Source organism: Planktothrix tepida PCC 9214 (genome assembly GCF_900009145.1).
GTDB lineage: Bacteria > Cyanobacteriota > Cyanobacteriia > Cyanobacteriales > Microcoleaceae > Planktothrix > Planktothrix tepida.
Genome location: NZ_LN889796.1, coordinates 346,029 through 397,680 on the forward strand (window position 1 = coordinate 346,029; position 51,652 = coordinate 397,680).

Here is a 51,652-nt window from a genome sequence, read left to right on the forward strand (position 1 = left end):
CCACAAACCACTTCAATACTTTCTTGACCCAGAGCATAGCGAAATTGTCGCGTTAAATAAACATGGCGATCGCCATCTATCGGCAAAATTGCTACCCCTGGTTTCATTTTAACAGTGGCATAACTGCCCGGTTTTCCATCGGGTTGCAACACGCGGTCTTCACGGACATTAATAAACGAATTCTCGTATTTTTGGTAAGTTTCTTCTATTGTCCAAGGGCCATGTTTTTGAGCCATATATTAGCAAATATGAAATAGGAAATAGTTTGATTAACTAATAACTGATTTAGCTAAAGGGGAATGCTCATAATGGGCTAATAAATCGGCGGGATGATCGTAAATAGCCAGTGCACCCGTCAGTTGCGAATCATCGAACCCACCAGAACGAAAGGCAATTACACCGACGTTAGCCCCTTGAGCAGATTGGATATCGTAGGGGGTGTCGGCCAGCATCACGACCTCAGAGAAAGAAAGCTGGATTTTGCTTAATGCCACTTCTACAATGTCAGGTGCGGGTTTGGACGCTTCTGCATCATCGGAGGTTGTTGCTTGAACTTGCTGAAGCAAATCATCAATAATTATGTTTAAACTTAAGCTTTGAGGTTAGCATTTTGTTTAAAATCTCCTCTACACTAATTACTGTTAGCTTTTGAGCAAATTCAGCAGGAAAAAGAGATATCATTAATCAGAAAAAGAGTAACTTTAGAGTAAAGGGATAACAATGGCTTCCTCAAGGGAAATTAAAATGCTCACAGAACTTCTGGAGCTAGAAGGAGTAAAAGTCGTCTCACGTCATCAGCATAAAGGGATTGGAATAATTTTAGAGATAGAGCCAATCCATCAGGAGTTAGATAAGCAGAGAAAACAAGAAAGACTGAAGAACCAGTTTTCTTTACTTCCCTAAGTACATACGTCAGGAAGTAAATCTGAAAGTTGACAGGGAAGGTAAGGGTAATGGTGATATGACTTATAAATATCGTCTATTTACGGATTATAAGTAAAAATTAAGCGATCACTGTAATTTGTATAAACTATTCTAATAATATCTTTAAAGGTGAGTTACTCGTTTTGCTGTTAGTTTAAATACAAGTTGAGTAGTTTCTGAGCAACGGTATTGGGTTTGTTAGCTCAATAGTAGAGAAGATGTGTTGTAGTCAGTCGGTCAAAGCAAAGCTGGTGACAAGATTTGAACTTGCGACCGGCTGATTACAAATCAGCTGCTCTACCACTGAGCTACACCAGCAACGTCTTCTACTATAGCAAAAGTTGTTAATTTTGATCAACTCCTTTTGCAGTTTTTTAAATTATAAGGTTTCGAGATAACTCAACAGGTCAGCCATTTCCTTAATATTGGGTTGAAACTTAGGCATGGGAGGGGTATTACCGCCAATAACTTGCTGAATAATCCCGACTTCTGACTTCCGTTGGGAAACATCATGCAGACTTGGCCCTACTTGACTACTCGCTTGCCAAGCATGACACCCAGCACAGTTATAGAGGAAAATGTCCTGTCCCCTTACCGGGTCGCCTTTAAGGGACAGAACACTTTCCACATAGGGATCAAAAACCTGTAGCTTAGGAAGGACAAAAATCCAACCCAGGATAAAAACCATCAACGCTAGGCTGACGACGGTGGCCCGTTTAATCAGGACTTCAATTTGTGTAATCGCAAGCTGGTTATCCAAGGTGTTTCTAATAATTTGAGAATTATCTACAAAAATCTTTACACTGTAACTAGCTTATAGCGTTGATGAGTGAAGAGCAAGAGCGCCCAACAGTTAACCGTTAACCGTTAACGGTATCATAGAGGGTTATTGCTCAAGTTAACACCGAAGGAGATCCAGTGGTAGAACCATTACTGTCAGGAATTGTTCTGGGTTTAGTTGTCGTGACGCTGTTAGGGTTATTTTTCGCAGCGTACCAACAATATCGTCGGGGAAACCAACTTAATATCGACTAAATCTCCAGAATTTCCACTCACCCTTGGTTGAGCCTTCTGGGTTCAACGGGGGTGAACTTATTTCGTGAATTCTATGAGTCAGCTAGGGATGGATCTGATATCAGTAGGAACAATGCTCCTCATCGTGGTGATTGTGATCCTTCTAATTCTTTATTTTCGAGGGGTTTTTCGAGACAAACACCACTATCAGATTAGAAATTTACCCCCACCCACCGCCGATAATTTTGCTTTTACCGTTGCCTGTCTATCGGATTCCTACATTACCGCAGGACAAGTCACCGGGTTTTGGGTCGAAGCGGATCAAATTTATGCAGCCCGACTGGATGCTATTCGCAAAGCCCAAACGGTGATTCAGTTTGAAACTTATATGATGACACCGGGGCGACGGGCTAATGAGTTTGCAGCCGCCTTGGTTGAACGCGCTCAAGCGGGGGTTAGAGTTCAACTGTTAGCGGATAATTATGGCAGCCAATCGATGTCTCCCGACTATTGGCAACGGTTGGAAGCCGCCGGGGTGGAAGTTGAATTATTTAATGAATTAAGTTGGAAAGATTTAAGCTATCATCTCAAACGCAATCATCGGAAGTTATTGTTAATTGATCAACATCTAGCGATGATTGGAGGGGCGGGAATTTCCGATGAGTGGGATGGTTTAGATGGGAATGGTTGTTGCTGTCCTTGGTTTGACTATGAAATTGCCTTTGAAGGCCCTCTAGTTGCCCGGTTACGGGGTATTTTTCTACAACATTGGATGGATGGTGGCGGTGTGGCGGATTTGGCTTTAGATCCTTTGGTTTTGACTCCTGAACATGAACCGAAGGTAATTATTACCCCCGGAGAAGATCCGAGTTATCGAGATTCAGAAATTCGCTCTTTATATCAATCTTTAATTCAGGCTTCTCAATATCGACTTTGGATTGCTAGTCCCTATTTTTTACCTGATCCGAGTTCCCGTAGAGTTTTATTTGAGGCGAAGCGCAGAGGGGTAGATATTCGGATTTTAACGATGGGAAAAACCTGTGATAAACCGTTTGTTCATTATACGTCCCGTGAATTGTACGGTTATTTATTGCAGGGAGGAATTGAGATTTATGAATATCAAAAAAGCATGATGCACGCTAAGGCGTGGTTAGTTGATGAGCATTGGGTGAGTTTAGGTAGTGCTAATTTTGATCCGCGTAGTTTGTTTAAGAATGATGAGTTAAATCTTTCTACGTCTGAACCTGAAGTGATTCCCCAAATAGAAACGTTTTTTAAACAGGGTTTTGCCAATAGTTATTTGGTGAATCGCAAAGATTGGCAACGTCGGTCTAGGGTGGAACGGTTAATCGGACAATTCTGTTTATTATTTTTCTGGCAACTTTAATCAGTTATCAGTTATCAGTTGTCAGTTGTCAGTTGTCAGTTATCAGTTGTCAGTTGTCAGTTATTAGTTGTCAGTTATTAGTTATTAACTTACAATAAACAACAGTACCCAAATCCGGTTTCCTCAGTGATTTCCTCTCCTGTGTTGGATGATGTAGAGTTGCACTAAGGTTTAATGCTTAGTTGCATTGCTCCCTTTACCATAATTGGGGGAAGTGTAAGGATTAACGATGGGTACTGTTGTTTATATTCGACTTCGACGAAACAAATTGTTTTGACGTTTAACAGCGTAACCTACCTCCTAGTCAAACTGAGGAATTTCCTCATTTACAATTTATCAAATTCGGAGTTGTAAACTTGTTAATCACGAAGCTACATTGCTCCCGGTTGATTCACTTGAGGAAATATCAGCAACCAAAGGAAGAGGTGCTGCGGAAGATGACAGACGTTAGATGAAACAGTATTTTTACCTCCTAATTTCACTCAACTTCGATGCCCAATAAAACGTTTTTATGACCTCCTTTTAGATGAGATATAACCGTTTGAACATCGTTTGCTTATCTGTCAGGGAAGCTTTCTTTGCTTCTGTTAATACTGTAATAAACCTTCCTCTGAATTGCAAGTGAAATCAACTAAAGTTAATCATTTGATTCATTAACACTCTCTCAAATGTAAAGTTAAGTAACATTAAATTCTGCGTGGAATAGGCTTCTAATTTTGATATAGAGGGGATACCCACTGCTCAAACCGTTAATCAAGATTAACTCAAAATATGGCCCAACCAAAATCGAAACCATTGCTTGAGGCTGCAATTTCAGCGTTTCACAATCAGATTGAAGTTCTTCGAGAGGAACATCAATAGATTTCTATTGACCTTAATAATGCACCCCAGGCTCTCGCAGAAGCTTACCGTCACCAAGCTCGGCAAATGGTACAACAGTCCGCAATGCGATCGCAGCCTTAGAACAATAACGGTACTGGAAATAGCAGTAATAGTTTTAAAATGCAGTCTAAATATTGATCAGCTTAAGCCCTAAAATTAAGGATAGGGAACCCTTCAGGGTTCCCTACGAATTAGAGGATTTCTCGTCCTAAATAGGGTTGTAAAACGTCAGGAATACGGATGGTTTCATCGGGTTGTTGATAATTTTCTAAAATCGCAGCCATAGTGCGACCAACGGCTAACCCAGAACCATTTAACGCATGAATATATTGTGTGCCTTTTTTACCCGCTTCTTTAAAGCGAATATTGGCACGTCGAGCTTGAAAGTCCTTAACATTGGAACAACTAGAAATCTCGCGGTAGGTTCCCGCCGAGGGCAACCACACCTCAATATCATAACATTTTGCGGCGGAAAATCCTAAATCTCCCGTACATAATTCTATCACCCGATAAGGTAATTTTAACGCTTGTAAAACCCCTTCGGCATCCTGTACTAATTTCTCATGTTCTGCTTCGGATGTTTCAGGATGAACCAGTTTCACCATTTCCACTTTATTAAATTGGTGTAACCGAATTAACCCCCTGGTATCTTTCCCATAACTTCCGGCTTCTCGACGAAAACAAGGGGTATAGGAACAATGATAAATGGGTAATTGTTCTGCGTCTAAAATCTCATCTCGATACAAATTCATCACGGATACTTCAGAGGTTGGAATTAACCATAAATCATCGGAATCACATTTAAAACTTTCTTCGGCAAATTTCGGTAGTTGACCCGTTGCAGTTAAGGATGTACTATTAACTAATAACGGGGGCATGATTTCAATATAACCGTTATTCGTATGGCGATCTAACATAAATTGAATTAATGATCGTTCTAAGGCAGCACCTGCACCTTTTAACGCTACAAATCGGGTTTGAGCGACTTTAACCGCCTGTTTAAACTCTAATAAATTCAGTTTTTCTCCAATATCTGCATGATGCAAAATATTAGGATTTTGGGGAATATATTCATCCCCCCAGCGTCTAATTTCTACATTCTCCCGTTCATCTTTTCCTACCGGAGTAGATTCACTGGGTAAATTAGGAATGGGTAATAATAATTGAGTGATTTGAGCATCAATTTCTTTTTCCTTCGGTTCCAATTCACTCAACTGGATTTTGAGTTGTTGACCTTCCTCTCTTAAGGCTTTAATTTCTTCCCCTTTCGGGTCACATCCTGATTTAATTTTCTCCCCAACTAATTTACCAATATCATTACTTCGGGTTTGCAATACAATGCGTTCCTGTTCCAGTTGGCGGCGTTGTTCATCTAAGGTTAAAATCGGTTGCAAATCATACTCGCCTCGTACCTTTAGGCGTTCTTGCACTTCGACTGGATTTTCCCGAATTAATTTAATATCTAACACGGCGTTCCCTTCAATACTGCTTGATTTTGGATTATGGGTTTATCTTTATAGTCTACTCCATTCAGGCAACATCAAATAGAAGGGAACCCAAAAGTTATCGATTCATCAATTATCTCCACCCTTCCCAAGGCGTAACTTCCAGCAGTCCAGAGGGGGATAAGACAACCTGGAATTGAGCAAAAGATTGAGAGAGAGATTGAGCATCTGGTTGGAACAAGGGGGCGGTTTTTTGCATTTTCTGAACGGCAGCTGAGTTAAAAGGTTTATAAGCAATAATTTTCCCTTTTTCATTTAAAGTAACTTGATAAATCAAAGTATCCTTAAGCATTAAATTAGCTTGCCAACGTTGATCAATTGTATCATAAAGTTGTTGATTTAAGTGTTGAATAGATTCCCTATTGGTGATGGGGATAGGTGCTTGTTGTACTGAAGGTTGAGAAGTAGTAGAAGCAGAAGGCTGAACATGAACCATTGACCAAAGTTTAATTGTTTCATCCCCACTGGCACTCGCTAAAATTGTACCTTTAGGATTAAAAACTAATGACCAAACGGGATGATGATGTTCGGATAACTGATTTAGGAGTCCTCCTGTATTCGGATTCCATAAATTAATGGTTTTATCATAACTACCGGTCGCTAAAATATCTCCTTTGGGGCTAAAAATAACACACAAAACGTCGGCGGAATGGTGATTTAAGGTATGTAGAACTTTCCCGGTTTTAAAGTTCCACAATTTCACGCTATGGTCTGCACTACCACTGGCTAAAATTTTGCCATTGGGACTAAAAGCTAAGGCGTGAACCCTTGCAGAATGCTGCATTAAGGTATACTTTCCTTCATCGGTTAAAGACCAAATTGTAATATTACCATTTTCGCTTCCCGTTGCTAAAGTTTGACGATCAGAACTAAAGGCAATGGAAGTTACCCAATCTTTATTATCAAGGATTTTTAGAAGTTGACCTGTAGACAAATTCCACAACCGAATGGTTTGATCTGTACTCCCAGAAGCTAATAGTTTACCATCGGGACTAATGGCAATTGCCTTAATATCATCGCTATGACCTTTGAGGCTTTGAATCAGTTGACCTGTTGTAAAATTCCACAGTTTAATTTCATTATCCCAACTCGCACTAATAAGCATTTTTCCATCAGGACTCAGGGCTAAAGATTCAACGGCATCAACGTGAGCGTTTAAGGTTTTTTGTAATTGACCCGTTTGCAAATTCCAAATTTTAATTAACCCTCCATAACCTCCACTAATTAATGTTTGACTATCGGGAGTCATTGCAATCGCATAAATCCATCCTGAATGATCTTTTAAGGTTTTCATAGAGGACAACGATAAACTCGATTTAAGATCAGGAGATGTTGCGTTTAATCTTGAGAAATTCTTTGCTAATGGAACACCCATCACGACTGCGGTTGTAATCGCTAAAGCCGTTGATATTTTCCAATTTAATTCTTTAACAAACATCTGATGTGACTCCATGAAGATTGTAGAATAAAGACATCAATTAAGATTTTACAGAAACTCGATTTTTAGATTGATGATGAACAATCCATTGACGATAGAGAAATAAAATAATAACGATTAACATTACTACAATGCCAATGGGTGTTAAATATGTCCAATGGTGAGCCATAATTGCCCAAATATGCCAGGTTAATAAAAACATTGCTAAATAGGTTAACTGTTGTAATTTCTTCCAATTTTTCTTGAGGCGTTTAACACTCCAATCATTAGAAGTAATTGCCAATAACGTAAAAATCGTTAACGTTGAAGTGCCTTGAAAATAGAACCAATAGGTTTTAATATCTAACCAATCAAAATTTCTTTGTTTAATATAAATATAAGCATGACCAACCGCTAAACAAAATGATAAAAGACCAATCCAACGCCGATATTTCAACAACCATTTAGGAATCCCTGTTTTAGTCGTGGCTGGGAAAACAATTCTTAACGTGGTTGGAAGTAATGTTAAAATATAAGCACCAACCGCTAAAAATCCTAATAAAGCTGCAAAAGAAACTGGATTAAATTCAAGTTGAAATAGTTGCATGGCTTAATTCCCTCATCCTGAATAGTTCTATTAAGCCAAGCTATAATTACCGCTTCCTTTCACGGAGATTACAAATTTGTAATATTATAAACTGATTAATCCCATTATTATTAAGGAAGCTTTCATCAAATTCTCATCCAATTCTCATCAAACTTATGAATGTCCTGTTGATTGAAGATCAACCCAAAATCGCCAATTTTGTACAAATGGGTTTGAAAGAACAAGGGTTTGTAGTCAACTATTGTGACAACGGCGATGACGGGTATTTAGAAGCGATGAACAATGACTATGATGTGATTGTTCTCGATATTATGATCCCCGGAAAAGATGGATTAGCCATTCTCAAAAGTCTCCGCAAAGCCGGACGGAATATTCCGGTTATTTTACTCACCGCACGCAATGAATTAGAAGACCGACTGGAAGGACTTAATTTAGGTGCAGATGACTATATTTCTAAACCTTTCTTTGTCGAAGAATTAATCGCGCGAATTCATGCAGTTGTCCGTCGGAGCATCGGAGAACGCCAAAATATTATTGCTTATGGCCCTCTAAAATTAGATCGAATTACCAGAGAAGTGACCTGTGATCAACAAATTGTTGAACTCACCACCCGTGAGTTTAATTTATTAGAATATTTGATGCGATCACCAGGACGAGTCTTAACTCGAACCCAAATTTTAGAACACGTTTGGGGGTATGATTTTAACCCGAATACAAATGTTGTCGATGTCTGTATTCAACGAATTAGAAAAAAAATTGATTGTATTGGAGGAAATGATTGTATTGAAAGTGTGCGCGGTGTAGGTTATCGCTTTCGGAAACCGGAGCCATGAACATGAAACGCCACTCTTTTCGAGTCCGTATTGCTCTATTATCAGCAACCCTTACCGGAGCTTCTCTAATCGCTTTTAGCGTGGTATTTTGGTGGCTGATATATAAGGCTTATTTAGGACGTTTAGATGCAGAACTCAAAAATCAATTATTACAAACCAATCATCTACAAGAGCAACCTTCATTACAAGTTTATGAAACTCGATTAACCCATAATTTTAACGATACTCCGATCATATTTTGGCTAATTGATAGAGAGGGTTTTACTCAATATCGCTCCCCCAATATGCCAAATCTTAACCTCCAGATTTCTAATTTTCCCCAGTCTTCTGATCCCCCTCCTCCTGATTTTCCCCATACTCCCGATAGGCCTCGTCCCCCTGATTTTCCCCATACTCCCCGTCGTCCGCGCCGTCCTCCTCATAATTTTGAGTCCCATTTCCCTCCCCCCCCTCCTCCCCCTCCTCCTCAACTTAAAATTATGACCCGACGGTCTTCTTCGGGATTGTGGCGTGTCGGTTTAGTGACGTTTCCCCATCAAAAAGTAGCAATCGCCGTGAGTTTAAGTGGGATTGATCAGGAAATGGCATCAATCCGAAATGGGTTTTTAGTGTCAATTCCCATCCTGTTATTAATGATTGTAGGTGCTTCTTGGCTTTTATCAAGTAGTGCATTACATCCGATTCAACGATTAACAAAAAGTATCCAGCAAGTGACAGTAAAAGGATTAGATCAGCGCGTTCCTATCAACACAACAGATATTGAATTTGTCGAATTAATTCAAGTGTTTAATCAAATGTTAGAACGTTTAGAACGTAGCTTTAAACAAGCGTCTCGCTTCAGTGGGGATGCGGCTCATGAACTCAAAACTCCCCTGGCTATTCTTCAAGGAGAATTAGAACAAATGTTACAAAAAGCAGAAACAGAATCATCTACACAGCAAGCCTTAAGTCATCTTTTAGATGAAGTTAGACGTTTAGGAGGAACAACCCGAAAATTATTATTATTATCCTTAGCTGATGCTGGACAAATGCGATTGTATCAAACCCCGGTCAATTTATCTTCAGTGTTAGCAGACCAGATAGAAGATATAGAATTATTAGCCCCCCATTTAATCATTCAAACCGAAATTAATCCTGAATTAATGGTATCAGGAGATCAAGATTTATTAACCCAAGTTTTACAAAATTTAATTGGTAACGCAATTAAATATAATTTGCCAGAAGGTTGGATCAAAATTCAAGGCTATAAACGGGGTAAAAAGGTTATCATTACTGTTAGTAATACCTCAAAAGATATTCCCCTTAAAGATCGAGATCGTTTATTTGATCGCTTCTATCGAGGTGATCCGGCGCGAACTCGCCAAATTGAAGGTATCGGATTAGGATTAAGTTTAGCACGGGAAATTGCCCGCGCCCATCAAGGAGATTTGACGTTAGATCCCCCTCAATTGGGTCAAACCTCCTTTACCTTGACTCTTCCCCAAGCGGGGTCAAAATTGGTGTAATTTTTGATAAATTTATCTACAATAGTATTACCTCTTAATTGTTATTGTTGTTTATGAATCACACTCTAGAAACCCTGAACCCCTCTTTGAACACATCAACTTCTTGGAAAATTAAATTGCTTTATGATGGTGAATGTCCCTTATGTTTACGAGAAGTAAATTTTTTACAGAAACGGGACGCAGGACGAGGATTAATTGCCTTTGTTAATATTAGTGATATTAATTATCGTCCTGAAGATCATGGTGGGATTTCCTTTGAAGCCGCAATGGGACGAATTCATGGCTTACTTCCTGATGGCACAATCATCCAAAATTTAGAAGTATTTTATCAAATTTATCAACTTTTGGGGCTGGGTTGGATTTATGCACCCACTCGCTGGCCATTAATTGGCGCAGTCATGAATACACTCTATGAAATTTGGGCTGACTGGCGACTAAAGTTAACGGGACGGCCCAATTTAGCCACATTAGTTAAACTGCGTCAGGACTCTTTAACCTCTGAAACCCCATCAGAATGCCGTTGTCAGCGTTAATTGCAGTGAAATTTCCTGCAAAACAAGGGGTTTTTACAATAGGGGGTGACACCCCTCATTTTATGTGTTATACTTCAATCATTAAGTAGATGCACCCTGAATTTATCTCCCGCAGTGCGAACTGAGAGGGAGATTTTTGTTTAGATTGGTTTTCAACTCCTATGGTGTCTTTCAATCCTAAAGGACAATTCAGCCGACCTATCTTCCAATATGGTCTTCTAGCGCTGATGACTTTAATACTCGGTGTAACTTTACCCCAGTTACCGTTTTGGGATCATTCCCATGTTCCCCACTCCGGGAAGGAAGTTTTGGTGCGTCAATTCCTGTCCCATGCGTCTGAACTCGCTATCCGTTATCAACAAAATCAAACGATTTCTTCCGTTTCCACCCAGAATTAATATAACCTCAATAAAAAACCACCTCGGTTAGTTCCGAAGTGGTTTTTTAGGGTGTAAGGGAATGGAGCATATGGGAATCGAACCCATGTCCAGAACAAGTATTTACTCCTTGCTCATTCACAGACTTAGCCTTTCTGATCCTCAAGGCGGGAACCCTTCATTATCCCGAAGGGTGGGATGCACTGGTTAAATCTTAGCTAACTCTCAACCAGAGGAACGAAGTTAGAGCATCCGTTGGGGGTTGGTCTATTGTCCTTAACGGAGTCAAACGATAGACGCTCGAACCTACAAGAGGTGTTTAGGCAGCAACAGCGGCTGATTTACGAGCAAAAGGAACGATATTGTTCGCAGTTACATTTTGTTTGAGCCTGGATTTACGAGAGGTGACTCACTCTCGGCCTGCATCACTTGGTAGCTTTCCTTACCCTGTCGAAACCAGTAATGCCCCTTGCACTATTACTATAGTAGACAATATTTTGGCAATCGTCAAGTTTTGGTTAATGTCGTTTATCACATTATTTGTCGTTTTTCACAAATTAGTGTCGTTTTTCACACTTGATTGTCGTTCAACAGGCTGATTAACAAATTAATGTCGTTTAACTTAATGGCTCTCCTATACTTAGGGTTATAAGTAAGGCTTATATAAAAAGACAGGCTAGTAGCTTTTGGCGCATCATCTCAAAATTTTTGAAGCCATAGCTTTGACGAAGAATTAATTTGATCCGGTTGTTTAATCCCTCCATAACTCCACTGGTTGTTCGATTAATAAAATAATGGCAAATATCGGGAAGATGGTGTTTAAGAGTTTGGGCGGTTTTTCCAAAAACAATAAGAGCCGAATTGAGCCATTTCTTTAATCTTCTCATTCCCATAAGAACCGTTGTACTGCTTTCATAAATATCTCGGAGTTCCTCTTTTAATTCATAAGCGATACTCAAACAGGGGGAGGCCTTTAACAACAGTTTCAGATCCCTTCTCTCTTCGGGGGTTAAATCGACATAATTTTTCAGCAGTAAGCACCGATTTTTTAAGCCTTTTAGTTCTAATTTAAGTCGAAGTTGATTCAGAGAACTGTTGACTAACTTCATCACATGAAATCGGTCAATGACAATTAAAGCATTAGGAAAAACTTCCCGAATCACTTTTTTAAATCCTCCCCACATATCCACAGAAACCTCTTTGACCTTGGCTCTCATTATAACGAATGGTGTAATTCCTCCTTTTCTCTACAAATTCTAAGGGTTCTGTTGGATATTTTTTACATCCAGCACAATAAAATTGGCGACGGGGTAGATGCAGATAAACTCCCTGCCCACAAATAGATAGATCTCGGATTAACATCGAGCGAGTTTGATGAATATGATCGGTATAATTTTGACAATGTGGACAAGTAATTCCCTCGTTTAATAAGTCTAATTTAAGAACAATAAAACCTTCTTGTTCTTGACAAGTGAACACCGTAATATTCGGGAGGTTGAGCAAACGCTCTAGTTGAAAGTCCATATTCAGTCGGAGTGTAAAACGTAGCTTACGCTACATTTTACACTATTTATTGAGGAGAGCCATCAGGAGAATCTATCTGAGCAGAACATAGGGCCAAGGCTAAAGTTGAATCAGAGAAGTTGACCCTTGCATCAAATTGATTACCTAATCAATATTATAGAAAACGACATCTATTTTGTGGAAAGTAGAAAACTACTCAAAATTGGCATTTTTCTAAGAAACGACAACTAAATTGTTAAATTCTCAAAGAGCGACACATAATGTGTGAATCTGAAGCGAAGGGTCTTTTACTCAAAAAAATGCTATAATGCTTATCAATAAAGGGTTTTAGTCCTGTTTCTCAAAGCGACATTAATGTGGTAAATGCGACATTTAATTTGATAACCGACAAAACCGCAGACGTTTATTATTATCCTGATATTATGGTAACTTGTGACTCCCGCGACAGAAATAATGGTTATTTTAAACAATATCCGAGTTTAATTATTGAAGTATTATCTGCCTCAACTGAAGCCTTTAACCGAGGTGATAAATTTGCCGACTATCGACAGATTGAAACCTTACAAGAATATGTATTGATTAGCCAAAATAAAATTAATATTGAATGTTTTAGACGAAATTCAGACGGACGATGGGAATTGTTTACCTATAAACCCCAGGAAACTCTTCAATTAGAAAGTATTAATTTTAGTTGTTCTGTCTCAGAAATTTATGAAGATGTATTAGGATTGAATTAAATGAGTATAATTACGCCCTAAATATTCCTAATTTTCCAAAGATTTAATTAAATTGTACTCATTTAACAAAAATTGTGATACCATTTTCAGCTAATAAGCTAGGGGTGCCTGCTAGGTTCAGGCTGAGAAAAGACACCCTTGGAACCTGAGTCCGGTTAGTACCGGCGGAGGGAAGCTGTTAATAAGAGGAAATTCAAGATGCGGACAGAATGGATTGCCAAACGGCATGGACAGAGCAACGTTTCTCAAATGCACTACGCCCGTCAAGGGGTTATTACGGAAGAAATGAACTATGTTGCTCAACGGGAAAACCTTCCGGCTGAGTTAATTCGGGAAGAAGTCGCACGGGGACGGATGATTATTCCTGCTAATATTAATCATCCCAATTTGGAACCGATGGCGATAGGAATTGCCTCTAAATGTAAAGTTAATGCTAATATTGGCGCCTCTCCTAATTCTTCTAATTTAGATGAAGAAGTTGCTAAACTGAATTTAGCCGTTAAATATGGTGCCGATACCGTGATGGATTTATCCACTGGAGGCGGTAATTTAGATGAAATTCGGACGGCAATTATTAAGGCTTCTCCAGTTCCCATTGGTACAGTTCCCATTTATCAAGTTTTAGAAAGTGTTCACGGTAAAATTGAAAATCTCACCCCCGATGATTTTCTCCATGTGATTGAAAAACACGCCCAACAAGGTGTGGATTATATGACGATTCATGCGGGATTATTAATTGAATATCTGCCGTTAGTCAGAAGTCGAATTACCGGAATTGTGTCTCGTGGTGGCGGAATTATTGCTCGTTGGATGCTCCATCATCATAAACAAAATCCCCTTTATACCCACTTTGACGATATTATTGAAATCTTCAAAAAATACGATGTTTCCTTTAGTTTAGGAGACTCTCTACGTCCGGGTTGTACCCATGACGCCTCCGATGATGCTCAACTTTCAGAACTCAAAACCCTCGGACAATTAACTCGCCGCGCTTGGGAACATGATGTACAAGTGATGGTAGAAGGCCCCGGTCACGTTCCGATGGATCAAATTGAATTTAATGTTAAAAAACAAATGGAGGAGTGTTCAGAAGCACCCTTCTATGTTTTAGGGCCGTTAGTAACCGATATTGCCCCCGGTTATGATCATATCACCTCAGCTATTGGGGCGGCGATCGCAGGTTGGCACGGAACTGCAATGTTATGTTATGTCACGCCAAAAGAACACCTCGGTTTACCCAATGCCGAAGACGTCAGAAACGGGTTAATTGCTTATAAAATTGCTGCCCATGCTGCGGATATTGCCCGTCATCGCATTGGAGCCCGTGACCGGGATGATGAGTTATCCACAGCGCGATATAACTTTGATTGGAATCGTCAATTTGAGTTATCCTTAGACCCAGAACGGGCGAAGGAATATCATGACGAAACCCTTCCGGCGGATATCTACAAAACGGCTGAATTCTGTTCGATGTGTGGCCCTAAATTCTGTCCGATGCAAACGAAAGTTGATGCAGATGCGTTAACAGAATTAGAAAAATTCTTAGCCAAAGAAAAAGAAGTTGTAACTCAAAGTTAATTCAATAAGTTAGAAACCGGGTTTCTAAAGTAGTTCTTCGTTGGAGCTAACATTCTGGCGATAAACCCGGTTTCTAATTGTTTACTTTTTAGGTTAAAATGAATTCAAAGAGGTGGTGCCAAGGCAAAATAACGGTGTATGAATTATCAACGAATTTTAGTTGCCATTGACCAGTCAGTACAAAGTAAAATGGTATTTGAAACTGCGTTAGAATTAGCGCGGAAATCATCGGGACAGTTGATGATTTTTCACCGTTTGTCTTTGGACGAACCGGAAAGTTATACTTATACCAGTGTGCAAGTTGAAAAGATTGTTCACCATTATAAATTTGTTCAAGAGAAGTTAGAACAAGATTTAGAAAAAGTGCGGTTATGGTTAACTGGGTTAGAAAACCGTGCCATTGAAGCAGGAATTCAAGCCGAATGGGATTGGAAAGAAGGGAATGCAGGACGTTTGATTTGTCAGGTCGCTAAAAATTGGAATGCTGATATTATCGTCATGGGAAGACGTGGAAAAAGTGCGGTTATGGAAACACTTTTAGGGAGTGTGAGTTATCATGTTGTCCATCATGCCCCCTGTGCGGTATTGATTGTTCAAGGGAAATAGGGTGTTGGCAAATGAACTTACAGAGATTGAATCACAATTTACTCTTGAAGGCTAGAAATTTCATCCACCACTTCAATTTGTTTGCGTGCAATAGACCGATAAATTCGACTGAGCGATCGCAATTCCTCTTCCGTTAAACTCTCATCAAAAATTGCAGCCAATAACCCATAGCGATCAGCTAATGTGATCTGACCTGTTTCATTAACTTTAACGAACAATTCGCTGAGTGCGGACTCAATTAAACAAATAGGTGGTTCCATGATCCGGTTAGTTGGGATAACTGAATTGATGTGATGATGGAGAATCGAGAATTTGGAAAACTCCACAGATTTAGAGATAATTCTGTAGAGTTTTAGCCTGTAATTCGATGAGAACTATTAAATAAGGGGGTTTGAACTTTTAATCTTTACAGCTATTATTTCAGAGTTTGGGCTTCAAAGACGTGATTAAACCTCAATAACAATTGTGATTCTTAGGATGTTATACTGTGATCTCAATCATGCCTAGCCAGTGATTTGACTCATACAAACTTAATTTAATTTTAAGGCACTGACAGGAACATCATCCCAAGATTCAACGGTTCTCAGAATAGCAACCCAACCTTGTTGTTTTTGGATTTCTGTTAAGTTTCTTTGAAAGGACTGATGGCAATCTTGAGCTTGCTTCTCATCACAACAAGCAATACAAGAATAGACGATTCCCATCGGATCAAGTTGTTCATTTACCCAAATGGTCATTGTAAATTTTCTCCTGACTCAATACCCATGAATGGCTTTTATTTTATCAACATTCAAGCACAAGGCTCAAAAAAGTAAAAAGGACAGATTATTTTGGGTTTCCCAATGCTGCTAAAGAAGCTCCAGTGACCCGACAAATGCGCCAGTCGGGGAAAATTTTCGCGCCTATTTTTTCATAAAAATCAATAGCGGGTTGATTCCAATCTAAAACAGACCATTCTAAACGTCCACACCCTCTGGATACTGCTAATTCTGCTACATGAGTGATTAAGGCTTTACCAATCCCTTGACGACGATATTCAGGAAGGACAAATAAATCTTCTAAATAAATTCCAGGTTGGGTTAAAAACGTAGAATAGTTATGAAAAAATAAGGCAAAACCAACGGCTTTTCCTTTAACTTCAGCTAAAATTGCTTCTATATAGGATGGAGAACCCAATAAATGTTGTTTTAAGTTTTCCGCACTTCCACTCACTTCATGGGATAGGTTTTCGTATTCCGCTAAGGCTTGAATCAGTTGGAATAAAACAGGAATATCCTCAAGGGTTGCTGGTCTTAAAATTGCTGATTTTGACATATCCGATTTTGAACAGTTGATAATGACAATCAAATTTTTTCTAACGTGTTAGATTTTTGTCAGTATACAACAATTCAAATCAATCCTACCGGAAAAAATTATTTAATCCAACCTTTTAACCGTTCTGCAATATGAGGACGACGTAACTTTCGCATGGCTCTGGCTTGAATTTGTCGCACTCGTTCCCGTGAAAGATCATAAAGACCACTCACTTCTTCTAAGGTGTAAGGAACTCCGGTGGTTAATCCAAATCGCAAAGCTAAAACATCTTTTTCCCGTTCCGTTAAAACCGTTCCTAAAACTTCCAATAAATCCTGACGCATCATCATTTCATTCATTTGAGCTTCAGGGGTTTGAGTTTCTTGATCTTCTAAAATATCCATTAATTCCGAGTTCTCTTCCGTCCCAATTCGGTGATTTAATGATAGAGATTTCCGATGAACTTGTTCAAGAATGCGAATTTGTTGGGGGGTAATCGCAACAGCTTCTGCTAATTCTTCTTCCGTAGGTTTTCGTTGAAGCGATCGCTTTAAATCTCGGTAAGCTATCTTGAGTTTATTCAATTGTTCAACAACATGAACGGGTAATCGAATGGTGCGTCCTTGATTAGCAATGGTTCGGGTAATCCCTTGACGAATCCACCAATAAGCATAGGTAGAAAATTTATATCCTTTATCTGGATCAAATTTCTCCGTAGCGCGGTTGAGTCCTAAAGCCCCTTCTTGAATTAAATCTAAAAACGGAACCCCTCGATTAATATAACGTTTAGCAATAGAAACCACTAACCGTAAATTAGAACTAATCATCCGACTTTTAGCCGCCGTTCCTAATTTTAGTTGATGTTTGAGTTCTGTTTCCGTAATGCCTAGAAACGTGGCGAGTTCTACGGGAGTAGGTAAGTACCCTAATTCCAGGGTCAGTCGAGTTTGTAATTCTTCAATTTTAACCAGGGTTTGAATATGACGACCGAGTTCTATTTCTTCATTGGGTTTGAGTAAAGGATAACGCGCCATGCGTTTAAATAATGCAGCAATTGCGTCATCTCCCGCTACAGTGGTTTCTGTAATCGGAAAAAACGTCGAATTCTGTGGATTCATGGTTATATCCTCCAGTTGACGATCTAAATTTGAACAGTTCGCTTGCAGTTTTCCCCATCGTCAAAATCTTCTGTCAGATCAGAAGACAAGGAAATCCCATCTATCACTACTTTATGTTGGTTCCATTATAGAAGACTCTTTTAAAAAACTGGGAGAATTAATCCTATCTCTACAGAAGCCAGGAGATAGGTGTTCGGTGTTTTCACCTCAAAAGTTAAAGCTCAAAATTCAAAATCCAATTTCTTGAACTTTGAATCATGAGCCTTGATAAAATTCGGCAAATTTGAGAGGAATAACTCTAATCCTTAACTCCACATTCCTACACTCTTAGTGGGTCGAGGAACAAAAGGAGGAATATCCGAATCAGAGTCAGATGGAACAGCAGGAGTTGTTGGGGGGGAAGTAAATTCCGACGTGGGAATACCTTTAGGTTCTGCATCGGGTTCATCGGGGCAAAATTCTAAACGAATCCGAAACTTCCCGGTTTGCCAAGATTTACCAGGACGTAGCAGTTGACACTCGATCCCTTCCTTAAATAAATTTTCCTCCTCTAACTTAGATTCCATAATAGACAAAAATTCACTAGCTTTAAATGTGCATTGAAACATCAAGGCACTTTCACTGGTATTAATCACATCATCATCATTGAGAATATAAGTTGAATCGCTCATTTCTGTGTCCTGTAAATTGTCTTTTGTGCAAGGGAATTACCCTCAAAAGGGTTCAAATTCATTTAGAAGAACCAACCGTAGGAATGTAACCCTTTTCCTAATAGATTAACTCCTAAATAGCACACCCACACCACGACGAATCCTGTGGCTGCTAAAATAGCAGGTTTCCGTCCTTGCCAACCGCGAGTAATGCGTGCGTGTAAATAAGCGGCGAACACTAACCAAGTAATTAACGCCCAGGTTTCTTTGGGATCCCAACTCCAATAGGAACCCCAAGCTTCATTCGCCCAAACAGCCCCAGCGATAATCCCAATGGTTAAAAGCGGAAATCCTAATCCAATAATCCGATAACTGATATTATCAATCGTTTCCACTAACGTTAATCGCTGTGGAGACAGAGGTTGAACAGAGAGAAGATTATCTGTGAGTTTAACCGCTTCTAAGACAGCCGTTGTACTATTTCCATTCGTTGTTAACCCTTGGGGGTTGGAGTCTGTAACCGTGGACAGAGAATAGGTGACTAAATTAGTAACCGGTTTCTGATGATTTCGAGAAATGCGGGTTCCGAGAGAACTACCACTTAATTCAACTTCCTGTCCCCGTGTCAGAATTAAAAAGGCGATCGCTAACAAAGAACCGACCATTAAGGTGGCATAACTTAACATCATGACGCTGACGTGCATCATTAACCAGTTAGATTTTAAAGCGGGTACTAACGGTTCAGCCACGCGCATTTGGGGCGGTAATTTTAAAGCTGCAAAGGCTACAATTGCCATCGCCACAGGAGAAGTTACAACTCCCACTAAACGGCTACGACTCATATTTTCAGCAATCAGATGAATCGTTGTAATACCCCACGTTAGGAAAAATAGCGATTCATATAAATTACTAATAGGAAAGTAACCTGCCTCAATCCATCTCGCTCCCAATAGGGCTGCAATCGAAAGATTAGCGATCGCCATTCCTGCGGTTCCCAACGCCCAGAGATAAGGAATATTAGGAAATGCAGCCCCCACCCAATACAATAACAGGGTGGCAAATAAAAGGGCAAAGGATATATTATCTAATCCATTCTGGAGTATAACCAGACTCATGAACGATTCTCCTGGTAACGGTATGAATTACCGAGTTTTTTCAGAACTCTATCTCTACTGATCCTACCGATTCCTGGCGATCTTGGGTGATGTTTCCGTTGAGATCCTGATTTCGTAAAGTTCGGACATTGCGCTGATTCCATCAGCAACAACCGAACCCAATTGCCTTAAAAACCTTGATACCTTGTAAGTAAAGATTAAGCAGCACTGAGATAGGGGATGTTGAGCGTCGGGAAATCCAGCCTGATTAAACCCCTAAATTGAGATCAGGAGCAGCTTAGGAAATTAATCTGCTGAACTATATTAAAGAATATTAATCAAAAAACAACTGGCTTCAGGATCACTGTATTGAGGAGAGGGGAAGAATGCCTGGGACTGACTATAAAGACTACTACGCGATTTTAGGATTGGAGAAAGTGGCAACGGCTGATGATATTAAAAAAGCCTACCGTAAACTTGCCCGGAAATATCACCCGGATATGAATCCAGGGAATAAACAAGCCGAAGCCCGTTTTAAAGAAGTGAACGAAGCCTATGAAGTTTTGTCCGACACTGATAAACGGGGAAAATACGATCAATTTGGTCAATATTGGAATCAAGCCGGAAGTGCCGGATGGCCCGGTGGGGCAGGTTCCAACGTAGATTTTAGCGGATTTGACTTTAGCCAATTTAACAGTTTTGATGAATTTATTAATGCTCTTTTAGGCCGTGCGGGTGGAGGGCCAAGACCTGGAGCAAGTAGCAGTCGCAGTTATTCCTATCGTACCCAACCCGGAAATCCTTCGGGATTTGGAGGGGGTGCTTATAATGATTTTTCCTCTGGATTTAATAGCCGCAACACTTCTGCCATCGCCGATTCGGAAGCGATTGTCACGCTCTCTCTCAGTGAAGCCTTTCATGGAACCCAAAAACGCTATGGAACCGGGGAAGTCACGATTCCGGCGGGAGTAAAACCGGGGAGTAAAATTAGAGTTCGTGGTCAAGGTCAACTCGATCCCTACACCCAACAACGGGGGGATTTATACCTGAAAGTGGAACTGCAACCCCATCCTTTTTTCCAATTTGACGGGGAAAATTTGGTTTGTGAACTGCCTTTAACCCCGGATGAAGTGGTTTTAGGAACCTCTGTTGAAGTTCCTACACCCGATGGGATGGTAACGATGAATATTCCACCGGGAATTCGTTCAGGACAGTCCTTGCGATTGCGAGGCAAAGGATGGCCAAAACCCAAGGGAGGAGGACGCACGGATCAATTAGTTAAAATTGTTGTAGTTCCCCCTAAAGAACTTAATCCCAATGAACGAGAATATTATGAAAAAATTCGCGCGACTCGGACGTTTAATCCCCGCAGCAGCTTGAAAGAAATGAAACTCTAAAAATGTTTAAACCGATCAGAAGCATGGTGTCCTGATCGGTTAATACTGTGAACTTGCATAAATTGTTGAATGTTTTTGGACGATAAAACTACTCATTCACCCATTGGCAAGAAAGCCGAGAATTTTCATCCTTTACCCAACGCGCCACTAATTGTCCTTTTTTGGCGAGGCTTTTGCTTTGGGTCTGGGTCAAAATCGGCGTTTCTAGGGTCGGTTTTTCTAGGTGTGGATGAGAAAGGGGTTTCCTCCAGTAAAGATTGATAAACATTGTAGGTTTTCCTCCCCAAACTTTTCTATTTCTTTTTTAATTCCACTTTATCCCTTATCGAAATTTTGTTACGAAAATGACAAATACTTTAACAGTTGTGCAAAGTTTTGTAAATAAACCGTTAAGAATTGAAAGACGTTTGGGGAAAGAAACTATCAATCATTTACCTTCAGTTTTGAATCTGTTCCCAAGCGGTAATAATAGTGCGTAAGGGTTGGGGGAGAAATTGAACGTTTAAATCGGCATAGCGGGTTACGGTGGCTTGTCCCACTAAGGTTACGGTGATGAAATCAGCGGCTCCTGAAGGCGCGGGAAAACTGAGACGATCATATTGAGTGAACGGTTGTGTAGTCAGCAGTCTTTGGAAAGCCTGAACTTCTTGGGGTGGAATCCAATTCCGTTTAATGATAGAAGGTTGACCTCCGTTTAATTGTTGGGAAGTAATCCATCCATCTGACCACAACGTTACTTTAGACAAACCTCCCGTAATTCCCCCAGAAGAAATGGTCTGAAATACAGCACCTCTGGGTAAGGAAGGAGAGACTTCAGTGGGACTAAAGGGAATCGGTTGCAGGGTTCCAATATTGCTATTTCCTTGAGCCGTGGTGCTATAAAGTCGGACTTGAAATCCATCCTGATTTGTATGGTAAATCCAACGTTGACCCCTACCTCTGACGGTGATTTGCCAACCGAAAATTGCAATTTGAGGACACATTTGATCAGGTTGATGAACGCCTAAACATCCATCCCAAAGACGAGAATTGGCTTGAATAATTTGAAGTTGATTCCGGGGAATTCCTGACTGGGACTGTGCCGCTTTTAATACGGCTTCTTTTACAGAAACAGGTAAAACACTCAAACCATTTTCCAGATAAATTGTATTCCCTCGGTTATTCGTGCGAAATAGTAAACCTTTTTCGCCACTCTTAACGGTGACTAACCAGCCTTCGACTTGGCTTTGGGAACAGGCGATGTCGGGAAAGGAAAGACCTAAACAGCCATTAGGCCAGATGCGACGTTCTGCATTGAGAAGGGTGACACTCGATGCAGGAACACCAGTAAGTTCCATAGCTTTTTGTTTGACCAAAGCTGCAAGGGATATTGGAAAGTCAGAAGTCAAAGGATTAGAGGGATTCACAAACTGAGCAACAGGAACTGAATTGTTGTTTGCTTGGAGGGGAAAGGCATAGAGGGGTTCAGCCGGAAGTAAACACAGAACACCGAGTAGAGCAATGAATCGAGGATGAACTCTCATAGCAGAAGAAAGCTAAACGCTTCAGAGGAATCTTTAACCGGATCTTTCCTTCGGCTGGCCTACAGATTCAGGAAATTTTGGGGATGGAGAGTTACAGCATTACTTTTTGAATACAATTTTGAAAATATTGGCTACATTTTTTGTATCATCTTCTGAATTTTGTCTACAAAAACACCCATTTGTGTATATTGACAAAATACACAAAATATGTGTCTTTGCTCCCAATGTACAAGGATCAGTAATTTTACAGATGCAACTTGTTAACTTTATGGATTTTCAAGCCTCTAGTTTCATTGAGATAATAGGCGCACAGTAGCAGAGAGATGTGTCCTATGCACTTAAGGAATTTCTAGGTTAGAACTTAATCTCCTTAAGTGACTCAGAGGAGCCAGATGTAGACTCAATCCGGTAGCATCCCTGTTGAAAGATGTGGTAGCGGGTTTGTAAGTAGGGGCGGAAGTAGATAAAATCGAAGTTCCCATCAATCTGAGCTTTGATTCCCCCCTACACTTTTTTTTAAGAAATAGAAGCACTGGGGTATTTATTAGAGGAAGTTAGTGATTAAAAAACGAAATAGAGAATAATAAAAAACAAAATTAGCCTTTAAAAATCAGCACCTATAGCAATCCCAAATAGATTGTAATCATTTACAACTGACATGAAACAGCCAGAAGTATTATCTCTGTTCCTTGTTCCCTTCAGAAATTGAAAAGGGTATGAGATCAGTCTGTCTACGGATAGAAAATCTAAGTATTTGTTAAATGAATGTGACATTAGAGTCAAGCCTGCATCACAATCAAAATAGGCGATGTAAGTCTGATCCGCTCAGAAAGAGTAATAATTGAAGTAGCCCAGATCACTTATTGTCTACCTGCGTTCCTAATCATCAGACGTTCGATTATGCCTCTATGAAGCGTAAATGGCTCTATAAGTTCTTGTCACCCAATCGGCAGATTGTTCCTTATCTCGTTCTGTTAAGCACATTGCTGCTGACGGCACTGGCAACCTATTATGTGGAATCTACGGCGCGTACTCAAGATCGGTTGCGATTTGACTCTTCTATCCAACGCACAGAAAATTTAATCCGAGATCATGTTAAAACCTATATTGCCTTACTGCGGGCGGGAAGTGGATTATTTGCGGCTCAAGAGACTGTAGATCGAGAAACGTTTCGCGCCTACATGGAACGGTTACAACTGCGTGAAGAATATCCGGGTATTCAAGGGATTGGATTTAGTATTCGGTTTTCGCCCTCGGAAAAAGATCAATTAATTGACCGAATGCGACAGGAAGGGATGTCCAACTTTACGCCTCATCCTGATTATCCTCGCCCGGAATATTATGCCATTATCTACCTAGAACCCTTAGATCAACGCAACCAAGCCGCTATTGGTTTTGATATGTTTAGCGAACCTGTGCGTCGTAAGGCGATGGAACGTGCTCGTGATGCGGGTCTACCCATCGCATCCGGTCGAGTCATTCTTCGCCAAGAAATTGACCAGAAAAAACAAGCGGGTTTTTTAATCTATTTTCCCATTTATCAAGGCAATTCTATTCCGCCAACGGTAGCAGAAAGACGGCAGAAATTACGGGGATTTATCTATAGTCCATTTCGGATGGGAGATTTGATGCAAGGACTTTTCGGGAGTAATCGAGAGTCTTTGATTGATTTTGAAATTTATGATGGTTTAGCGATTACCCCAGCCCATCTTTTGTATGATTCTAATTCTCAGCAGCATCCCTTTGGATTCAAGCCTCGATTTGAGCGACGGAAAATGATTTCGATTGCTGGACAAACTTGGACAATTAAATATACGTCTCGCCCGGAACTGGATTTTAATTCTCAACGTTTGATTGCTCCCTATATTGCCTTGTCAGGGAGTTTAGTCGGTATTATTTTATTTGGATTAATGCGATCGCAAATTCAAGCCCGACGCATTGCTGAAAAAACGGCAACAGAATTAAGAAAATCCGAAAAAGCGTTGCGAGATAGTGAAGCCCGATTTCAAGCTTTTATGGATTATAGTCCAGCCAGCGCTTGGATTTGCGATCGCCAAGGTCGAATGTTATATTTTAGTAAAAGCTATACTCAAACCTTTAATGTTTTCAAGGAAGCTTTAGGAACAACAGTTGTTGATCTATTTCCTTCCCACTTAGCTTCAGAATTCCTCGATTGTATTTCTATTGTTGCTTCAGAAAACCGTGTTTTAGAAGTGATTAAGTCTGTCCCTAGACGGGATGGCACTATGGGAGAATTTTTAGTTTATCAATTTCCGATTTGGGATGCTTACGGACAGCCGTTAGTCGGGGGGGTGGCGATTGACCGCACAGAAAGCCGTCAAGCGGAAGCTTTATTACGTCGTTCAGAAGTGCAATATCGAACGATGGTTGAACAATCTCCTTTGAGTATTTTAATTTTATCGGTAGATGGCTCTGTTCAGCGTGTCAACCGGGCCTGGGAAGATTTGTGGGGAATTAAAGGAGAAAATATCAAAGATTACAATCTTTTTAACGATAAACAATTCATTGAAAAAGAAATTATCTCTTATATTAAACGGGGATTTGCTGGGGAATCGGTGACCATTCCTCCGATTTTGTATGATCCCCATGAAACCTTCCCAGGATTATCTCGTTATAGCTATGCTCAACGTTGGATACAAGCTTATATTTATCCGGTGCGGGATGAAATTGGTCAAATTCGGGAAGTGGTTTTTATCTATGAAGATATTACAGAACGAAAACACGCAGAAGAAGAATTACAAGAAAGTGAAGCTCGGTTTAGAACGTTAATTGAAACGACGTTTGATGGAATTATTATTCATGAAAATGGGATGATTTTAGAGGCTAATCAAGGGGCAGCTATTATGTTTGATTGCTGTTTAGAAAACATGATTGGAGCGTCTTTTTTAGATTTTGTTACTCCTGATAGTCACGCTTTAATTTTACACAATTTGCGGAAGAATTTAGAAGCTCCAGTTGAGGCTTTTGGCTTAAAAAAAGATGGGATAAAATTTAATTTAGAAATTATCGGTCGTCCCCATGTTTATAAAGGACGTCAAGTTCAAGTAACGGCTTTACGCGATATTACCAACCGTAAACAATTAGAAGCTCAACTCCGCACCCGTGCGGAAGAGTTAGCGGAAGCAAACCGTCTCAAAGATGAATTTTTAGCAACACTTTCCCATGAATTACGAACACCGTTGAATGCCATGTTGGGATGGACACAACTATTAATGTCGAAACATTTAGATGCAGAAACTTTTAATCGAGCTACAGAAACAATTAACCGCAATACCCGTTCTTTAGCTCAACTCATTGAGGATTTATTAGATGTCTCTCGAATTATGAGTGGCAAATTACATTTAAGTCTGGCTCCAACTTCTTTAATTCCAATTATTGAAGCTGCCATTGACACAGTACGTCCGGCGGCGGAGGCAAAAAATATTAAGATTCATGTTTCTCTTCAATCTAATATTGGGATTGTGATGGGGGATAGCAATCGTTTACAGCAGGTGATTTGGAATCTACTCACAAATGCAGTGAAATTTAGCTCAGAAGGCGGAAAAATTGAAGTGCGACTTGGTAAGTTTCAAGAGGAAAATTCCGGTTCTCGTTTAGATTCTCTAACTCAACGGAATGGGTCGTTTTCGGAAGGAGTTGAAAAGGTAGAATATGGAGAAATTCAAGTGAGTGATACAGGACAAGGAATTAGTCCAGATTTTTTACCTTTTGTATTTGAGCGTTTTCGACAAGCTGATGGTTCTATTACTCGCAAACAAGGGGGATTAGGATTAGGATTAGCCATTGTGCGTCATTTAGTTGAACTGCATGGGGGAACTGTTAGCGTTGATAGTCCTGGGTTAGGACAGGGTACAACCTTTACGGTCAAGTTACCTTTTATGACATCAGAGTTATTAGAAGAAAATGATGATTTTCAAGATTTTCTCAGTGACAATGATTTGCTCCTAGAAAGTTGTTTTAAATTAAAAGGAATACGAGTGTTAGTCGTTGATGATGAAGTTGATGCTCGTGATTTAGTGGCTCATATTTTACAAAATTGTGGGGCAAATGTGGTGACGGCAGGTAGTGCTGAAGAAGCATTTAATTTATTAAAAGACAACAGTAGTACATCTCCATTTCATATCTTAGTGAGTGATATTGGAATGCCTCAAGGAGACGGTTATTCTTTATTACGTCGAATTCGTTTATTACCCCCAGAAGAAGGAGGTCAAATTCCGGCTTTAGCGTTGACGGCTTATGCCAAAGCTGAAGACCGCACAGCAGCATTTTCGGCAGGATTTCACGCTCATTTGGCAAAACCTGTAGAATCCCATGAATTATTGTTTACAGTTGCCAATTTAGTTGGAATTATTGGATAATAAAGCGGGGTTATAATTGGAAATTAACTTGATGCGCTGGTATAGTATTTTAAAGCAAATTCCCAAAACTTTGCCGAAAATATTAATAGCCCTAAAGCTAATAATCCTGAACCCATCACCCAGGAGATTTGCGTTCGTCCTAAAATAGATTCGGCGGGAATTGTTGTTAAAAATGCGACGGGAACAATAAAGGTAAAAAAGAAACGATAAGCCATGGGATAAGCCACCATTGGATATCGTCCGGCTTCTAATAATCCCCGTAATACCTCGGTGACATTATAAATTTTAACAAACCAAATACTGGTTGCTCCTAAGATAAACCATATACTGTATAAACTCATAATGCCAAAGGATAAAGGCAATAAACTATCGAGATAATCTCTTCCAGTTAAGCCGAGTTTATTACCTTCATAGACAACAATTGAACAACCAAAAATTAAATCTGGGGTTCCCCAAGGAGAAATCATCCGGGTGGATAGCCAAAATTGACTACTGAGGGGTTTAAGTAAGACAAAATCTAAGGTTCCATCTTGAACATGGGTAACAATTCTGTTTAAATTGGGAACTAATATTGTTGTAGAAATTCCTTGTAAAATTGTAAAAATCCCCAGAACAATTAAGGCTTCTTCCCAACTCCATCCTTCAAAACTATACCCGGTTCTATAAAATAGAAACAGGCTAAACATACTGCCAATTAAACTCCCTAAGCTAGTGATAGCAGAAATCAAAAAATTTACCCGATATTCTAGTTCTGCCGAAATCGCAGTTTCCCAAAATAAGGTTAAAATTTTAAAATAGCGTTGCATCATAACTTCCTGTTGTTCCCTTGTCCCTATAAAATAGAAAATAACCGTTCAATGGTGCGTTGATTTTCATCAGGACGACCAATGGTAATTCGCAGTCCTCCTCCAGTGTGACGGACTAATGTTCCTTTGGTTTTTAATTGTTGCATGATCTCGTTTAATGCAGGTTCAGAATTGCGTTCATCAGTGAGTCTAATATAAATAAAATTAGCATCACTTCGCCAAAGCTTTAACTGTTTATTTTGAGCTAAAGTATTAATTAAACGAGTGCGTTCTCCCAATATTTCAGGAATAACGGCGAGTAACTCTTGACGGTGATTTAAAGCTAATAACGCTGCGGTTTGTGTGAAACTGGGGAGATTATAGGGAAGACGAACTTTTTCTAATGCAGTGATCAATTCAGGATGAGCGATCGCATATCCAGCGCGTAATGAAGCCAAGCGAAAAGCTTTAGAAAAGGTGCGTAAAATCACCCAATTGGGATGCTGTTTTAACTCCTCGACAACACTGGTTTGACTAAACTCAAAATAAGCTTCATCAATAACCACTAAAATATCTTTGGGTAAGCTTCTTAACCAGTCTAATTCATCTTCTGTTAAAGCATTAGCCGTTGGGGAATTAGGATGCACCACAAATACAACTCGAATGGGAGAATTTTGTGTGGTTTCAATTGTAGTTTTAGCGGCTTTTAAATCCATTTCAAATGTGTCTTCATCCCGTCCCACGTTCACAACTGGAATCCCTAAAGTTTGAGCAATAATTCCATACATGGAAAAGGTGGGATTAGCCACTAAAATTGACCCTTCTCCCCCTAAAGAAGTGGCAATTAAGATGGAGCGAATTAATTCATCCGACCCATTCCCTACAGAAATTTGCTCAGGATTAACATAGGCTTCCGAATTAGAAATGATTTCATTAATATAGCTTGCGATCGCTAGTTTTAACGGGAAATGACTGCCATCAGGATAACGATTCGTTTCAATTTCATGTTGATACGTCCACGCCAGCTTTTGTTTTAACGCTTCTGGTAAATCATAGGGACATTCATTCGTATCCAAACGATCCAAAATTTCAGCCTCCACCGGACTACCGGAACTTCCCCCAGGGTGAGGAGTATAGGCGTTAATTTGGTTGAGGTCGTTGCGGAGAAAAGACAGCATGGCGTTGACGTGATCGTAATTTTTTCTTAAGTTCACACAAACTCTATTATCTCTTAATTTAGACTAAAATAACATCCAAAAACTAATATTCTTCTGATTGAATTGAACTATGGCAGCCAAACAAATTTTAATGCTCGTGGGTGACTTCGTTGAAGATTACGAGTGCATGGTTCCGTTTCAAGCCTTGCAAATGGTCGGACATACGGTTCATGCAGTGTGTCCGGGAAAAAAAGCAGAGGAAAAGGTAAAAACTGCAATTCATGACTTTGAAGGCGACCAAACCTATAGTGAAAAACCCGGTCATAATTTCACCTTAAATGCCACATTTGATCAAATTAAACCCGAAAATTATGATGCGTTAGTGATACCCGGTGGACGGGCACCAGAATATATTCGGTTGAATGCAGATGTTATTAAAATGGTGCAGTATTTTGCTCAAACGAATAAACCCATTGCTGCTATTTGTCATGGTGCTCAACTGTTAGCAGCAGCCGATGTTTTACAGGGAAAACGGTGTTCTGCCTATCCTGCTTGTGGGCCTGATGTGATTCGCGCCGGAGGAGAATATGCGGATATTGCTGTTGATGATGCCATTGTTGATGGAAATTTAATTACCGCTCCCGCTTGGCCGGCTCATCCCCGTTGGTTAGCTGCATTTTTAACGGTATTAGGAACAAAAATTGAGCATTTAGAATTGGCAAAGGTTTAGTTTCCCAATTCGAGGCTTACGCAGATATCATACACTTAATTTTATCTAATATCTGCGTAAGCTTATGATTCAAAAACAGGGTTTCTTGAACAATATATAAATTCTCGATATCAATGACGGGAATACTCAAGCGTTTTACAAAGATTGAATGTCTTCAATACTTAATCCCGTTGCTTGAATCACTTGCTCTAAACTAAAACCCATTCGCAATAAATTTAAAGCAACTTCTTCCTTAGCTTCCAATTTCCCTTCAATTTTCCCTTCTAATTTCCCTTGCAATTTCCCTTGCAATTTCCCTTCTTGTAGGATTTCTTGATAAATCACTGAATTTCGCATAAGATCACTCCTTAAAATTCTTTTCACGGTATCTTGATTTAAAATTAAACCCGCCAAAATTGCCGAAGCAGCCGTAAGATTACTTTGAACTTGTTGATCTGTAATTCTGTTAATCACTTCAGCCACTTGACTTAATATCATTGTCGGATCATCCGTCTGACTCAGTACCGCAAAGGGTAACAGTCCTAATACATTTAAAAACTCTTCAGGTGGTTGTTCCCAAAGACGAATCACCTCAAACTGATGAAATGTATTCTCTAGGCGAAAACTATTTTCTTGGACTAAAGGAGAGTTAGTGCGATCCAGATAAATCACCACCTGACGCATGACTTTATTAGGAAAACGGCGATAGACCCTTACTCGATAATCTAACATCCGAAAAGGGATTTTAGCATCGGGTTCCGTTTGAAATTCTGTATGCAAGACCAGATCATCCGATTGCAGTAAGATCAGGGAATCAGCCCGAATGGGTTCCAAGGATAACTCTTGGGGACTTAACTCTGTTAACGCAACGGGAGAACCCAACAACCAACTCGCTAAATCTTGAGAATAATTTTCAGCCAAAAACTTGCAAATACTGTCAAACACCCTTGATTATCCCTCCCGAATCTCCTCATCTATTCATTTTACAATGTGCTCAATCTAAACTACTATAGCTAATTGATGGGTTCAACCAGAATTATCAGGTTAATGATTAATTTTTCAGTTCCCCTTTTAATAACCAAAATCCACTGAATGTCATTCCCGAATCATCCGGTTGAACTAATAAAAAATGTAATCCTTTAGCTAACTGCTTTCTCACTTCAAAGGTTTTAGCAGCTTCTATGACCTCTGCATCTTCAAAAGTGGCTATTACCCAACGATCAATTAACCCCGATTCTAAAATTAATCCATCGGGTGAACCCGCTATATAATTGCAAGAAAAAGGTTTAATTTCGGCTAACCATCGCGCTAACGGCATCGATTTTTTACCCCCATCAATCACAATCCCAGGAATGGCAACTACAGATGCTAATCCTAAATTTAACGGTAAAAATTCATCCGGTGTTTGTAAAATTGGAATCGGACTATCTGCAAAAAACGCTTGCAAATTTCCCGCAGATAGGTTAGCAAATCGCCAGCGATCACCCCATAAATTTTCAGGTAAAGGTAAAGGGGGGGGTTGATCTAACGTCACAGGATTATAGGGTTCCCCCGTATAATTTTCTAACTTAGAATAGACTTTTGAACGTTCCTCTAACCACTGTTTTAAAGCCATAGTATTTCGAGAGGGTTCTACCGAAATTCCTAATGCTTTGCCAGCCATTTCTAATAAACTGAAAGACTGGGGACGAAAGACTTGAATTCGCTCCGGTTTTTGGATTACAATTGCTTGCTGTAACTGTTCAATTAACCAAGTCGAATTCGCTTGCGATTGAGGACACATCGCTATAAACTCAACTTGGCGAGTCTGATCACAGACTAATAACTCCCAAAGGGGTTTCCCAGTGGTATCCTTCAGGGGACGACGATAAAAATCAGCTTGCCAGATCACCATAGACACAAAAACCCCTAACATTCTGATTGAAACTATTCTGTATTTTCAATTCTAAGGTTAAGATTGATCAAATGAAGATTAACAGGGATCAAATTCCATTGCTGAGGTTTTGGGTATCAGATTTCGGGTTATGATTCTGCCTGCCGTCTCCTGATAACAGGAGAATGATGTTAATTAATTAATTGGGTTATAGAACTATGAATCCTGCATTGACACAATTTGGTGAACGGATGTCTCGTTTAACTGGGGTTCGTGCCATTATGAAAGATATTATTGAAACGTTAAGATCAGGAAAAGGCAAAGATTTTATTAATTTAAGTGCGGGAAATCCGGTAATTTTGCCAGAAGTTGAACAACTTTGGCGAGATTGTACGGAACAATTGCTATCGAGTCCTGAATATGGGGAAGTGGTTTGTCGGTATGGTTCGAGTCAGGGATATCAACCTTTTATTGATGTTATTGTTGAGGATTTTAACTCTCGTTATGGGTTAAATTTAACGGATTGTAATGTATTAATTACACCGGGGAGTCAATCAATTTATTTCTATGCAGCTAATGCCTTTGGGGGATATACCACCGAAGGCAAACTGAAAAAAGTTGTTTTACCTTTAAGTCCTGATTATACCGGATATGGGGGTGTGAGTTTAATTCCTGAAGCGGTTTTTTCCTATCAACCCGCCTTAGATATTGATGAAGCTAATCATTATTTTAAATATCGTCCTGATTTTAATCAATTAACGATTGATGAAACGACTGGCTGTGTTGTTTTCTCCCGTCCCTGTAATCCCAGTGGTAATGTTTTGACGGAAGAAGAAGTCAAAAAAATTGCAGCATTAGCAGCACCTTTTAATGTTCCTGTGTTTATTGATTCAGCCTATGCACCCCCCTTTCCGGCGTTGAATTTTACAGAAATGAAACCTGTTTTTGGAGATAATATTATTCATTGTATTAGTTTATCAAAAGCAGGTTTACCGGGGGAACGATTAGGAATTGCCATCGGGAATGAAAGCACAATTCAGGTATTAGAAGCATTTCAAACCAATATGTGTATTCATTCCCCCCGTTATGGACAAGCCATTGCCGCCCGTGCTATTGGGTGTGGAGCATTATCAGAAATTGCCACGGAGGTAATTCGTCCTTATTATCAGCAGAAATTCACCGTTGTTGAAACGGCATTAAATCAAGCCATGCCTAACAATTTACCTTGGTTTTTACATCGAGGTGAAGGCGCAATTTTTGCCTGGATGTGGTTTAAAGATTTACCGATGACGGATTGGGAACTTTATCAGCAGCTAAAAGAAGTCGGTTTAATTGTGGTTCCCGGTAGTTCATTTTTCCCCGGTTTACAAGGAGAATGGAGCCATAAAAACCAATGTCTTCGCATTAGTTTAACGGCAACGGATGAAGAAATTACAGAAGGAATGAAGCGGTTAGCAACAGTTGTTGAGCAGATTTATAAATCCGCAGCAATTGCTGTTTAAGGGTCATAAAAAAGGGTGTGTCACTTTACATGAAACACCCTAATCGTTACTTTTTAAAACCTTATTCAGCGTGTTGACGATACCAATCAATGGTATTTTTTAACCCTTCTTTAAAGCCAACTTCTGCTATAAACCCGAATTTTTCTTTCGCTCTAGTTGTATCTAAACAACGCCGAGGTTGACCATTGGGTTTATCCGTTTCCCAGACAATTTCTCCCTCAAATCCCATCAATTCACAAATCGTTTCTACTAAGTCTTTAATTTTGACTTCCTGATTTGTCCCTAAATTCACGGGGTCGGGTTCATTGTACAATTGAGTAGCCATAACAATTCCCCGTGCTGCATCCGTTGAATACAGAAACTCGCGACTGGGACTCCCATCTCCCCAAACTGGGAGAGTTTTATCTCCCCGTTGTTGAGCTTCATAAACCTTGCGAATTAATGCCGGAATTACATGGGAACTTTTGGGATCAAAATTATCTTCAGGGCCGTATAAATTCACGGGTAACAGATAAATTCCATTGAAACCATATTGTTGACGATAAGCTTGTAATTGCACCAACAATGCTTTTTTAGCAATTCCATAGGGTGCATTGGTTTCTTCAGGATAACCGTCCCACAGATCATCTTCTTTAAAAGGAACAGGTGTAAACTTAGGATAGGCGCAAATGGTTCCCACACAAACAAACTTTTCTACCCCTGCACGATAGGCACTTTCAATTAATTGAGTCCCCATCATCAAGTTATCGTAAAACAGTTCCGCCGGTTTGACTAAATTTAAACCAATGCCACCAACGTGTGCCGCCAAATGAATCACAATATCTTGATCCTGAACCACTTTTTGGCAAGCGTCTAATGTACACAGATTATAATCTTTAGAACGAGGGATCATAATCTGCTTTGGATCAGCACCTGCTTGATGCAGTTGAGCTACCACTTGACGCCCTAAAAAACCCGCACCTCCTGTCACCAGAATCCGTTTATTTGTTAAATCCAGTGGACTCATGAATTTAGCCTCTATTATATCAGTTATTAATCAAATTGATGGGTAGGTTCTTGAGTTTCTTCCAAGGCTTTGAGATCAGAATCTACCATTAATTTAACTAATTCTTCAAAGGTAACACTAGGTTCCCATCCTAATTTGGCTTTAGCTTTAGCAGGGTCACCAATTAAAATATCCACTTCCGCAGGACGCAGATAGCGTTCATCAAATTTGACATAATTTTGCCAATCTAAATTAACATGACCAAAGGCAATATCGAGGAATTCCCGAATTGAATGGGTTTCATTGGTAGCTACCACATAATCATCCGGTTCAGAATGTTGGAGCATCAGCCACATGGCTCGAACATAATCTTTAGCATAGCCCCAATCTCGCTTAGAATCGAGATTTCCTAAATAGATTTCCTTTTGTTTCCCTTTAACAATTCGAGCCACCGCGCGGGTAATTTTGCGGGTCACAAAGGTAGGGCCACGCCGGGGACTTTCATGGTTAAATAAAATTCCATTACAGGCAAATAAACCGTAGGATTCTCGATAGTTTACGGTTTGCCAATGTCCATAAACTTTAGCACAGGCGTAGGGGCTGCGGGGATAGAAAGGTGTCGTTTCTTTTTGGGGAATTTCTAACACTTTCCCAAACATTTCTGAAGAACCCGCTTGATAAAAACGAACTTCGATTCCGGTACGGTGTTGATAGTCTCGAATTGCTTCTAATAAACGTAAAACCCCCATTCCAACTGTATCAACGGTATATTCCGGGGAATCAAAACTGACCCGCACATGGGATTGAGCCCCAAGGTTATAAATTTCTACAGGTTTAACATCTTCCAGAATTCGGCGTAAAGTTGTACCATCGGTTAAATCTCCGTAATGTAGAAATAACCGCGCCTCAAGGTTATGCGGATCTTTATAAATATGGTCAATACGGTCAGTATTAAAGCTAGAAGAGCGACGAATAATTCCATGAACTTCATAGCCTTTTTCGAGCAACAATTCACTCAGATATGAGCCATCTTGACCCGTAATTCCCGTAATTAAGGCTCTTTTCCGTTCCGTCATTTATAGTATTCCTTATGGTCTTGTAGGTTAATATTCCCTCGTTTAATTGTACACAACAATTAACGGGGAGAAGTCTGTCTTGTTTGCACCCCAGAACCTGATCAGCAATTCAGTCCGTGAATCGATCATCCTGATCTTGCAGACTTGTCAGTCCTGGATCAGTACCCATCACCAAATTAACCTGATACCCAGTTTAATTCAAGTTAATTCCAATCCCTACTCTATCAGACTCGTTCAGTTACTGGAGAATCCTCATCCTAGTTTGAGGTTGATCAGCTAGTTAGCTCAAAATGAAACCCCTCAACTCTTGATGCACAAGGTTTAGGGGGTTTGTCAAATTCTAGGTTTGAAAATTTAAAGAAAAATAAAACAAGATTCAATTGAGCTAGGAATCTTGTATTTTTTCTGAACCTAATAAGCTCCATTATTTTTAGGAAAAATCACAACACCAATGGTTTTGATGACTATCCATAAATCCGTCCAGAAATTCTTAAAGTTGACATAGTATAAATCCATCTGAACACGACGAGGATAGGGAATATCATTGCGTCCTGAAACTTGCCATAGTCCAGTAATTCCGGGTTTGATGGTCAAAATTTTATCCATGTGACGACCATATTTATGTAGTTCTTCAACCACTAAAGGTCTAGGGCCAACTACACTCATATCCCCCATTAAAACATTCCAAAATTGGGGAAATTCATCTAAACTTGTCACCCGTAAAAACCGACCTATCCAAGTAATTCTAGGATCATGTTTGAGTTTGAAATTATTGTGAAATTCTTCCCGCAAATGGGGATGGGTTTCCATCATTTGCGCTAACATTTCATCGGCATTACTCACCATCGTTCTGAATTTAATACAACCGAACAATTTCCGGTTTTTCCCCACTCGCTCTTGGACATAAAAAACTGACCCTGGTGAGCTTAACGCAATCAGCAGAGCCAAAATTATGTAAACCGGAGCAAACAAAATCAGAACAGACAGGGAAAAGACAATATCAAAAGATCTCTTAAAAAACTCCTCGTCTAAACGCTGTCGAGACAGGGGTTGAGGCATCACCCGATCGGCCAAGGGCAAAACCCCCCGCCTTGTGAACCCACGCCGAAGTCCCTTACCAAAGATGAGTTGGCTATTGGCAGTCATCTTACTCCTTCAATTCACACCACACACAGTCCTGATCATAAAGCCTCAAGACACCCAATATAGGTAATTCGGCTTTAGTTCATCAAAATTCGGATCAAAAATCGGTCTTGACAGAAGGGGAAAACTCCAGTGGAGAAAGGGACTATAGCCCAAATTTTAATCCACTGTTAAAAGAATTCCTTGATTTTAAACCCTCTGCTTTGGGAAACCTATTTTCACGCATCCGAAATTAATTGGCATTTTAGCTGATATTTCCCGATTGAAATTGTTGCAAGCAATGCTCCACGAATCCCAAATAATGCTCTTGGAATTGTTTCGGGTTGAACCCAGAGGCGTTTAATCGAGCTATATCAGGGTTAAACCTTCCCCTAGACTCCTCAAACGCTTCTAAAGTCTCTACCAATGCCTCCTCGGTTTGGGCGGGAAACAGTAAACCCGTTGCCGAATCTGGATATTGTCGCAGATCTCGCACCGTTTCCAAAGCACCTCCCGCACCGTAAGCAATCACAGGAGTACCACAAGCTTGAGCTTCTACTAAGGCCATGCCAAAATCCTCACAGGAGGCATAGACAAAGGCTTTAGCATCCCTCATATACTGGTCTACTACTTCATTGGGCTGCCATCCTAAGACCTGAACATTGGGTTTTGCCAGTTGTTGAATCGCCTTTAAATCGGGGCCGGTGCCAATCACCACTAAAGGGTATCCGAGGCGATTGAACGCTTGCACAATCAATGAGATTTTTTTATAACTTACCAAACGACAAACGGTTAAGTAAAAATCTTGTTTTTGCGGCTGAAACTCAAATCTTTCCACCTGCACTGGGGGATAAATCACCGTAGCTGGCCGACGATAACACCGCCAAATCCGTCGAGCCGTATGTTTAGAATTGGCAATAAAATAATCCACTCGGTTCGCTGAGATTACATCCCACTGCCGCAAACGATGTAGTAGATAGCGCGTTAACACCCCTTGTAGCCCTTTTCCTGCTAAACTACTGTTGAGATAGTCAAAGGTTAAATCCCAGGCGTAGCGCATTGGGGTATGGCAGTAACACAGATGCAGTTGATGGGGACTGGTCAGCACTCCTTTAGCAACGGCATGGGAAGACGAGAGGATCACATCATAATCTCGGACATCGAGTTGTTCAATGGCGAGGGGAAGTAAAGGCAAATATTTCTGCACCCCAGAACGCGCCTGGGGAAACTGTTGAAGAAAGGTTGTGCCAATGGTACGTTGATACAAATAGCTGTCAGGGTTTGTGGATTCAAAATCAATCAGCGCGTAAACATCCGCTTCAATATGGTTGAGAATTTCCTGCACAACAAGTTCTGAACCACCCGTCGCCAAGGGTGTTAACCATTCATGAACCAGTGCATAGCTTAACGACACAGCAAATATCTAATCCAAGAGAGTGCAAGAATCAATATCGCACAGCTTGGGAATTCGAGAAATATGTTAATGTCCGGCGTTTAACTCCTGATCAAAAAATTTTGATCTGTTCCGGGAAAACCTGAATCCTAATTCACCCAATATAGGTTATCTTGTTCTAAACTGTTCAGAATTATCAAAGTCATTCAGGGTGCAGGGGAAATAGGGATGGCGATATAACCCACATTCCGCCCTCAAAGTTAATGGGTGTTCGCATAAAATGGGTCTAGCTTCTATTCCGAGGGTTAGCCCTAAATAACAATTCTGTGATGGGTGGTATTCTGCTTCAAGTATAAGTCGCTTCCTCCTTCCCACTCAGATTTGGTATAACCCAGAGGATATTGGATTGATGCTGTCTCGTTAGTTACTGGTCTATTTCCCTGTCCTAGCTGTCAGCAAAACACCAGTTCATGAGTCTTTTATTAAACCCCCAATTCAATCTTGAAACTCTTGAATGATGCTAGAAGAAAAACTTTCCCAAGAATCTTTTACGGGTCACGTCAACTCCCTATTCCCAGACCTTGAAACCTGGAAAAATACAACCTTTGATCTCAAAGTCTGGCATGACAAACAAAACCCGAAATCCTCCCCGTCTACTGACCCTTCTGAAACCCCATTAGAACGGCGAGAAATCTTTGAAGCGATCGCAGAAGCCACCCCTATTCCGATTATTATTAGTCGCTTATCCGATGGCTTAATTTTATATGCCAATGTCATGTCCAGTAATTTATTTGGTTTTTCGCTGAAGCTTCTCAAAACGATTAAAACCCTTGACTTTTATCTCTTTCCTTTAGATCGGCAAAAATTAATTGAAAAAGTCATAGCGGAAGGCTATGTTCATAACTATGAACTGCAAGTCAAAAAAATGAATGGAACCCCCTTTTGGGTTATGGGTTCTTTCCAGATTTTACTCTTTCAAGGAGAACGAGCGATACTCTCGATTTTCCATGATATTACAGAACGAAAACAAGCCGAACAAACCCTACAAGTCAGTACAGAACGTCTACATCGTCAAAATGTTGCTCTGCGGGATTTAAGTCGAGAACAAACCCGCAATTGTGATCATCTGGATATTGCCATTCGCCAAATTACTGAAACCGCAGCCAATACATTAGAAGTAGATCGCGTCAGTGTTTGGCTTAATAGTAGCATTCGTTATGCTATCTTAAAAACAGAACAATCTCCTGAATTCATTCCTAAATTTAACGTTGAATCTGGGATAGAAAAGCAGGGTTTAGATTGGATTTGTTTAGATTTGTATGAACGTCAAACCCATCACCATTCCCCGGAAGATTTATCCCTTGTTAATCATTGTTTTACCCATTGTTCAACTCCGATTAATCCTCAACCTGCACCTTTTTCTCCTGAGCGTTCATTTCCTCTCGATTTATCATCAGTTGATCGATCTATTTCTTCTGAATCTTACCTGGATGATCTTCCCTATTCCCAGAGAAACCGTTTAGATGTACCGATTTGGTTGGGGGGGAAAATTATTGGGTTTATCTGTGTAGAATATCCCAGTAATCAACAGAAATGTAATCTTGAAGATCGAACTTTTATTGATTCCTTAGCGAATTTAGTTGCCTTAGCCATTGAACGATTTGAACGCCGAAAAGCTGAACAAGCTCTAGCCCAGGTGAAGGCAGAATTAGAAATCAGAGTTAAAAAACGCACGACAGAATTACAAGATGCAATTCAACAATTGCGAACTGAAATGATTGAACGGTTGAAGGTTGAATCTATTTTACAAACCGCTTTAGATCAAGCTCAAACTGCTAACCAAGCCAAAAGTACCTTTTTAGCGAATATGAGTCATGAGTTAAGAACACCGTTACACGCTATTATTGGGTTTAGTGATTTATTACTGGAAGAAGTTTTAGATCGTGGGATTAATGATTTATTACCCGATGTACAGAAAATTCGTCAGTCGGGTTCCCATTTACTCACCATGATTAATGAAATCTTGGATTTATGTAAAGTAGAATCGGGGCGAATGCCTTTGAATGTGGAAACCTTTGAAGTCGCTAGTTTGATTCATGACGTGGTGACCACCTTACAACCTCTAGCGGATCAAAATCAAAATACAATGCAAATTTGTTGTAAAAACAATTTAGATCTGATGGAGGGAGATATGGGTAAAATCCGACAAATTTTTTATAATTTGCTCAGTAATGCCTTGAAATTTACCCAAAAGGGGAAAGTTACCCTGACATTAAACCGAGAACATAATGGCGACTTAGACTGGATTTGTTTTCAAGTGAGTGACACTGGAATTGGGATTTCCTTAGAACAACAGCAAACATTATTTCAAGCTTTTACCCAAGTGGATAATTCCTTTAGTCGTCAATATGGCGGAACCGGTTTAGGCTTAACGGTAACCCACCATTTCTGCAAAATGATGGGAGGACAAATTAAAGTGTCTAGCAAACTGGGAGTTGGTTCTACCTTTACGGTTTATCTGCCTACTTCCCTCCCCGGTCTATCGTAAAAATAAAGAATAACCTGAAATTGCCACGTTTTCTTGATTTAGTGTTAGTTTAAAGGGAGAGAGTATTGGATGGATCTTGCTTAGGATGTCCCCTAAAGGAAACGCATCCCAGTCCAAGCAGCAAACCCATTTAATCCATCTCCCCTTTTTAGGGAAAAACCACCAGCAATTAATTAAAAAAGATTAATTCACTATGTCCAGATATGACTCCCACTTACGATGCTCGTTCTGCGGTAAATCTCAAGAGCAAGTTCGCAAATTAATTGCAGGCCCAGGTGTTTATATCTGTGATGAGTGCGTTGAACTCTGTAACGAAATTTTAGAAGAAGAATTTTCTGACCGCAATCGGGCCAAGGCTTCAGTGAGCGGCCAGCCAGAGGCACGTTCCTCAAAACAGTCTGCAACGAAAGGATTTTCTCTGACTTCCATTCCTAAACCCATTGAAATTAAAAACTATTTAGATGATCATGTGATTGGTCAGGATGGGGCGAAAAAAGTTCTATCTGTTGCAGTTTATAATCATTATAAACGCTTAGGTGCTGAAAAATTAAACGGTTCTGATTCAGGAGCCGATGATTTTGTCGAATTACAAAAAGCCAATATTCTGTTAATGGGGCCGACGGGTTGTGGCAAAACCTTACTCGCCCAATCTTTAGCGAAATTATTAGATGTTCCCTTTGCCGTTGCCGATGCGACAACGTTAACGGAAGCGGGTTATGTGGGGGATGATGTTGAAAATATCTTACTGCGACTGTTACAGGTTGCCGATTTTGATATTGAAGCGGCGCAACGGGGAATTATTTATATTGATGAAATTGATAAAATTGCCCGTAAAAGTGAAAATACCTCGATTACACGAGATGTATCTGGGGAAGGGGTACAACAAGCCCTCTTAAAAATGTTAGAAGGAACGGTTGTTAATGTTCCTCCCCAAGGCGGAAGAAAGCATCCCTATCAAGATTTTATCCAAATTGACACCAGTAAAATTTTATTTGTTTGTGGGGGAGCGTTCGTTGGGTTAGAAAAACTCATTGAACAGCGCTTAGGTAAAAAATCCCTCGGTTTTATTCAGTCGGGAGAAGACAATAAAACAACAATTACTCCCCTCCAGTCCGATGAAATTTTATATCACGTTCAACCGGAAGATTTAGTCAAATTTGGTTTAATTCCCGAATTCATAGGACGGCTTCCGGTTTTAACTCGTGTTTCTCCGTTGGATGAAGGGGCGTTGATGCAAATTTTAACTGAGCCGAGTAATGCTTTAGTCAAACAATATAAAAAGCTATTACGCATGGATAATGTGCGGTTAGAATTTGAATCGGAAGCGTTAAAAGCGATTGCCAAAGAAGCCTTCCGTCGCAAAACAGGAGCCAGAGCATTACGGGGAATTCTGGAGGAATTAATGTTAGAAGTTATGTATGAAATCCCCTCCAGAAAAGATGTTGTTCGCTGTGTGATTACCCAGGAAATGGTGGAAAAACGTTCCACAGCAGAAGTTTTATGGCATCCCGCTTGGCATCGACAACACGAGTCAGCATAATCTTAATTGCTCATCATTCATTAACTTGCTCCTATGAAGTAAAATTCGATTTGTAGGGGCAAGTTTTTAAATTTTGAAAAACTTATCCAGCTAGAATTTTAGTTTTATTAAGCTTAGTCTTACAAAACCGCATCGGAGATCATATCTGGTGGGTGAGCGATGTCCGCAAGTTCCAATCCCATTATCCCAATTGGCAATTTCAATATGGGTTAAAAGATATTTTAGTGCAGATTTATGAAGCATTAAGTCAACGAGAAAACGTTGTCATTAAGGCCTAGGGAAGAGTGCGAAGTGCGGAGTGCGGAATGCGGGGTGCGGGGTGCAGGGTACGGAGTTAAAAACTATAGCCTGTGTCCTGTCTCCTGCTATAAAACGATATTGAGGAATTATTATGAAATGGCACAATGAGCCGCCGGTTTGGAATGAACAACAACAGACATTAACGGTGACTTCTGGAGAGAAAACCGACTTTTGGCGTAAAACCCACTATGGATTTATTCGGGATACGGGACACTTTTACTATGAGGAAGTCACAGGGGATTTTGTCGCCGTTGTGAAAATCACTGGACAGTATGAAGTGTTGTATGATCAAGCCGGACTGATGATCCGCGAGAATGACACAACTTGGCTGAAGTGCGGAATTGAATTTGTTGAGGGGGTGCAATATGCCAGTACCGTTGTGACACGGGAGTTTTCCGACTGGTCTGTCGTTCAGTTACCCCATAACCCGACTTCATTATGGCTGGAGTTAGAACGCAAAGGTGGCACCGTACAGGTGAAATATTCCCTGGATGGTGAAGACTACACGATGATGCGGTTGGCGTATCTGACGGAAGCTGAGACGGTGCAAGTTGGCCCCATGTTTGCTTCGCCAGAACGGGAAGGGTTTCAAGCAACGTTTGAGGACTTCCAAATTAAGCCTCTCTAGGGTTATTCACAGTAGCTCTTGCCGAGTTGACGAGCCACAGGTAAACCGACAATGAGACAGGCAGCACCAACAACCGCACAGTTTTCGGGGGCAAATTCTCCTCCCGGTTGTAGAATGCTGTCATCCTCTAAATTTTGGTAATTTTTTTGCGCCTCTGCATCGGTGATATACTCATCCCTAGAAAATCTGATCTGGTGTTGATACTGTTGCAGCCAGGTTTCATGGTGGATGACTAAGGTTGCTAAAATTTCCGGTCGCAAACTCAACAAGTCCATTGCCACTCCTGTAACCACCAGTTCGGCGCCTCCGGTTTGCAGCAACTCCCGCAAGGCAAGAATTTCAGGATAGTCTGTGGAACTATTTTCAGGACGGTTAAACAGTTCTTCGGCAACTTCCCGCAGAATTGTATTGGTAATATTAAAAGAATCCTGGGGCTGTTTGTCCGAATTTGTGGGTTGAAACACCATTGAGGGGATAATATGATACAGTCCAGCCCCATCCGCAACCTGAGCAGAACGGCGACTGACATAGTAGCGGTAAGATTTCCCATCATAAGCGGCAAACAGACAAGAAATTGCCACCGTTGCACTGCGATGCGCTCCTGTCCAAACGTCTTGGAGAGCAGCTTCTCCGGTTTGGTTTTGGTGAAGTGCCCGACGCAGAGGCATTCTTTCATATAAAGTGGCAAAGTCTAATTCAGGGGTTTGGCTGATGGTGCGAGTTAACTCCTGCTCCAGCACCATGCAGGTATTCACCATATCAAAATAATAGCCCTCCGCACACCGCAAACGGGGATAGGCAGATGCAGCATCTAACTCTAAAAATACATAAGTTCGACCATTCCACAAATGTTGGTTCTTTTGTTTCATCTCCTCTAACAACGGGCTGGAACTGGGAAATTGACGGGTATCTTCCGTGAGTTCCTGCAACACCGCTTCAGGGTTATCCAGAATGCAAGGTTTCACGGTGACAGGATAGGGAATACCCGCAGGACTTTTGAGGAGAGCGTCTTCTCCATAGAGCCAAGCTAGAAAATTGCTGATCATCAATATTTGATTAGACATTAAGTTGAGCAAAACTTCTGACAATACCATTAAATTATTTTGCCAGAGTTCTAATATAGTAGTCGCGTCTGGCAGTTAGGACATCGACTGATATTAAACCCTAGAGGGTCAAGTCTTTTCCTTCCTGTTCCCTGCTATCAACAGTTAAGGAAGCAAAAAAATGAAAATCAACTTCTTGATCCCTACTCTAATTTCCTGTTGGTATTTAAAAGATACAGATAGCAGCCGGATGAAAGTTACAAGGATTCAACGTGTTGAACCTTTGCCACTTTCCACTTATCAGCAAGATGCCAATTTACCTGCTTGGTGACCCACTCATTTAAACTAATAATTCCTCTAATTTATGTTGATTCCAAAGGGTCTGATATAATCCTTTTAAGGCAACTAATTCAGCATGGGTTCCCGTTTGAATAATATGCCCTTGATCCATGACGAAAATGCGATCCGCCGTTGCCGCTGCCGACATTTGATGGGAGATAAACACAACAGTTTTGCGCTGGACTCCGATTTTTAAATTCTGTAAAATTTCTGTTGCTGTTTGATTATCCACACTGGAAAGGGCATCATCTAAAATTAAAAGGGGTGCATCCACTAATAATGCTCTTGCTAACGCAGTTCGTTGTCGTTGTCCCCCGGATAATTGAATTCCTCGTTCTCCCACTAGAGTTTCATATTGTTTGGGAAAATTCAAAATTTCTTCATGAATTTTAGCCATTTTAGCAACTTTTTCAATTTCTGATTGTTCAGCTAGAGGGTTGCCATAGGCAATATTATTGCTAATACTGGTACTAAATAAAAAGCTTTCTTGAGGAACATAAGCGATCGCACGTCTTAAATCAGATAATGTTAATTGAGTAATATCCTGACCATCTACAAATAACTGATCCATCTTAATATCTAATAACCGAGGAATAGCATTCGCTAAGGTTGTTTTTCCAGAACCAATAGGGCCAACAATTGCAACAGTTTCTCCTGGTTTAATCATAAAATTAACATCATTTAAAGCCGGAATTGTGCTTCTGAGATAACTATAGGTTAGATGAAAAGCACTTAACCATCCTTTAACAGGAGTGGGTAAGGGTAAAGGTTCTAAAGGATCTTTAATCCGAGGTTCAACACTTAAAATGGCTTCAATTCGATCAATACTGACTTCTCCTCGCTGATAGGTTGTAATTGTAAATCCTAATAAAGCTGTGGGAAAAACTAAGCGTTCAACATATAAAATTAAAGCAACAAAATTCCCGATACTGAGTTCTCCATTGGCGATCGCTTCATCCCCCACTCCTAATAAAATTAGAAAGCTTAAACTTGCAATTCCGCCTAAAATTGGGAATAAAAGATTACGGGTTTTAGCCAACTCTAAATTGGCTTCAAATAATTCCTGGTTATGACCTGCAAAAGCTTTCCGTTCATTCTCTTCCTGAGCATAAATCTTAATTAAAGAAATCCCACTCATATCCTCCTGAATCAAATCACTAATATTTGATAGTTTTTCCTGAACCGTCATTTGTTGATCTCGAAGCTTTCCACTAAAAACCTGCACTAAAATCAACATCAACGGATAAACTGAAATCGATAATAAAGTTAATCGCAGGTTAATCGCTAACATGACCGGAAGGGTTAACCCGTAAGCAAATATCGTATTCGCAAGACTGAGAACGGCAAACCCTAATAAACGGCGAATACTATCAACATCACTGGTGGAACGATTAATTAAATCTCCAACGGTACTTTCGGAAAAATAGGAAGGTTCTAAAGTTAATAAATGATTAAAAATCCTTTGCTTTAAATCAAATTCGACTTGACGACCCACCCCAAAAATAACAATGCGGGAAATCATCCGAATTACCCACATCATCGAAGCTAAAAGAAAAATCAATAATACTTGACGCTGTACCGTGTCAAACTCAATTGCAACTTGGAGTTCATCAACTACATTCCGAATTAAAATTGGAATATAAACCCCCACAGCATTAACCAGGAATAATGCCACAATTCCTAATGTTGCTTTTTTCCAATGGGGACGTAAATAGCCGATCAGTTTTTGTAATCGAGAAGATTTCATATTTAGGTGAATAAAGTTAAGCGATTAAATGATGGGTTGGGTGTGTGTAATGCAGTTTATACAGTATAAATGACCTCTTTCTATACTGCAAATTACTGAGTCCTCTGCTTTCAGGTTCAGAATTTTTACAATATAGTCCGGTATTGGTAAAGCTAAAGAATTACCCAAGTTGCTGATGTGTATTTTGGCTGTCATACATTTGCGATTTTAATGCTCAGGTTTATTCAGGTTTATCTATTATAACAACTAGATGTAATCGCGTGGGGTTCAGAAACCGCGTTTCTTAAAAAATCATCCAAGAAACTGAGTTTATCCTGTAAAAAATTATTGATAACTATCCCAACAACCGACTATTTTTTTCCCTCTTTCCTCTTTTTCTGCTAACTCTAGGTTGAGTTTGAATAATTTCTCTAAAAGATCATCATCGGGATTAAATTCATAAGCCTCCATTGCTAATTTATCTAATTGTTGATGGAGTTTATACAGTTGACTGCTAGGCTCAGTAAAATATTTGTTGTATAATTGGGTGATTCCCCATTGTTTTTTCTCCATTTGTGCTGTCCGATATTCATGGAGTTTAATCATGGTTTCTCTGATTTTTTCAACTACCTTTTTAGTCGGTGTTTGCGGAAAGGGAAAGGTTTCAAAACAGGTTTTATGAGTGTAGCGTATTCTATCTTCTAAAGTTGAACTTTGTGCTTTTACCCAAATACGATGAATATTTGAGGTTAATATTCCTAAGATGTAAAAATCATCTGATGCTACAATTACAGTAGAATCACCGGGTAGCCATTCTTTTTGAACCGGAATAAAAATAGACCATTTAGAATGTCGAGGAATAGCAAAATAAAAAGATAAATTTTTAATTGCTTCCCTCATGGCCGGACGTTTTTCACCAAATCTCCACCAGTTTAACTTGGTAATTTCTCGCCTATTTTTATCTCTTTCTGGCTTAACAGTAGCTTTTATATGTTCAAAAGGTAATTGATAATCACTAGCATCTTCTAAACTCATATCATTAAAATCAATAATCCACCTATCCGGTTTTCCATGAGGATTTCTAGCTAAATCTTTAGCATCTAAAAATTGCTTTAATACCGTGTTATTATTATCATTACTTTTAATATATCTTTTAACGTCTTCTTCTGTGATCAAAAACCCTTGTCCGGTTGGTTGAACCCCTTTAAAAGCATAATTATAATTAGCTTTAATTATACCTACTTGTGAAACATCTATGGTAGTTGTCAAAGATGAATTAATTTGTTTAACTAATTGATGATCTAAATAATATTCTTTGGGATTTTCATAACACCAATTAACAATACTAACATGAACGGCTGCTTCACCTGACCAAACTTGTGTTGAAATTGCTTCGTGAATATAAGCATTATTTTGAGTAATATAATCTAAGGATGCTTTTCTTCCTAGCCCTTGACTAATAGAATTAGTACCCACTAATCCAGCCCTACCTTTTTGATTCATATTATCATGTGCTAACCTAAACCAATAAATACAAAAATCTACTTTATCTTTAACATTTGAAAATTTATCGAAAACTTTTTCTATGTATTCATCTCCTAATTCTAATCTTACTTTATTTCCCCCTAAAAAGGGAGGATTGCCAATAATAGCATCAGCCTTCACCCAATCACTAAAAAGAGCATCTTTACAGATAATATTATTATCCAAAGTATCTAAAGGTAAAGCAGATTCAGTTAAATTAAACTTATCAATTGCCACCTTACGTCCTATCATTAAAGTAACTCTAGCTAACTCCACGGCAAAAGGATTAAGATCCATTCCATAAAACTGATGGGGAGTAACAAAACTGATGTGTAATTGATCAATATTGGTAGTTTTTTTACTCATAATTTTATGAATTAAAAGCTGCTCAAGGCGTTTTAATTCCTGATAAGCAATATAAAGAAAATTCCCACTCCCGCAAGCTGGATCTAAGACTTTATAATTGAGTAATTCTACCTGCAATTGATACAATTTCTTGAGAGTATTTGCTTCCTCAATACGCTCCTCCCAATACTGACTAATAGTAGGGCGAACAATGTTCATTATGTCACTTTCTGAAGTATAATGAATTCCGTAGGAATGACGGTCTTTTTTATTAACCCAGCCTTCAAAAATATTCCCAAAAATTGAGGGTCTAACCTGACTCCAATCCTGTCTCGCAGCCACATCTAAAAATTCTAATTCTTTCTCTGTTAAATCAATGGGATAAATTGTAGAAAATAGTCCCCCATTAAAATAATCTACACCTTTATAACGCCCAGCCGCAGTAATTCCGGTTTGATTCATTTCTCTAAATAATCCGCCAATGATATCATAAGAGCTTAGTTTATTTTGAAGACAATCTTGTACACAAGCAATAAATAAATCTTGAGGTAATAATCCCCGATCTTCGGCAAACATGGCTAACACACATTGTAAAATAAAACGTTGAACAATTAATTCAGAATGTTTTTTTTTGACAATCTTTCGTATAAAATTGTAAATAATTCCGCCATTCTTCGGGCTGCGATTTCAGTAATTTCTACTTGATTATTTCTAAAAACAGGAGTCCGATTTCCCAACTCCATAAAAGCAAAAGCACTCGCTCTTTCTACTAAGTTAATAACAGCGACTTTATCAACAGGTTCATCTAATTGATTATCAAAATCAAAAATCCAAAATTCATCAAAATTACAAAGGATCACATAACGAGGGCGATTCGGTACTAAACGTTGCCAATAAGCAAAAGCTTGGGCATAATGTTTATTGAGATCCTCACCCCGTTGTTTCATCTCAATTAAAACTTTAGGTTTCCAAATTAAATCAGCAAAACCAGTTTTACCTTTTTGGCTCCCTTTTTTGATCGCTTCCTCATATTTTGCACCCGCTTCTAAAGCACCCTCATAACCGAATGCTTTAAAAAAACGATCTAAAAAAGTTTGTGCTTCTTTTCTTTCTTGTCCTGTGATATGTTCTTTACAGAAATCAATAAATTTTTGTAAGCTTTCCGGTGTTGCTGACATTTGACAATCCTTACGCTGGTTTTAACTCATTAGATAGCCTTGTAGATATAGTAATTTTTTCTAAGAGAACTTCTGTGGATTGTCAGAAACTGGGTTTCTTTAATAAACCCGGTGTCTAGTAGTTTAAAGTGTCTTTTAACGTTCTGGAAATAGCTTACATTCCCTAGCTGTGGGTTTATTAACTTCCCCTAAACGAGAGTTTAAAAATCGATCCATCCAATTTTCAAAATAAATCCGATTCGCTTGTTTTTGCTCAGGATCAGAGGTACTAATGGGATAGGGTGCTAATCCAATAATGGCGGCAGTTGTTACACAATACATGGACTTTTGAAAACTTTGGCAAATTTGTACCCGTAAATCATCTTCTCCGCGACAACTATTTTGATAAATATTGTGTAAATAGTCAGGTAGAAAATGACGCATATCTTGCATTAATTGAGTGGGGGGAATTCCTGAACCCCCAATAGGTAAAGGATCGGCGTATAATGCACCATAAGCAAACTCTTTTTGTTCCAGGGGAATTTGATGGGCTTGAGCATTATAAGAAACGGTTCCCGGAAATGGAGTTCCTCGGAAAAACACCGCTTCAACATAGGGAACAGCCGTATCCATTAAAAAGGTTAATTTTGCTGATTTGGGGAGAATATCATAGACTTTATTGTTAATTTTGATGCTATAAGTAATCGGTTTATTGGCTGATTCAACTAATCCTGATAAAATATGATTCACAACATCAGGAATTGATTTAATTTCTCCGTGATCATAGCGATCAGATAGGGAAATAAACATATCACTCATGACTCGCCAAAATTGACCTAATCCACTGTAATAGGCGAGTTGTCGAATTTGTTCGGGGAGGAATTCTGGGAAAAGACGATGCAAGGTTTGGATCATTAAATTTCCCTTTGTTTTAACTTGAATAGCCGTTTCAGCTAACTGGAGAAATTCAGGAGAATCTAAATATTGATCTAAGCCACCGCCTCCATGCCAAAACATGGTTTTCATACAATATTCAGCATATTCAAAGTTAATTCGATCATGCCACCAATATTGCAATAATTTTTGAGTTTTTACCTCGCCATTAAAATATTTAAAAAACGGAAATAATTCTAAAAACTGTTCATTGGCAATATATATTAAATTTTTGGAATAGGCATCCAAAACAATGCCATAACTTTTTAAAATGCCAACCACTTCCACCAAATTTTCAGGATAATCGGGTAATAAAGCTTCACCAGACTCTAGGCGATAAATATACTCAGACAGAGGGTGTTGAGAAGCCGCAGAAGATTGGGTCAGAGTCATTTTGTTTAAAGTTTTGATTAAAATTAAGGTTTATTTTATTTTACAATCATATTGGAGTAAGTGTGAGAAATCACTCTGACAATTTAACAAAAAAAGTCAGAGTGACATGAGAACGGTTAAAGTTTTTCGGCTAGATGATGAGCAAATAAAGGTTGGGTATGGGCTAATGCTGTTGTGGACGCATCACTTAACCTGACCATTAAATTGGGCTGAATTCCTAACACAACAATAATGAGTGCTAAAATCATAGCTGGAATGCGATCGCGCCATTGTACCGGGGGTAAATTCACCACATATTCGGAGAGGCGACCAAAGAACGCTTTATTCATCATCATTAAGAAGTAAACGGAGGTTAATCCGGTTCCCACCATGCACAATAATGTTTGTACCGGGAACACATCCATACTCCCTCTAAAGATAATAAATTCTGCCACAAATCCCACTAAACCGGGTATCCCTGCACTCGCCATCACGGCTAAAATCATGATCGTTCCAATTAAGGGTAAACCCCGTTCTGGGTTTAATAACCCTTGAATAATATCTAAGTCTCGACTTCCCGCTTTTCGATACACGACCCCAACGGTTAAAAACATTAATCCAGAGATTAAACCATGACTCACCATTTGCATCACTGAACCTAACAAACTGGTGGAGTTAGCGGCAGCAAACCCTAATAAAATATAGCCCATGTGAGCAATGGAACTATAAGCCACCATTTTCTTCATATCTTTCTGATAAATGGCACAAAAGGCTCCATATAAAACGGTCACAACAGCCCAACTCGCCATCCAGGGAGAAATCACTAACCAAGCATCAGGAAATAAACCTACACCAAAGCGTAATAACCCGTAGGTTCCTAACTTTAATAAGACCCCCGCTAATAGTACGGAAACGGGGGTTGAGGCTTCGACGTGAGCATCGGGTAGCCAGGTATGAAAGGGAACCAGAGGAATTTTAATTCCAAACCCAATTAAAAGACCTCCTAATAAAATCAATTGTGTATTTAAGGGTAAAGAAGAAACGCCTAAAGAGGTTGCACTAATGGTATCTAAATCAAAATCAAGGGTATTAGTCAGCCAAACAATGCCTAAAAATGACGCTAAAATTAAAAATCCTGAAACTGCTGTGTAGAGTAAGAATTTAGTCGCGGCATACCCTTTATTTTTGCCTCCCCAAATCGCAATTAATAGGTAAAGGGGAATCAATTCCACTTCATAAAACAGTAGAAACAATAATAAATTTTGGGATAAAAACGTTCCCGCAATTCCAGCCGCAATCAACAAAATTGAGGAATAATACAATTGATGGCGACTAATCCCTACATTGGTACTGATAATGGCAATGGTAATTAATAAACCATTTAAAATGACTAAAGGTAAGGATAAGCCATCGACCCCTAAGTAATAATTTAATCCCAAGGGTGTAAGCCAAGGAATATATTCTTTAAATTGTAAAGAAGGATTACTCGGATCAAATAATCCCGCTAAAACCAACGACCATAAAAATAGTCCTCCCGCTATCACAATAGACAATTGACGAGCGGTTTTACTAGAGAGATTTGGCCAAAATGCAATTAAAGCCGCACCTAACAAAGGAACCCAAATTAATACACTCAGCATAAATCAGTTATCAGTTATCAGTTATCAGTTATCAGTTATCAGTTATCAGTTATCAGTTATCAGTTATCAGTT

Annotated in this window: 48 protein-coding genes, 1 tRNA gene, 1 other RNA gene, 1 pseudogene and 1 riboswitch (1 of these 52 running past the window's edge); of the genes and pseudogenes, 19 read left to right on the forward strand and 32 right to left on the reverse strand. The window is 39.6% G+C overall.

Annotated features, from left to right (window positions below; translation table 11 throughout):
- Together PL9214_RS12180 and PL9214_RS12185 are read right to left on the reverse strand one after the other, a co-directional pair.
- On the reverse strand, window positions 1–236 hold the beginning of the coding sequence (locus tag PL9214_RS12180) for an NUDIX domain-containing protein (protein ID WP_072719070.1). It extends 304 nt beyond the left edge of the window; the window shows 236 of its 540 coding nt (coding positions 1–236); the start codon lies at window positions 234–236; the stop codon falls past the left edge of the window.
- A 33-nt stretch (window positions 237–269) separates the two neighbouring features.
- The gene (locus PL9214_RS12185) at window positions 270–566 is read right to left on the reverse strand and encodes an HAD family hydrolase (RefSeq protein ID WP_072719071.1); all 297 of its coding nucleotides are present in this window, start codon (window positions 564–566) and stop codon (window positions 270–272) included.
- 178 nt (window positions 567–744) lie between these two features.
- On the opposite strand from PL9214_RS12185, the gene PL9214_RS31235 reads away from it, so the two are divergent.
- A complete protein-coding gene (locus tag PL9214_RS31235) occupies window positions 745–903 on the forward strand; it encodes a hypothetical protein (RefSeq protein ID WP_186440348.1) in 159 nt (52 codons plus the stop codon).
- Window positions 904–1,170: 267 nt separating this feature from the next.
- Here the strand turns inward: PL9214_RS31235 and PL9214_RS12195 are convergent.
- Together PL9214_RS12195 and PL9214_RS12200 are read right to left on the reverse strand one after the other, a co-directional pair.
- A tRNA-Thr gene (locus tag PL9214_RS12195) sits at window positions 1,171–1,242 on the reverse strand.
- Window positions 1,243–1,303: 61 nt separating this feature from the next.
- Window positions 1,304–1,684, reverse strand: a complete 381-nt coding sequence (locus PL9214_RS12200) for a c-type cytochrome (RefSeq protein ID WP_072719073.1) — start codon at window positions 1,682–1,684, stop codon at window positions 1,304–1,306.
- Between the two features lie 158 nt (window positions 1,685–1,842).
- On the opposite strand from PL9214_RS12200, the gene petG reads away from it, so the two are divergent.
- Both petG and PL9214_RS12210 read left to right on the forward strand, forming a co-directional pair.
- The gene (gene petG, locus PL9214_RS12205) at window positions 1,843–1,959 is read left to right on the forward strand and encodes a cytochrome b6-f complex subunit V (RefSeq protein WP_072719074.1); all 117 of its coding nucleotides are present in this window, start codon (window positions 1,843–1,845) and stop codon (window positions 1,957–1,959) included.
- An 88-nt stretch (window positions 1,960–2,047) separates the two neighbouring features.
- Window positions 2,048–3,325: a phospholipase D-like domain-containing protein gene (locus PL9214_RS12210; protein ID WP_072719075.1), complete on the forward strand. Its 1,278-nt coding sequence runs from the start codon at window positions 2,048–2,050 to the stop codon at window positions 3,323–3,325.
- Between the two features lie 1,073 nt (window positions 3,326–4,398).
- On the opposite strand, the gene serS is transcribed toward PL9214_RS12210, so the two are convergent.
- The 3 genes from serS to PL9214_RS12225 all read right to left on the reverse strand — a co-directional run bounded on the left by serS (window position 4,399) and on the right by PL9214_RS12225 (window position 7,736).
- A complete protein-coding gene (gene serS / locus PL9214_RS12215) occupies window positions 4,399–5,676 on the reverse strand; it encodes a serine--tRNA ligase (protein WP_072719076.1) in 1,278 nt (425 codons plus the stop codon).
- 109 nt (window positions 5,677–5,785) lie between these two features.
- Window positions 5,786–7,150: a WD40 repeat domain-containing protein gene (locus PL9214_RS12220; RefSeq protein WP_072719077.1), complete on the reverse strand. Its 1,365-nt coding sequence runs from the start codon at window positions 7,148–7,150 to the stop codon at window positions 5,786–5,788.
- A gap of 40 nt (window positions 7,151–7,190) precedes the next feature.
- Window positions 7,191–7,736, reverse strand: coding sequence for a ferric reductase-like transmembrane domain-containing protein (locus PL9214_RS12225; RefSeq protein ID WP_072719078.1), 546 nt, complete (start codon window positions 7,734–7,736; stop codon window positions 7,191–7,193).
- Window positions 7,737–7,891: 155 nt separating this feature from the next.
- On the opposite strand from PL9214_RS12225, the gene PL9214_RS12230 reads away from it, so the two are divergent.
- The 4 genes from PL9214_RS12230 (at window position 7,892) to PL9214_RS12245 (ending at window position 11,005) form a co-directional block, all read left to right on the forward strand.
- A complete protein-coding gene (locus tag PL9214_RS12230) occupies window positions 7,892–8,569 on the forward strand; it encodes a response regulator transcription factor (protein WP_072719079.1) in 678 nt (225 codons plus the stop codon).
- A gap of 2 nt (window positions 8,570–8,571) precedes the next feature.
- Window positions 8,572–10,074 carry a sensor histidine kinase gene (locus PL9214_RS12235; RefSeq protein WP_072719080.1) on the forward strand — a complete coding sequence of 501 codons (1,503 nt, stop codon included), beginning with the start codon at window positions 8,572–8,574 and terminating at the stop codon, window positions 10,072–10,074.
- 53 nt (window positions 10,075–10,127) lie between these two features.
- Complete coding sequence (locus PL9214_RS12240) at window positions 10,128–10,607, forward strand: thiol-disulfide oxidoreductase DCC family protein (RefSeq protein ID WP_072719081.1); 480 nt, start codon at window positions 10,128–10,130, stop codon at window positions 10,605–10,607.
- A gap of 161 nt (window positions 10,608–10,768) precedes the next feature.
- Window positions 10,769–11,005 carry a hypothetical protein gene (locus PL9214_RS12245; RefSeq protein ID WP_072719082.1) on the forward strand — a complete coding sequence of 79 codons (237 nt, stop codon included), beginning with the start codon at window positions 10,769–10,771 and terminating at the stop codon, window positions 11,003–11,005.
- 59 nt (window positions 11,006–11,064) lie between these two features.
- Here PL9214_RS12245 and ssrA read toward each other — a convergent pair.
- The 3 genes from ssrA to PL9214_RS33245 all read right to left on the reverse strand — a co-directional run bounded on the left by ssrA (window position 11,065) and on the right by PL9214_RS33245 (window position 12,508).
- Window positions 11,065–11,453: a transfer-messenger RNA gene (gene ssrA, locus PL9214_RS12250) on the reverse strand.
- Window positions 11,454–11,643: 190 nt separating this feature from the next.
- A complete protein-coding gene (locus PL9214_RS33240) occupies window positions 11,644–12,201 on the reverse strand; it encodes a transposase (protein WP_439331533.1) in 558 nt (185 codons plus the stop codon).
- Window positions 12,152–12,508 (reverse strand): transposase family protein, encoded by a 357-nt coding sequence (locus tag PL9214_RS33245; RefSeq protein WP_437126739.1) that lies wholly within the window; start codon window positions 12,506–12,508, stop codon window positions 12,152–12,154. The genes PL9214_RS33240 and PL9214_RS33245 overlap by 50 nt, the downstream gene beginning before the upstream one ends.
- Window positions 12,509–12,864: 356 nt before the next feature.
- Here PL9214_RS33245 and PL9214_RS12260 point away from each other — a divergent pair, with 356 nt between their 5' ends.
- The 3 genes and pseudogenes from PL9214_RS12260 to PL9214_RS12270 all read left to right on the forward strand — a co-directional run bounded on the left by PL9214_RS12260 (window position 12,865) and on the right by PL9214_RS12270 (window position 15,429).
- Entirely contained in the window at window positions 12,865–13,245 is a 381-nt protein-coding gene (locus PL9214_RS12260; protein ID WP_072719083.1) for a Uma2 family endonuclease, read from the forward strand.
- 90 nt (window positions 13,246–13,335) lie between these two features.
- Window positions 13,336–13,435, forward strand: a riboswitch (TPP riboswitch).
- Window positions 13,435–14,823: pseudogene (thiC, locus tag PL9214_RS12265) on the forward strand (phosphomethylpyrimidine synthase); the annotation flags it as partial. It overlaps the preceding riboswitch by 1 nt.
- 138 nt (window positions 14,824–14,961) lie before the next feature.
- The gene (locus tag PL9214_RS12270; protein ID WP_072719085.1) at window positions 14,962–15,429 is read left to right on the forward strand and encodes a universal stress protein; all 468 of its coding nucleotides are present in this window, start codon (window positions 14,962–14,964) and stop codon (window positions 15,427–15,429) included.
- 38 nt (window positions 15,430–15,467) lie between these two features.
- Here PL9214_RS12270 and PL9214_RS12275 read toward each other — a convergent pair whose 3' ends face one another.
- The 6 genes from PL9214_RS12275 to ccsB all read right to left on the reverse strand — a co-directional run bounded on the left by PL9214_RS12275 (window position 15,468) and on the right by ccsB (window position 19,605).
- Window positions 15,468–15,689 carry a hypothetical protein gene (locus tag PL9214_RS12275; RefSeq protein ID WP_072719086.1) on the reverse strand — a complete coding sequence of 74 codons (222 nt, stop codon included), beginning with the start codon at window positions 15,687–15,689 and terminating at the stop codon, window positions 15,468–15,470.
- Window positions 15,690–15,959: 270 nt separating this feature from the next.
- Window positions 15,960–16,166, reverse strand: coding sequence for a glycogen debranching protein (locus PL9214_RS12280; protein WP_072719087.1), 207 nt, complete (start codon window positions 16,164–16,166; stop codon window positions 15,960–15,962).
- 88 nt (window positions 16,167–16,254) lie between these two features.
- Window positions 16,255–16,743, reverse strand: coding sequence for a GNAT family N-acetyltransferase (locus PL9214_RS12285; RefSeq protein ID WP_072719088.1), 489 nt, complete (start codon window positions 16,741–16,743; stop codon window positions 16,255–16,257).
- Window positions 16,744–16,841: 98 nt separating this feature from the next.
- Window positions 16,842–17,840: an RNA polymerase sigma factor, RpoD/SigA family gene (locus tag PL9214_RS12290; protein WP_072719089.1), complete on the reverse strand. Its 999-nt coding sequence runs from the start codon at window positions 17,838–17,840 to the stop codon at window positions 16,842–16,844.
- A gap of 305 nt (window positions 17,841–18,145) precedes the next feature.
- The gene (locus tag PL9214_RS12295) at window positions 18,146–18,511 is read right to left on the reverse strand and encodes a KGK domain-containing protein (RefSeq protein ID WP_072719090.1); all 366 of its coding nucleotides are present in this window, start codon (window positions 18,509–18,511) and stop codon (window positions 18,146–18,148) included.
- 62 nt (window positions 18,512–18,573) lie between these two features.
- Window positions 18,574–19,605 carry a c-type cytochrome biogenesis protein CcsB gene (gene ccsB / locus PL9214_RS12300; RefSeq protein WP_072719091.1) on the reverse strand — a complete coding sequence of 344 codons (1,032 nt, stop codon included), beginning with the start codon at window positions 19,603–19,605 and terminating at the stop codon, window positions 18,574–18,576.
- Window positions 19,606–19,970: 365 nt separating this feature from the next.
- Between ccsB and PL9214_RS12305 the strand changes: the two genes are divergently transcribed.
- Window positions 19,971–20,981: a DnaJ C-terminal domain-containing protein gene (locus tag PL9214_RS12305; RefSeq protein ID WP_072719092.1), complete on the forward strand. Its 1,011-nt coding sequence runs from the start codon at window positions 19,971–19,973 to the stop codon at window positions 20,979–20,981.
- Window positions 20,982–21,069: 88 nt separating this feature from the next.
- On the opposite strand, the gene PL9214_RS12310 is transcribed toward PL9214_RS12305, so the two are convergent.
- Together PL9214_RS12310 and PL9214_RS12315 are read right to left on the reverse strand one after the other, a co-directional pair.
- Window positions 21,070–21,249 carry a hypothetical protein gene (locus tag PL9214_RS12310; RefSeq protein WP_072719093.1) on the reverse strand — a complete coding sequence of 60 codons (180 nt, stop codon included), beginning with the start codon at window positions 21,247–21,249 and terminating at the stop codon, window positions 21,070–21,072.
- A 169-nt stretch (window positions 21,250–21,418) separates the two neighbouring features.
- A complete protein-coding gene (locus PL9214_RS12315) occupies window positions 21,419–22,504 on the reverse strand; it encodes a DUF8738 domain-containing protein (RefSeq protein WP_072719094.1) in 1,086 nt (361 codons plus the stop codon).
- Window positions 22,505–23,412: 908 nt separating this feature from the next.
- Between PL9214_RS12315 and PL9214_RS12320 the strand changes: the two genes are divergently transcribed.
- The gene (locus tag PL9214_RS12320; RefSeq protein ID WP_083579989.1) at window positions 23,413–26,883 is read left to right on the forward strand and encodes a hybrid sensor histidine kinase/response regulator; all 3,471 of its coding nucleotides are present in this window, start codon (window positions 23,413–23,415) and stop codon (window positions 26,881–26,883) included.
- Between the two features lie 23 nt (window positions 26,884–26,906).
- Here PL9214_RS12320 and PL9214_RS12325 read toward each other — a convergent pair whose 3' ends face one another.
- Window positions 26,907–27,689 (reverse strand): ABC transporter permease, encoded by a 783-nt coding sequence (locus PL9214_RS12325; RefSeq protein ID WP_072719096.1) that lies wholly within the window; start codon window positions 27,687–27,689, stop codon window positions 26,907–26,909.
- Window positions 27,690–27,715: 26 nt separating this feature from the next.
- On the reverse strand, window positions 27,716–28,846 hold the full coding sequence (locus PL9214_RS12330) for a histidinol-phosphate transaminase (RefSeq protein ID WP_072719097.1): 1,131 nt from the start codon (window positions 28,844–28,846) through the stop codon (window positions 27,716–27,718).
- Between the two features lie 109 nt (window positions 28,847–28,955).
- On the opposite strand from PL9214_RS12330, the gene PL9214_RS12335 reads away from it, so the two are divergent.
- Complete coding sequence (locus PL9214_RS12335) at window positions 28,956–29,555, forward strand: DJ-1/PfpI family protein (protein WP_072719098.1); 600 nt, start codon at window positions 28,956–28,958, stop codon at window positions 29,553–29,555.
- Window positions 29,556–29,690: 135 nt separating this feature from the next.
- Here PL9214_RS12335 and PL9214_RS12340 read toward each other — a convergent pair whose 3' ends face one another.
- Together PL9214_RS12340 and PL9214_RS12345 are read right to left on the reverse strand one after the other, a co-directional pair.
- Window positions 29,691–30,479 carry an Rpn family recombination-promoting nuclease/putative transposase gene (locus tag PL9214_RS12340; protein WP_072719099.1) on the reverse strand — a complete coding sequence of 263 codons (789 nt, stop codon included), beginning with the start codon at window positions 30,477–30,479 and terminating at the stop codon, window positions 29,691–29,693.
- Window positions 30,480–30,585: 106 nt separating this feature from the next.
- Window positions 30,586–31,428 (reverse strand): Tab2/Atab2 family RNA-binding protein, encoded by an 843-nt coding sequence (locus tag PL9214_RS12345; RefSeq protein WP_072719134.1) that lies wholly within the window; start codon window positions 31,426–31,428, stop codon window positions 30,586–30,588.
- Window positions 31,429–31,625: 197 nt separating this feature from the next.
- On the opposite strand from PL9214_RS12345, the gene PL9214_RS12350 reads away from it, so the two are divergent.
- Window positions 31,626–32,909, forward strand: coding sequence for a valine--pyruvate transaminase (locus PL9214_RS12350; protein ID WP_072719100.1), 1,284 nt, complete (start codon window positions 31,626–31,628; stop codon window positions 32,907–32,909).
- A 61-nt stretch (window positions 32,910–32,970) separates the two neighbouring features.
- On the opposite strand, the gene PL9214_RS12355 is transcribed toward PL9214_RS12350, so the two are convergent.
- From PL9214_RS12355 to PL9214_RS12370, 4 genes are all read right to left on the reverse strand, one after another.
- Complete coding sequence (locus tag PL9214_RS12355) at window positions 32,971–33,915, reverse strand: GDP-L-fucose synthase family protein (RefSeq protein WP_072719101.1); 945 nt, start codon at window positions 33,913–33,915, stop codon at window positions 32,971–32,973.
- Window positions 33,916–33,941: 26 nt separating this feature from the next.
- Window positions 33,942–34,970, reverse strand: coding sequence for a GDP-mannose 4,6-dehydratase (gmd, locus tag PL9214_RS12360; protein ID WP_072719102.1), 1,029 nt, complete (start codon window positions 34,968–34,970; stop codon window positions 33,942–33,944).
- Window positions 34,971–35,381: 411 nt separating this feature from the next.
- The gene (locus PL9214_RS12365) at window positions 35,382–36,116 is read right to left on the reverse strand and encodes an undecaprenyl-phosphate galactose phosphotransferase family protein (RefSeq protein ID WP_072719103.1); all 735 of its coding nucleotides are present in this window, start codon (window positions 36,114–36,116) and stop codon (window positions 35,382–35,384) included.
- 241 nt (window positions 36,117–36,357) lie between these two features.
- On the reverse strand, window positions 36,358–37,506 hold the full coding sequence (locus PL9214_RS12370; protein WP_072719104.1) for a glycosyltransferase: 1,149 nt from the start codon (window positions 37,504–37,506) through the stop codon (window positions 36,358–36,360).
- Between the two features lie 493 nt (window positions 37,507–37,999).
- Between PL9214_RS12370 and PL9214_RS12375 the strand changes: the two genes are divergently transcribed.
- The 4 genes from PL9214_RS12375 to PL9214_RS12385 all read left to right on the forward strand — a co-directional run bounded on the left by PL9214_RS12375 (window position 38,000) and on the right by PL9214_RS12385 (window position 42,501).
- On the forward strand, window positions 38,000–40,033 hold the full coding sequence (locus tag PL9214_RS12375) for an ATP-binding protein (protein WP_083579990.1): 2,034 nt from the start codon (window positions 38,000–38,002) through the stop codon (window positions 40,031–40,033).
- A 193-nt stretch (window positions 40,034–40,226) separates the two neighbouring features.
- Entirely contained in the window at window positions 40,227–41,573 is a 1,347-nt protein-coding gene (gene clpX, locus PL9214_RS12380) for an ATP-dependent protease ATP-binding subunit ClpX (RefSeq protein WP_072719105.1), read from the forward strand.
- A gap of 152 nt (window positions 41,574–41,725) precedes the next feature.
- The gene (locus tag PL9214_RS32700) at window positions 41,726–41,851 is read left to right on the forward strand and encodes a hypothetical protein (protein WP_281250325.1); all 126 of its coding nucleotides are present in this window, start codon (window positions 41,726–41,728) and stop codon (window positions 41,849–41,851) included.
- Window positions 41,852–41,964: 113 nt separating this feature from the next.
- Window positions 41,965–42,501, forward strand: a complete 537-nt coding sequence (locus PL9214_RS12385) for a DUF1349 domain-containing protein (RefSeq protein WP_072719106.1) — start codon at window positions 41,965–41,967, stop codon at window positions 42,499–42,501.
- A gap of 2 nt (window positions 42,502–42,503) precedes the next feature.
- Here the strand turns inward: PL9214_RS12385 and PL9214_RS12390 are convergent, their stop codons facing one another.
- Window positions 42,504–43,565 (reverse strand): hypothetical protein, encoded by a 1,062-nt coding sequence (locus tag PL9214_RS12390; protein ID WP_139295043.1) that lies wholly within the window; start codon window positions 43,563–43,565, stop codon window positions 42,504–42,506.
- 160 nt (window positions 43,566–43,725) lie between these two features.
- Between PL9214_RS12390 and PL9214_RS31240 the strand changes: the two genes are divergently transcribed.
- Entirely contained in the window at window positions 43,726–43,875 is a 150-nt protein-coding gene (locus PL9214_RS31240; RefSeq protein WP_186440349.1) for a hypothetical protein, read from the forward strand.
- A 9-nt stretch (window positions 43,876–43,884) separates the two neighbouring features.
- Here PL9214_RS31240 and PL9214_RS12395 read toward each other — a convergent pair whose 3' ends face one another.
- The 5 genes from PL9214_RS12395 to PL9214_RS12410 form a co-directional block, all read right to left on the reverse strand.
- Window positions 43,885–45,630 (reverse strand): ABC transporter ATP-binding protein, encoded by a 1,746-nt coding sequence (locus PL9214_RS12395; RefSeq protein WP_072719108.1) that lies wholly within the window; start codon window positions 45,628–45,630, stop codon window positions 43,885–43,887.
- Window positions 45,631–45,954: 324 nt separating this feature from the next.
- Window positions 45,955–48,054 carry a class I SAM-dependent DNA methyltransferase gene (locus PL9214_RS12400; RefSeq protein WP_245824237.1) on the reverse strand — a complete coding sequence of 700 codons (2,100 nt, stop codon included), beginning with the start codon at window positions 48,052–48,054 and terminating at the stop codon, window positions 45,955–45,957.
- Between the two features lie 35 nt (window positions 48,055–48,089).
- Window positions 48,090–48,656, reverse strand: coding sequence for a type IIL restriction-modification enzyme MmeI (locus PL9214_RS32300; RefSeq protein ID WP_245824238.1), 567 nt, complete (start codon window positions 48,654–48,656; stop codon window positions 48,090–48,092).
- 135 nt (window positions 48,657–48,791) lie between these two features.
- Entirely contained in the window at window positions 48,792–49,961 is a 1,170-nt protein-coding gene (locus PL9214_RS12405) for a CO2 hydration protein (protein ID WP_072719109.1), read from the reverse strand.
- Window positions 49,962–50,077: 116 nt separating this feature from the next.
- The gene (locus PL9214_RS12410) at window positions 50,078–51,580 is read right to left on the reverse strand and encodes an NADH-quinone oxidoreductase subunit M (RefSeq protein WP_072719110.1); all 1,503 of its coding nucleotides are present in this window, start codon (window positions 51,578–51,580) and stop codon (window positions 50,078–50,080) included.
- Window positions 51,581–51,652 lie beyond the last annotated feature (72 nt).

Coding starts and splice junctions, on each gene's coding strand:
- PL9214_RS31235 (WP_186440348.1), top strand. CDS start 745: ATGCTCACAGAACTTCTGGAGCTAGAAGGAGTAAAAGTCGTCTCACGT.
- PL9214_RS12210 (WP_072719075.1), top strand. CDS start 2,048: ATGGATCTGATATCAGTAGGAACAATGCTCCTCATCGTGGTGATTGTG.
- PL9214_RS12220 (WP_072719077.1), bottom strand. CDS start 7,150: ATGTTTGTTAAAGAATTAAATTGGAAAATATCAACGGCTTTAGCGATT.
- PL9214_RS12225 (WP_072719078.1), bottom strand. CDS start 7,736: ATGCAACTATTTCAACTTGAATTTAATCCAGTTTCTTTTGCAGCTTTA.
- PL9214_RS12230 (WP_072719079.1), top strand. CDS start 7,892: ATGAATGTCCTGTTGATTGAAGATCAACCCAAAATCGCCAATTTTGTA.
- PL9214_RS12235 (WP_072719080.1), top strand. CDS start 8,572: ATGAAACGCCACTCTTTTCGAGTCCGTATTGCTCTATTATCAGCAACC.
- PL9214_RS12240 (WP_072719081.1), top strand. CDS start 10,128: ATGAATCACACTCTAGAAACCCTGAACCCCTCTTTGAACACATCAACT.
- PL9214_RS12245 (WP_072719082.1), top strand. CDS start 10,769: ATGGTGTCTTTCAATCCTAAAGGACAATTCAGCCGACCTATCTTCCAA.
- PL9214_RS33240 (WP_439331533.1), bottom strand. CDS start 12,201: ATGAGAGCCAAGGTCAAAGAGGTTTCTGTGGATATGTGGGGAGGATTT.
- PL9214_RS33245 (WP_437126739.1), bottom strand. CDS start 12,508: ATGGACTTTCAACTAGAGCGTTTGCTCAACCTCCCGAATATTACGGTG.
- PL9214_RS12270 (WP_072719085.1), top strand. CDS start 14,962: ATGAATTATCAACGAATTTTAGTTGCCATTGACCAGTCAGTACAAAGT.
- PL9214_RS12275 (WP_072719086.1), bottom strand. CDS start 15,689: ATGGAACCACCTATTTGTTTAATTGAGTCCGCACTCAGCGAATTGTTC.
- PL9214_RS12280 (WP_072719087.1), bottom strand. CDS start 16,166: ATGACCATTTGGGTAAATGAACAACTTGATCCGATGGGAATCGTCTAT.
- PL9214_RS12285 (WP_072719088.1), bottom strand. CDS start 16,743: ATGTCAAAATCAGCAATTTTAAGACCAGCAACCCTTGAGGATATTCCT.
- PL9214_RS12290 (WP_072719089.1), bottom strand. CDS start 17,840: ATGAATCCACAGAATTCGACGTTTTTTCCGATTACAGAAACCACTGTA.
- PL9214_RS12295 (WP_072719090.1), bottom strand. CDS start 18,511: ATGAGCGATTCAACTTATATTCTCAATGATGATGATGTGATTAATACC.
- ccsB (WP_072719091.1), bottom strand. CDS start 19,605: ATGAGTCTGGTTATACTCCAGAATGGATTAGATAATATATCCTTTGCC.
- PL9214_RS12305 (WP_072719092.1), top strand. CDS start 19,971: ATGCCTGGGACTGACTATAAAGACTACTACGCGATTTTAGGATTGGAG.
- PL9214_RS12310 (WP_072719093.1), bottom strand. CDS start 21,249: ATGTTTATCAATCTTTACTGGAGGAAACCCCTTTCTCATCCACACCTA.
- PL9214_RS12315 (WP_072719094.1), bottom strand. CDS start 22,504: ATGAGAGTTCATCCTCGATTCATTGCTCTACTCGGTGTTCTGTGTTTA.
- PL9214_RS12320 (WP_083579989.1), top strand. CDS start 23,413: ATGAAGCGTAAATGGCTCTATAAGTTCTTGTCACCCAATCGGCAGATT.
- PL9214_RS12325 (WP_072719096.1), bottom strand. CDS start 27,689: ATGCAACGCTATTTTAAAATTTTAACCTTATTTTGGGAAACTGCGATT.
- PL9214_RS12330 (WP_072719097.1), bottom strand. CDS start 28,846: ATGCTGTCTTTTCTCCGCAACGACCTCAACCAAATTAACGCCTATACT.
- PL9214_RS12335 (WP_072719098.1), top strand. CDS start 28,956: ATGGCAGCCAAACAAATTTTAATGCTCGTGGGTGACTTCGTTGAAGAT.
- PL9214_RS12345 (WP_072719134.1), bottom strand. CDS start 31,428: ATGGTGATCTGGCAAGCTGATTTTTATCGTCGTCCCCTGAAGGATACC.
- PL9214_RS12350 (WP_072719100.1), top strand. CDS start 31,626: ATGAATCCTGCATTGACACAATTTGGTGAACGGATGTCTCGTTTAACT.
- PL9214_RS12355 (WP_072719101.1), bottom strand. CDS start 33,915: ATGAGTCCACTGGATTTAACAAATAAACGGATTCTGGTGACAGGAGGT.
- gmd (WP_072719102.1), bottom strand. CDS start 34,970: ATGACGGAACGGAAAAGAGCCTTAATTACGGGAATTACGGGTCAAGAT.
- PL9214_RS12365 (WP_072719103.1), bottom strand. CDS start 36,116: ATGACTGCCAATAGCCAACTCATCTTTGGTAAGGGACTTCGGCGTGGG.
- PL9214_RS12375 (WP_083579990.1), top strand. CDS start 38,000: ATGATGCTAGAAGAAAAACTTTCCCAAGAATCTTTTACGGGTCACGTC.
- clpX (WP_072719105.1), top strand. CDS start 40,227: ATGTCCAGATATGACTCCCACTTACGATGCTCGTTCTGCGGTAAATCT.
- PL9214_RS12385 (WP_072719106.1), top strand. CDS start 41,965: ATGAAATGGCACAATGAGCCGCCGGTTTGGAATGAACAACAACAGACA.
- PL9214_RS12390 (WP_139295043.1), bottom strand. CDS start 43,565: ATGTCTAATCAAATATTGATGATCAGCAATTTTCTAGCTTGGCTCTAT.
- PL9214_RS31240 (WP_186440349.1), top strand. CDS start 43,726: ATGAAAATCAACTTCTTGATCCCTACTCTAATTTCCTGTTGGTATTTA.
- PL9214_RS12395 (WP_072719108.1), bottom strand. CDS start 45,630: ATGAAATCTTCTCGATTACAAAAACTGATCGGCTATTTACGTCCCCAT.
- PL9214_RS12400 (WP_245824237.1), bottom strand. CDS start 48,054: ATGTTTGCCGAAGATCGGGGATTATTACCTCAAGATTTATTTATTGCT.
- PL9214_RS32300 (WP_245824238.1), bottom strand. CDS start 48,656: ATGTCAGCAACACCGGAAAGCTTACAAAAATTTATTGATTTCTGTAAA.
- PL9214_RS12405 (WP_072719109.1), bottom strand. CDS start 49,961: ATGACTCTGACCCAATCTTCTGCGGCTTCTCAACACCCTCTGTCTGAG.
- PL9214_RS12410 (WP_072719110.1), bottom strand. CDS start 51,580: ATGCTGAGTGTATTAATTTGGGTTCCTTTGTTAGGTGCGGCTTTAATT.